At 61.1% G+C, this 54,929-nt stretch carries 58 protein-coding genes (2 of these 58 only partly in view); 31 read left to right on the top strand and 27 right to left on the bottom strand.

The window, feature by feature from the left end:
• Both AAFN47_RS12175 and AAFN47_RS12180 read right to left on the bottom strand, forming a co-directional pair.
• Positions 1-915 carry the 5' portion of an ABC transporter ATP-binding protein gene (locus tag AAFN47_RS12175; RefSeq protein WP_499809502.1) on the bottom strand. 675 nt of this gene lie to the left of the window's left edge, so 915 of the gene's 1,590 nt are visible here — the first part of the coding sequence; its start codon is at positions 913-915; its stop codon lies off the left edge, out of view.
• A 5-nt stretch (positions 916-920) separates the two neighbouring features.
• A complete protein-coding gene (locus tag AAFN47_RS12180) occupies positions 921-1,892 on the bottom strand; it encodes a BMP family protein (protein WP_499809503.1) in 972 nt (323 codons plus the stop codon).
• Between the two features lie 293 nt (positions 1,893-2,185).
• On the opposite strand from AAFN47_RS12180, the gene AAFN47_RS12185 reads away from it, so the two are divergent.
• From AAFN47_RS12185 to AAFN47_RS12205, 5 genes are all read left to right on the top strand, one after another.
• A complete protein-coding gene (locus AAFN47_RS12185) occupies positions 2,186-2,977 on the top strand; it encodes a cysteine hydrolase family protein (protein ID WP_499809504.1) in 792 nt (263 codons plus the stop codon).
• On the top strand, positions 2,974-4,173 hold the full coding sequence (locus AAFN47_RS12190; RefSeq protein WP_499809505.1) for an amidase family protein: 1,200 nt from the start codon (positions 2,974-2,976) through the stop codon (positions 4,171-4,173). The genes AAFN47_RS12185 and AAFN47_RS12190 overlap by 4 nt, the downstream gene beginning before the upstream one ends.
• Positions 4,166-4,816 (top strand): TetR/AcrR family transcriptional regulator, encoded by a 651-nt coding sequence (locus tag AAFN47_RS12195; RefSeq protein WP_499809506.1) that lies wholly within the window; start codon positions 4,166-4,168, stop codon positions 4,814-4,816. The genes AAFN47_RS12190 and AAFN47_RS12195 overlap by 8 nt, the downstream gene beginning before the upstream one ends.
• Positions 4,817-4,896: 80 nt before the next feature.
• The gene (gene ggt, locus AAFN47_RS12200; RefSeq protein ID WP_499809507.1) at positions 4,897-6,423 is read left to right on the top strand and encodes a gamma-glutamyltransferase; all 1,527 of its coding nucleotides are present in this window, start codon (positions 4,897-4,899) and stop codon (positions 6,421-6,423) included.
• 13 nt (positions 6,424-6,436) lie between these two features.
• Positions 6,437-7,270 (top strand): sulfite exporter TauE/SafE family protein, encoded by an 834-nt coding sequence (locus AAFN47_RS12205; RefSeq protein WP_499809508.1) that lies wholly within the window; start codon positions 6,437-6,439, stop codon positions 7,268-7,270.
• Here AAFN47_RS12205 and AAFN47_RS12210 read toward each other — a convergent pair whose 3' ends face one another.
• Both AAFN47_RS12210 and AAFN47_RS12215 read right to left on the bottom strand, forming a co-directional pair.
• Positions 7,271-8,077 (bottom strand): IclR family transcriptional regulator, encoded by an 807-nt coding sequence (locus AAFN47_RS12210; RefSeq protein WP_499809509.1) that lies wholly within the window; start codon positions 8,075-8,077, stop codon positions 7,271-7,273. It abuts the gene before it with no gap.
• The gene (locus AAFN47_RS12215) at positions 8,078-9,115 is read right to left on the bottom strand and encodes a Gfo/Idh/MocA family protein (RefSeq protein WP_499809510.1); all 1,038 of its coding nucleotides are present in this window, start codon (positions 9,113-9,115) and stop codon (positions 8,078-8,080) included.
• Between the two features lie 157 nt (positions 9,116-9,272).
• On the opposite strand from AAFN47_RS12215, the gene AAFN47_RS12220 reads away from it, so the two are divergent.
• From AAFN47_RS12220 to AAFN47_RS12240, 5 genes are all read left to right on the top strand, one after another.
• The gene (locus tag AAFN47_RS12220) at positions 9,273-10,304 is read left to right on the top strand and encodes a TRAP transporter substrate-binding protein (protein WP_499809511.1); all 1,032 of its coding nucleotides are present in this window, start codon (positions 9,273-9,275) and stop codon (positions 10,302-10,304) included.
• 160 nt (positions 10,305-10,464) lie between these two features.
• Entirely contained in the window at positions 10,465-10,980 is a 516-nt protein-coding gene (locus AAFN47_RS12225; RefSeq protein WP_499809512.1) for a TRAP transporter small permease, read from the top strand.
• A complete protein-coding gene (locus AAFN47_RS12230) occupies positions 10,977-12,284 on the top strand; it encodes a TRAP transporter large permease (RefSeq protein WP_499809513.1) in 1,308 nt (435 codons plus the stop codon). Before AAFN47_RS12225 ends, AAFN47_RS12230 begins: the two co-directional genes overlap by 4 nt.
• Positions 12,281-13,120, top strand: a complete 840-nt coding sequence (locus tag AAFN47_RS12235; RefSeq protein ID WP_499809514.1) for a sugar phosphate isomerase/epimerase family protein — start codon at positions 12,281-12,283, stop codon at positions 13,118-13,120. The genes AAFN47_RS12230 and AAFN47_RS12235 overlap by 4 nt, the downstream gene beginning before the upstream one ends.
• The gene (locus AAFN47_RS12240) at positions 13,117-13,962 is read left to right on the top strand and encodes a shikimate dehydrogenase family protein (protein WP_499809515.1); all 846 of its coding nucleotides are present in this window, start codon (positions 13,117-13,119) and stop codon (positions 13,960-13,962) included. The genes AAFN47_RS12235 and AAFN47_RS12240 overlap by 4 nt, the downstream gene beginning before the upstream one ends.
• Here the strand turns inward: AAFN47_RS12240 and AAFN47_RS12245 are convergent.
• Together AAFN47_RS12245 and AAFN47_RS12250 are read right to left on the bottom strand one after the other, a co-directional pair.
• Positions 13,938-14,741, bottom strand: a complete 804-nt coding sequence (locus tag AAFN47_RS12245) for a shikimate dehydrogenase family protein (protein ID WP_499809516.1) — start codon at positions 14,739-14,741, stop codon at positions 13,938-13,940. The two genes, AAFN47_RS12240 and AAFN47_RS12245, sit on opposite strands and share 25 nt — an antisense overlap.
• Complete coding sequence (locus AAFN47_RS12250; protein WP_499809517.1) at positions 14,735-16,702, bottom strand: FG-GAP repeat domain-containing protein; 1,968 nt, start codon at positions 16,700-16,702, stop codon at positions 14,735-14,737. Before AAFN47_RS12250 ends, AAFN47_RS12245 begins: the two co-directional genes overlap by 7 nt.
• Before the next feature lie 97 nt (positions 16,703-16,799).
• Here AAFN47_RS12250 and AAFN47_RS12255 point away from each other — a divergent pair, with 97 nt between their 5' ends.
• On the top strand, positions 16,800-17,735 hold the full coding sequence (locus AAFN47_RS12255) for a dihydrodipicolinate synthase family protein (protein ID WP_499809518.1): 936 nt from the start codon (positions 16,800-16,802) through the stop codon (positions 17,733-17,735).
• Here AAFN47_RS12255 and AAFN47_RS12260 read toward each other — a convergent pair whose 3' ends face one another.
• The gene (locus tag AAFN47_RS12260; protein WP_499809519.1) at positions 17,736-17,942 is read right to left on the bottom strand and encodes a hypothetical protein; all 207 of its coding nucleotides are present in this window, start codon (positions 17,940-17,942) and stop codon (positions 17,736-17,738) included.
• Between the two features lie 103 nt (positions 17,943-18,045).
• Between AAFN47_RS12260 and AAFN47_RS12265 the strand changes: the two genes are divergently transcribed.
• The 4 genes from AAFN47_RS12265 (at position 18,046) to AAFN47_RS12280 (ending at position 21,832) form a co-directional block, all read left to right on the top strand.
• The gene (locus AAFN47_RS12265) at positions 18,046-18,921 is read left to right on the top strand and encodes a LysR family transcriptional regulator (RefSeq protein ID WP_499809520.1); all 876 of its coding nucleotides are present in this window, start codon (positions 18,046-18,048) and stop codon (positions 18,919-18,921) included.
• 126 nt (positions 18,922-19,047) lie between these two features.
• A complete protein-coding gene (locus AAFN47_RS12270) occupies positions 19,048-19,347 on the top strand; it encodes an ATP-dependent Clp protease adaptor ClpS (RefSeq protein ID WP_499809521.1) in 300 nt (99 codons plus the stop codon).
• An 899-nt stretch (positions 19,348-20,246) separates the two neighbouring features.
• Complete coding sequence (locus AAFN47_RS12275) at positions 20,247-21,347, top strand: linear amide C-N hydrolase (RefSeq protein ID WP_499809522.1); 1,101 nt, start codon at positions 20,247-20,249, stop codon at positions 21,345-21,347.
• A gap of 188 nt (positions 21,348-21,535) precedes the next feature.
• On the top strand, positions 21,536-21,832 hold the full coding sequence (locus AAFN47_RS12280; protein ID WP_499809523.1) for a putative quinol monooxygenase: 297 nt from the start codon (positions 21,536-21,538) through the stop codon (positions 21,830-21,832).
• Between the two features lie 98 nt (positions 21,833-21,930).
• On the opposite strand, the gene AAFN47_RS12285 is transcribed toward AAFN47_RS12280, so the two are convergent.
• The 5 genes from AAFN47_RS12285 to AAFN47_RS12305 form a co-directional block, all read right to left on the bottom strand.
• Complete coding sequence (locus AAFN47_RS12285) at positions 21,931-22,446, bottom strand: GNAT family N-acetyltransferase (protein WP_499809524.1); 516 nt, start codon at positions 22,444-22,446, stop codon at positions 21,931-21,933.
• A 38-nt stretch (positions 22,447-22,484) separates the two neighbouring features.
• Positions 22,485-23,465: a hypothetical protein gene (locus AAFN47_RS12290; RefSeq protein ID WP_499809525.1), complete on the bottom strand. Its 981-nt coding sequence runs from the start codon at positions 23,463-23,465 to the stop codon at positions 22,485-22,487.
• Positions 23,466-23,883: 418 nt separating this feature from the next.
• Positions 23,884-24,369 carry a hypothetical protein gene (locus AAFN47_RS12295; RefSeq protein ID WP_499809526.1) on the bottom strand — a complete coding sequence of 162 codons (486 nt, stop codon included), beginning with the start codon at positions 24,367-24,369 and terminating at the stop codon, positions 23,884-23,886.
• A 13-nt stretch (positions 24,370-24,382) separates the two neighbouring features.
• Positions 24,383-25,441 carry a D-TA family PLP-dependent enzyme gene (locus AAFN47_RS12300; RefSeq protein ID WP_499809527.1) on the bottom strand — a complete coding sequence of 353 codons (1,059 nt, stop codon included), beginning with the start codon at positions 25,439-25,441 and terminating at the stop codon, positions 24,383-24,385.
• 32 nt (positions 25,442-25,473) lie between these two features.
• The gene (locus AAFN47_RS12305) at positions 25,474-26,229 is read right to left on the bottom strand and encodes an SDR family NAD(P)-dependent oxidoreductase (protein WP_499809578.1); all 756 of its coding nucleotides are present in this window, start codon (positions 26,227-26,229) and stop codon (positions 25,474-25,476) included.
• A gap of 221 nt (positions 26,230-26,450) precedes the next feature.
• Between AAFN47_RS12305 and AAFN47_RS12310 the strand changes: the two genes are divergently transcribed.
• Both AAFN47_RS12310 and AAFN47_RS12315 read left to right on the top strand, forming a co-directional pair.
• Positions 26,451-26,816, top strand: coding sequence for a RidA family protein (locus AAFN47_RS12310; RefSeq protein ID WP_499809528.1), 366 nt, complete (start codon positions 26,451-26,453; stop codon positions 26,814-26,816).
• Positions 26,817-26,861: 45 nt separating this feature from the next.
• The gene (locus AAFN47_RS12315; RefSeq protein WP_499809529.1) at positions 26,862-28,106 is read left to right on the top strand and encodes an amidohydrolase/deacetylase family metallohydrolase; all 1,245 of its coding nucleotides are present in this window, start codon (positions 26,862-26,864) and stop codon (positions 28,104-28,106) included.
• Positions 28,107-28,112: 6 nt separating this feature from the next.
• Here AAFN47_RS12315 and AAFN47_RS12320 read toward each other — a convergent pair whose 3' ends face one another.
• Genes AAFN47_RS12320 through AAFN47_RS12330 form a run of 3 tightly spaced genes read right to left on the bottom strand, consistent with a single transcriptional unit; the run spans position 28,113 to position 31,199 of the window.
• Positions 28,113-29,891, bottom strand: a complete 1,779-nt coding sequence (locus tag AAFN47_RS12320; protein ID WP_499809530.1) for an NAD(P)-binding domain-containing protein — start codon at positions 29,889-29,891, stop codon at positions 28,113-28,115.
• Between the two features lie 33 nt (positions 29,892-29,924).
• Positions 29,925-30,881: a MurR/RpiR family transcriptional regulator gene (locus tag AAFN47_RS12325; RefSeq protein ID WP_499809531.1), complete on the bottom strand. Its 957-nt coding sequence runs from the start codon at positions 30,879-30,881 to the stop codon at positions 29,925-29,927.
• A gap of 33 nt (positions 30,882-30,914) precedes the next feature.
• The gene (locus tag AAFN47_RS12330) at positions 30,915-31,199 is read right to left on the bottom strand and encodes a hypothetical protein (protein ID WP_499809532.1); all 285 of its coding nucleotides are present in this window, start codon (positions 31,197-31,199) and stop codon (positions 30,915-30,917) included.
• On the opposite strand from AAFN47_RS12330, the gene AAFN47_RS12335 reads away from it, so the two are divergent.
• From AAFN47_RS12335 to AAFN47_RS12350, 4 genes are all read left to right on the top strand, one after another.
• Entirely contained in the window at positions 31,198-32,016 is an 819-nt protein-coding gene (locus tag AAFN47_RS12335; RefSeq protein ID WP_499809533.1) for an ABC transporter ATP-binding protein, read from the top strand. The genes AAFN47_RS12330 and AAFN47_RS12335 overlap by 2 nt on opposite strands.
• A gap of 11 nt (positions 32,017-32,027) precedes the next feature.
• Positions 32,028-32,873: an ABC transporter permease gene (locus AAFN47_RS12340; RefSeq protein ID WP_499809534.1), complete on the top strand. Its 846-nt coding sequence runs from the start codon at positions 32,028-32,030 to the stop codon at positions 32,871-32,873.
• A 72-nt stretch (positions 32,874-32,945) separates the two neighbouring features.
• On the top strand, positions 32,946-34,121 hold the full coding sequence (locus AAFN47_RS12345) for an ABC transporter substrate-binding protein (RefSeq protein WP_499809535.1): 1,176 nt from the start codon (positions 32,946-32,948) through the stop codon (positions 34,119-34,121).
• A gap of 90 nt (positions 34,122-34,211) precedes the next feature.
• A complete protein-coding gene (locus AAFN47_RS12350) occupies positions 34,212-35,297 on the top strand; it encodes a Gfo/Idh/MocA family protein (protein ID WP_499809536.1) in 1,086 nt (361 codons plus the stop codon).
• A gap of 48 nt (positions 35,298-35,345) precedes the next feature.
• Here AAFN47_RS12350 and cnbZ read toward each other — a convergent pair whose 3' ends face one another.
• The 9 genes from cnbZ to AAFN47_RS12395 all read right to left on the bottom strand — a co-directional run bounded on the left by cnbZ (position 35,346) and on the right by AAFN47_RS12395 (position 43,981).
• A complete protein-coding gene (gene cnbZ, locus AAFN47_RS12355) occupies positions 35,346-36,104 on the bottom strand; it encodes a 2-amino-5-chloromuconate deaminase CnbZ (RefSeq protein ID WP_499809537.1) in 759 nt (252 codons plus the stop codon).
• Between the two features lie 28 nt (positions 36,105-36,132).
• Positions 36,133-36,924 (bottom strand): aspartate dehydrogenase domain-containing protein, encoded by a 792-nt coding sequence (locus AAFN47_RS12360; RefSeq protein ID WP_499809538.1) that lies wholly within the window; start codon positions 36,922-36,924, stop codon positions 36,133-36,135.
• On the bottom strand, positions 36,917-38,398 hold the full coding sequence (locus tag AAFN47_RS12365) for an aldehyde dehydrogenase family protein (protein ID WP_499809539.1): 1,482 nt from the start codon (positions 38,396-38,398) through the stop codon (positions 36,917-36,919). The genes AAFN47_RS12360 and AAFN47_RS12365 overlap by 8 nt, the downstream gene beginning before the upstream one ends.
• Before the next feature lie 32 nt (positions 38,399-38,430).
• Positions 38,431-39,153: an ABC transporter ATP-binding protein gene (locus AAFN47_RS12370; protein WP_499809540.1), complete on the bottom strand. Its 723-nt coding sequence runs from the start codon at positions 39,151-39,153 to the stop codon at positions 38,431-38,433.
• Positions 39,146-39,904: an ABC transporter ATP-binding protein gene (locus AAFN47_RS12375; RefSeq protein ID WP_499809541.1), complete on the bottom strand. Its 759-nt coding sequence runs from the start codon at positions 39,902-39,904 to the stop codon at positions 39,146-39,148. The genes AAFN47_RS12370 and AAFN47_RS12375 overlap by 8 nt, the downstream gene beginning before the upstream one ends.
• Positions 39,901-40,842 carry a branched-chain amino acid ABC transporter permease gene (locus AAFN47_RS12380; protein ID WP_499809542.1) on the bottom strand — a complete coding sequence of 314 codons (942 nt, stop codon included), beginning with the start codon at positions 40,840-40,842 and terminating at the stop codon, positions 39,901-39,903. Before AAFN47_RS12380 ends, AAFN47_RS12375 begins: the two co-directional genes overlap by 4 nt.
• Complete coding sequence (locus AAFN47_RS12385) at positions 40,839-41,705, bottom strand: branched-chain amino acid ABC transporter permease (RefSeq protein ID WP_499809543.1); 867 nt, start codon at positions 41,703-41,705, stop codon at positions 40,839-40,841. Before AAFN47_RS12385 ends, AAFN47_RS12380 begins: the two co-directional genes overlap by 4 nt.
• 68 nt (positions 41,706-41,773) lie before the next feature.
• Positions 41,774-42,985, bottom strand: coding sequence for an amino acid ABC transporter substrate-binding protein (locus AAFN47_RS12390; protein ID WP_499809544.1), 1,212 nt, complete (start codon positions 42,983-42,985; stop codon positions 41,774-41,776).
• Positions 42,986-43,042: 57 nt separating this feature from the next.
• Entirely contained in the window at positions 43,043-43,981 is a 939-nt protein-coding gene (locus AAFN47_RS12395) for a LysR family transcriptional regulator (protein ID WP_499809545.1), read from the bottom strand.
• A gap of 117 nt (positions 43,982-44,098) precedes the next feature.
• Between AAFN47_RS12395 and AAFN47_RS12400 the strand changes: the two genes are divergently transcribed.
• Complete coding sequence (locus AAFN47_RS12400) at positions 44,099-44,533, top strand: MarR family winged helix-turn-helix transcriptional regulator (RefSeq protein WP_499809546.1); 435 nt, start codon at positions 44,099-44,101, stop codon at positions 44,531-44,533.
• Between the two features lie 39 nt (positions 44,534-44,572).
• A complete protein-coding gene (gene fabF / locus AAFN47_RS12405; RefSeq protein ID WP_499809547.1) occupies positions 44,573-45,841 on the top strand; it encodes a beta-ketoacyl-ACP synthase II in 1,269 nt (422 codons plus the stop codon).
• 6 nt (positions 45,842-45,847) lie between these two features.
• Here the strand turns inward: fabF and AAFN47_RS12410 are convergent, their stop codons facing one another.
• The gene (locus tag AAFN47_RS12410; RefSeq protein WP_499809548.1) at positions 45,848-46,714 is read right to left on the bottom strand and encodes a helix-turn-helix domain-containing protein; all 867 of its coding nucleotides are present in this window, start codon (positions 46,712-46,714) and stop codon (positions 45,848-45,850) included.
• A gap of 100 nt (positions 46,715-46,814) precedes the next feature.
• Here AAFN47_RS12410 and AAFN47_RS12415 point away from each other — a divergent pair, with 100 nt between their 5' ends.
• The 8 genes from AAFN47_RS12415 to deoC all read left to right on the top strand — a co-directional run bounded on the left by AAFN47_RS12415 (position 46,815) and on the right by deoC (position 54,219).
• Entirely contained in the window at positions 46,815-47,579 is a 765-nt protein-coding gene (locus AAFN47_RS12415) for a phytanoyl-CoA dioxygenase family protein (protein WP_499809549.1), read from the top strand.
• Positions 47,580-47,620: 41 nt separating this feature from the next.
• Entirely contained in the window at positions 47,621-48,643 is a 1,023-nt protein-coding gene (locus tag AAFN47_RS12420; RefSeq protein WP_499809550.1) for an ABC transporter permease, read from the top strand.
• Positions 48,644-48,682: 39 nt separating this feature from the next.
• The gene (locus AAFN47_RS12425) at positions 48,683-49,657 is read left to right on the top strand and encodes a sugar ABC transporter substrate-binding protein (protein ID WP_499809551.1); all 975 of its coding nucleotides are present in this window, start codon (positions 48,683-48,685) and stop codon (positions 49,655-49,657) included.
• Between the two features lie 54 nt (positions 49,658-49,711).
• Positions 49,712-51,241, top strand: coding sequence for a sugar ABC transporter ATP-binding protein (locus AAFN47_RS12430; RefSeq protein ID WP_499809552.1), 1,530 nt, complete (start codon positions 49,712-49,714; stop codon positions 51,239-51,241).
• Positions 51,238-52,158: a ribokinase gene (rbsK, locus tag AAFN47_RS12435; RefSeq protein ID WP_499809553.1), complete on the top strand. Its 921-nt coding sequence runs from the start codon at positions 51,238-51,240 to the stop codon at positions 52,156-52,158. Before AAFN47_RS12430 ends, rbsK begins: the two co-directional genes overlap by 4 nt.
• A gap of 24 nt (positions 52,159-52,182) precedes the next feature.
• Entirely contained in the window at positions 52,183-52,644 is a 462-nt protein-coding gene (rbsD, locus tag AAFN47_RS12440; RefSeq protein WP_499809554.1) for a D-ribose pyranase, read from the top strand.
• 2 nt (positions 52,645-52,646) lie between these two features.
• The gene (locus tag AAFN47_RS12445) at positions 52,647-53,468 is read left to right on the top strand and encodes a 3-methyl-2-oxobutanoate hydroxymethyltransferase (RefSeq protein WP_499809555.1); all 822 of its coding nucleotides are present in this window, start codon (positions 52,647-52,649) and stop codon (positions 53,466-53,468) included.
• 76 nt (positions 53,469-53,544) lie between these two features.
• On the top strand, positions 53,545-54,219 hold the full coding sequence (deoC, locus tag AAFN47_RS12450) for a deoxyribose-phosphate aldolase (RefSeq protein ID WP_499809556.1): 675 nt from the start codon (positions 53,545-53,547) through the stop codon (positions 54,217-54,219).
• 64 nt (positions 54,220-54,283) lie between these two features.
• Here deoC and AAFN47_RS12455 read toward each other — a convergent pair whose 3' ends face one another.
• Together AAFN47_RS12455 and modC are read right to left on the bottom strand one after the other, a co-directional pair.
• Entirely contained in the window at positions 54,284-54,634 is a 351-nt protein-coding gene (locus AAFN47_RS12455) for a winged helix-turn-helix domain-containing protein (protein ID WP_499809579.1), read from the bottom strand.
• Positions 54,635-54,676: 42 nt separating this feature from the next.
• A protein-coding gene (gene modC / locus AAFN47_RS12460) for a molybdenum ABC transporter ATP-binding protein (RefSeq protein ID WP_499809557.1) crosses the window boundary here: on the bottom strand, positions 54,677-54,929 show its end. The gene runs 860 nt beyond the window's last position; 253 of the gene's 1,113 nt are visible here — the last part of the coding sequence; the start codon falls outside the window, past its right edge; its stop codon occupies positions 54,677-54,679.

The following is a 54,929-nucleotide window of genomic DNA, read 5'->3' on the forward strand; positions in this document are numbered from 1 at the left end:
CGTGACGCTGTCAAGACGTTTGACGCCGATCTCGTCAACAAAGGAAAGATTGTCGATCTGCATGGCCTCGGGCAGTGGACCGCGATGCGGCGCCAGCTTGCGCGGCGGAAGCGCGCTGACGCCGAAATTGCGATTGTCGCCGGCTTCGCCCTCGCGGCTGATCATGGCGCGAACCAGTACGTCCATGTCATTAGAGGGATCCGCCGAATGGGCGACGGCCCGTCCGCCGCGCAAGACGGTGACGCGGTCCGCGACGCGAGCGATCTCGGCGAGTTTGTGCGTAACCATGGCAACTGCACAGCCGCTTTCGGCGACGCGGCGACAGACGTCGAGCAGTGAATTGATCTCTTCCGGCAGCAACACCGCAGTCGGTTCGTCGAGGATAAGCAGGCGCGGACGCTGCATCAGGCACTTGACGATTTCGATACGCTGACGCTGGCCGACCGACAGGTCGCCAACGATCTCGAAAGGGGCCAGGCCCAGACCGAATTCCGTCGCCAGCGTCATTATCTTTTCAGCCTCGGCTTTTCGATTCAGGCGTCCGAATTTCTTGCCGATCAGCAGATTGTCGATAACCGGAAGTTCGTTGATCAGGCTGAAATGCTGATGCACCATAGCGACGCCGTGGCGCATGGCGTCGCGCGGGTTTGCTGGCGCATAGAGCGCGCCATCAAGCCGCATGTCTCCCGATGTGGGCTGATGTATGCCGAACACCAGGTTGCAAAGCGTCGATTTGCCTGCTCCGTTTTCGCCGAGCAGGCAATGCCCCTCATGCGCATTGAAGGCAATGTCTATGTCTGAGAGAGCTGAAAATTCACCGAACCGCTTGCCCACTCCGGAGAGCGCCAGTAGCGGTTGCGGTTCGGTCTTTTCTGCGGGGGTGGGCACGTCCTGCACGGCCGTGCCCTGGCTCATATGTCTCAACCTTCGAGCACCGAGATCTTTCCAGACTTGATATCTTCCATGATGGCGTTGAGTTTGTCCATCATGCCAGGCGCCGGATCACAGACGGCGATGCCGGAGGCTTCAGGGCCCATGGCGAGACCGAAGGGCTTGTAACCGGCTTCCCAGGTTCCCTTGACCGCTTCGTCGATGGCGTATTCAACCTGGAAGCCGACGCCGGTGATCGAATAGGCGAGATAAAGCGGATCGGAGCCGCAATAGTCGGTGTAGGAACCGATGATATGCGTGCCTTTTTCGGTCGCTGCCTGTTCCATGCCGCGCAGGCCGAGGTTCAGGATGTGATAGTGGATATCGGCGCCCTGGGCGATGGCCGCGAGCGTTGCTTCCTTGGACTTTGCGACGTCGTCGAAGTCACCGGTGTAGTTTTCGAAATATTTGATGTCGGGATTGATGTAGCGCGCGCCATTGCCGAACTCCTTGCCGGCGTTGACGATCGACGGAATTTCCATGCCGCCGACATAGGATACGGCGCCGTTTTCGGAGAGCATGGCGGCTGCCGCTCCGGCGACAAAGGCGATTTCCGCCTGCTTGACGTCATAACCGGCGACATTCGGAACTTCCACGCCGGCGTTGCCCCCGACGATGGAGAACTTCACATCCGGGAAGCGCGGGGCGATCTTGACCAGGGCGGCCTGGGTCTGTCCGCCAACGCCGATAACGAGATCGTTTCCGGATGCAAGCTGCGTGATGGCCTGCTCCATATCGGCGTAGTTGATGTTTTCGATCATCTGGACTTCGATCTTGTCGCCATATTCTTCCTGCGCGGCGACGAGACCATTGTATCCGGATTCCATCCAGCCCTTGTCCGATTTGGAGCCCGGGATGAGAATTCCGACCTTGAGCGGGTCGGCGGCGAACGCAGCGGCGCAGCTGCCGACCATCAGTGCCGCGGCTGCGAAGCTTGCTATGATTGAGCGTCGGGTGAACATTTGTGTCCCTTTCTCTTGGAGTCGTTCGAGGCGTTCTGCGAACCTCGATCCTCGCCGATGCAATCCATGTGCCATACCGGGAAACCGTTGCATTGTAAGGGAACTGTTTGGTCATGAGTCTTGCTTAAGTAAGTAAATGATTATTTATTGTTCAAGTATGGGACGCATCTGCCGTCCAAATGGGCAGCTTCGCGGGTGGCGCTATTGGAGAACGCCGGAAACCCAGCGATTGCAGCGCTGGCACGCTGCTTGCTTTGTTTCAGGCAATCATGGGAATGCGAAAGGCGAACGGTATGGGCAAGCATTCGGGGCAGACGGTCAAAAACAATCCGCTGGGCGTCGGACGCAATACGCGCTGGACTGCCACGGAGGCGAATGTCGACATGACGCTACCGGTGGTGGAGCCGGTCATCGCTACGATCGACGCCAATCCGCAGACGGTGACTGTGGACCTGGCGCGCACCGCGATCATCATCATAGACATGCAGAACGATTTCTGTGCGAAAGATGGTCTCGTTGAACAGGCCGGCGGGGACTACGAGTCCGATCGCGCGCCGATTGAGCCACTCCAGGCGTTGTTGCCCAAATTGCGCGACAATGACGTCCCGGTGATTTGGGTCAACTGGGGCAACCGGCCTGACCTGCTCAACATGCCGCCAAACCAGATCCATCTCTACAAAAACAGTGGGGAAGGCATTGGTCTTGGTGATCCCCTGCCGTCGAACGGCGCGCCCGTCCTGCAGAAAGATTCCTGGGCGGCCGCCGTCGTCGATGAACTGAAGCCGCTCGATAGCGATATCATGGTCGACAAATACAGAATCAGCGGGTTCTGGGATACGCCGCTCGATTCGATCCTGAAAAACCTCGGCGTACGAAGCATACTATTCGCCGGCGTGAATACGGACCAGTGCGTGCTGCATTCGCTGACGGATGCGAATTTCCTCGGCTATGGCTGCATCATGGTCGAGGATTGCTGTGCGACCTCCTCGCCGGACTTCTGCACCGAAGCGACGGTTTGGAACGTGAAGAAGTGTTTCGGTTTCGTCTGCTCTTCCGGCGACGTGATCGCGGCGCTGCCCAAGTGACGATCAGGCAGGCAGTTATGCATCCGAGCGCCTGCAGCGCTTTCGTACCGGGAGAGCGGTTCAATATCGCCGCGGCCAGTGCTGGCGTGCTTGCCGGCAAGACGTTTGGCGTCAAGGATCTGATCGACGTGGAAGGCCATCGCACCGGCGCCGGCAATCCGGTCTGGCGGGCCGCCGCGTCGCACGCAGTGAAGCACGCCGACGCCGTGCAACTGTTGCTTGCGGCGGGCGCGCGATGCATCGGCAAGACCGTGACCGACGAACTGGCCTTCAGTCTCGAGGGCGCCAACGCCCACTACGGAACACCTGCAAATCCTCGTAATCCGGACTGGTTGCCAGGTGGGTCTTCGAGCGGATCGGCCGTAGCGGTTGCGAGGGGACAGTGCGACTTTTCCCTTGGTACGGATACGGGCGGTTCGGTCCGAGTGCCGGCAGCTTTTTGCGGCGTTTTCGGGTTCAGGCCAAGCCATGGGGCGGTGTCAACCGGGGGCGTGCTGCCGTTTGCGCCCAGCTACGACACGGTGGGCTGGTTTGCGCGCGACGCGCGTCTCCTCCGCGAAATCGGAGAGGCGCTGCTGCCGGCGGCGACCGCGCCGCCCGTGCGTCGCGTCAGACTTGTGGAAGACGCGCTGGACCATGTCGAGAACGCCGTCGCCGATGATATGGTCGCCGCCGGCGGCGCGATTGCGACGGACGATCCCGTAAAGGCTTTCAACGAGTTTTCGCTTGCCGAGTTGAGCACAGCTTACCAGACCGTGCAGGGCTACGAGATCAACCGCAGCCTGGGGGCGAGGATTATGGATATCCGTCCGGATTTTGGGGCGTCCATCAAGGCGCGATTTGAGGGCGTCGGGCGGATTGGTGAAGGAGAGTACGGGGAGGCGCTCAAGGTTCGCCAGGCTTTTGCGCGGCAACTCGTCCGACTGTGCCCTGCCGACACAGCCCTGATTTTACCTGTCTCGCCGGTCGCCTGGCTGACACACGACGAAACGGAGGAGACATTGGGAGAATTCTATGGGCGTGCTCTGGGACTGAATGCGGTCGCCGGACATTCCGGGGCGCCGCAGGTTCAACTCGGCGCGGGATCAGGTGGACGAAGCATCGCCTGTTCACTCCTCGGCGCGCCGGGCGCAGATCGAGCGCTGCTCGATCTGGTAGAGCGACTTTCCGGACACTTCCGGTCAGACCATGTTTGACGAAAACAGGCAAGCGCCCCCGCGCAAGCGCACGCGCAACGCCGCCGACACCCGCGGCAAACTGCTGACGGCGGCGCGAATCGAGTTCGCGCAGCACGGTTTCGCGGGCGCTCGAACTGAGCGTATCGTCAAGCGGGCCGGCTCCAATCCGCGCATGATCTATCACTATTTCGGCGGCAAGTCTGGTCTCTATCTTGCTGTGCTCGAGGACGTGCTTGGTGATCTTCGCAAGGAAGAACTGAAAATCGACGTCGAACATCTGGAGCCGATGGAAGGGTTGCTGCAGCTCTTCGACTTCATGAACCGGCATTTTGCCGCCAATCGACATCTAGTCAGGCTTTTGTCGAACGAGAATATTCAGAAAGCGCGCTATCTGAAGAGCTCGAAGCGCGTTTCGGAAATGGCCTCGCCGGTTCTGGACCTGATTCGCGACCTGTTGTTGAAAGGCGAAGAAAGCGGAACGGTCCAGCCAGGGCTCGATCCGCTCTATGTGTACGTGATGATGGTTGCGCTAAACCAGTTCCACCTGTCGAATGTGTATACCTTGTCGGTCATTTTCGAACGTGATCTGGATACTCCCGAATGGCGCGCCGGTCAGCACGAGGCGGCCCGAAAGATGGTTCGCGCATTTCTCGCAGCCTGACGAAAACAAGAAGGAATAAGCCGTTGAAGCAAAGAGATTTTCAGAAGCCGGGCCGGTCCGTCTGTATTTCCGATACCGCCATGGCGGCCACATCTCATCCGCTGGCTACTCTGGCCGCGGTCGATATTCTCAGATCGGGCGGCAATTGCGTTGACGCGGCCATCGCGGCTGTCGCGTTGCAATCCGTCATGGAGCCGCAGATGACCGGCATTGGCGGCGACTGTTTTGCGCTGCTTGCTCTGGATGGCCGGGAACCGATTGCGGTTAACGGGTCCGGACCAGCGCCTGCGGCGCTTAACGCCCATGCCCTCAGAGAGGCGGGTCTGACGCAGATACCTCCCGACAGCGCCCACGCAGTGACCGTGCCGGGAGCTGTGGACACCTGGTGTTCGCTCATCTCCAAATATGGTCGGCTCGACATGGAGCGCGTCCTGGCTCCCGCCATCACCGCAGCACGCGACGGCTTCTGTGTGACGCCGCGGGTCGTCTTTGACTGGAATATGTACCGTGCCCGAATTTCGCACCATGCGCCTTGTCGCGCAGCGTTTCTTCCCAGTGAAAGAGCGCCTCTGGAAGGGGAGCGTTTTCTTCAGCCAGCGCTGGCGGCGACTCTGCAGCGAATTGCGACGGAAGGTCGGGACGCCTTCTATGAAGGCGGCGTCGCGGAAGAGATGGTGAGCGTTCTGCGACAAGCGGGCGGAGTGCATGCGCCCGAAGATTTCAAAAACTACTCGAGCTTTGAAACCGCTCCGATCTCGGCGGCTTACAAGGGCTACGAGTTGCTGGAGTGCCCTCCGAACGGCCAGGGGCTTGCGGCCCTCCTGATCGCTCGCATTCTCGACGGCTTCGCGTTTTCGGAAATGTCGGAAGCCGACCGGATCCATGTGCTCGCTGAGGCCTGCAAGATCGGCTACGCGATGCGCGACGCCGTCATATGTGATCCCGGAAGCCATCCAGTCGATGTCGAGGCGATCTTGTGCGACAGCACGATAGCCGGGCTGAGAAAGCAGATCGACATGTGTCGGGCGACGCCTGCCAAACCATGGGAAGGGCCTAGTCACAAGGATACGGTTTATCTTTCGGTCGTCGACGCCGACGGTAACACGATATCTCTCATCAACTCGATTTTCGATACCTTTGGCAGCGGAATTTACGCGCCAGAGTCAGGTGTGCTATTCCAGAACCGCGGTTCGGGTTTCAGCCTGGATGAGGGGCATCCCAACGAAGTCGAGGGGGGCAAGTTGCCGTTTCACACGATCATTCCCGCCATGCTCATGAAGCATGGCAAACCGGTTCTGTCGTTCGGCGTCATGGGCGGCCAGTACCAGGCCGCGGGCCAGGCGCATTTCCTGAGCCAGTTGATCGACATCGGGCTTGATCCGCAACTCGCGAACGAGGCTCCGCGGAGTTTCTGCTTTGGCGGAGCGCTGAAGCTTGAAACGACAATTTCGGAGGATGTCAGGGCCGATCTCGAATCCCGAGGACACAAGACAGTCTGGGCGGACGAGCCGATAGGCGGCTGCCAGGCGATCTGGATCGACCGCGAGCGCGGTCTGCTCCTCGGGGCATCCGATCACCGCAAGGACGGCATCGCGCTAGGCGTCTGAATACGAGCCGAACATGGACATTTTAAGCTTACTCACCGCCGAACACCTTGTATTTCTGATTTCGATGATCGGAGCCGGCGTCGTTGGCGGACTCATCGCGGGCCTGCTGGGCGTCGGCGGCGGCATCGTCATCGTTCCGGTGCTCTATTCCGTGCTGGTCGCCACCCAGCTTCCGGAAGCGATCGCTATCAAGCTTTCGGTGGCGACCTCGCTTGCGACCATTATCGTGACCTCGCTTTCCTCGGCCAGCAGTCATTCCAAACGCGGCGCGGTCGATTATGCGCTGCTGCGGTCCTGGGCCGCGCCGATTATTGTCGGCGTGGTAATCGGCACGACGATCGCGGGCTATGTCGGCGGCGAAGTGCTGACGCTCGTCTTTGCGGTGGTGGCGCTGGTCGTCGCTGTAAACATGCTGTTGCGCGCCAACAATGCGGCGCTGACGAGCGATTTTCCAAACGCCAGCGTCAAATTCGGATCCGGCGTCGGCATTGGTCTTATTTCATCGATGATGGGCATTGGCGGGGGAACGCTTGGCGTGCCGATACTCACGGCATTCGGTTTCGACATCAGGCGCGCAGTGGGAACGGCCGCGGCGATCGGCTTCGTGATCGCAGTTCCCGCCACGATCGGCTATATTATCGCCGGCTGGGGAGCATCCAACCTGCCGCCTTTTTCCATCGGCTACGTCAACCTCCTCGGCTTCATAGCCATTGTTCCGCTGACGACCCTGTTTGCGCCGGTTGGAGCGAAGATCGCCCATGCCATTCCACGCCGCGTGCTGAGCTACTGTTTCGCAGGATTTCTTGTCGTCACGTCGGCGCGCATGTTCTACAGCCTGCTGAGCTGATCACGCCAGCGAGGACATCGCTATCGGTTCGCGGTTGACCGAAGTCCACAGGCTCCATGTTTCCTGGACCTTTTGCGCTGTTTCCCTGATGTCGGGCACGAGGCTTTCCAGCTTGTTTCGATCCAGTCTCGCCGTCGGACCGGCAACGCTGACGGTGCCAAGCAAGTGGCCTGGCGCATTGTTTTGGTAGACGCCAATGGCAATGGCGCAGACGCCGACCTCCGCCTCCTCGACGATGATCGAATAGCCGAGTTTGCGAATGGACTTCAGATCGGCCAGCAGCGACTTGACCGAGGTGACAGCCTTCGGGCCGGCGTAGTTTCGCGATTGCTCGATGTTCCAGTTGGAGACGATGCGCAGCGCCTCCTCGTCATTCAGGCTTGCGAGCCACATTTTTCCGGAAGCTGTCGTATGCGGAATGATCCTGGTGTCGATGCCGCCGCGATATTGCAGACCGTGGCTGCTGACGACTGCGCGCAGGACCCAGATGATCTGACCGTCGACGACGGAGGACAGGCGGACATGTTCGCCTGTTAACGCTGCAAGCCGGTCCAGATGCGGTTGAAGCAGCTCCGTAAAACCTGTTCCGCCGATGTAGTTGGCGCCCATGGATGGCAGCAGCAGGGAGAGATAATAGATTTCCCGAGCGTCCTGATAAACGTAACCGCGGTTCTTTATGAAGCTCAGTATCCGGTGTGCGGTCGCCATCGGTATATCCGTCCGCGCGCTGATTTCCGAAAGGCTCAGCCCGCCTGGGTTCTCGAAAAACAGCTCCAGGATATCGAAGCATCTGTTGATCTGTGACATTTAACTTACCCCCGGCGCTGTCATTCCGTTTCGCGCCTCTTGATCGCGGACGCGGACTGCCGTTCCACCCTGTTCGTTCGATTTGTAGGCGCAATCTATCACATTCATGATCCGTTCCATCCTGTCGAGCCCCGCATGCGGTTTCCTGTCCGAGCGGACGGCCCGCAATGTGTCTCGCACGAAGGCGGCGTAGAAAATGTCGGTGTTCAGTTCGATGTCGATTTGGCGCGCCGGCGATCCATCCCGCGGCGTTCTCGTCACACCCTCCAGCCGGGAGCGGTAGTAGGCGTCGTCGGACGCGAGCGCAAAGGTGAAATCTCGGAGTTCGGAAGTTCCGCCGGGGTACGTGTAGCCGGTTTCGATGGTTGCAATCTGGTCGCTTGTCGTCTCCAGTGTTATTGACGAATAGATTTCCACATCGGCCTTGTCCGGCGCCTGCGTCATCCGGGCTGAGACCGAACTGATGTCCTGTCCGGTAAGGCGCAGCACGAGATCGACGAAATGAACCCCGAGATTGATGGCGCACCCGCCACCAGCGAGGCAGCGCGCGAGCATCCACGGACAATTGGCGTCGAGGTATCGTTCTATCGGTCCGGCGATAAAGCGAAAAGCCATGTGCCGCCATGGCGAGGACGGATTGTCTTGCGTCAGGGCCGCCGGCAGGTCACTGAAGCCAAAAATGAGAGGAATTGAAACGAAGGCGTTCTGCGCGTCGGCCAGTTGTCTGAGTTCCGACACCTCACTGCCGTTCATTCCGCAGGGCTTTTCCAGCGCAACGGGAATGTTGCGATCGATCAACGTTTTCGCAATTTCGTTCATGTCGCAATGGCGACCGAACGCAAAGGCGAAATCCGGTTGCTCATTCTCCAGCATCGATTCGTAGCGGTTGTAAAACCGGGCGCCAAATCGGTCTGCAATCGCCGGACCCGGGCCGCCTGCAGAATCTGATACGCCCACCACCTCAATTCCGTCATCACCGAGTGCGTCGAGATAGAGCGGGACATGCCAATGGCTTGCTTCGATTATGACGATTTTCATTTCAGATTCCGAGTGTCGCTTGTGGACGAAGTCGATCACGCGACTCCGATGTGCTTGATTATCATAAAGTTTCTAACAAAATAAAATAGGAATTGAAAATGGAATACAATTCCGATATTGAAAAAGGCCTCTTGTAAAGCCTTTGGGAGGTAATGATATGTTTCGTATTTTCAGACGTGAATTCACCATGCTGGCGGCGGCCGCTTTCGCCGGCGCCGTAGCGGCAGGCTCCACACTCGCGCCGAGTGAGGCTCTGGCCGATGATCCGGTCGTGCTCAAATACTCGGCGGTCTTTCCTGACGCTGGCGCGCAGGCAAACGGCGCCAAGCAACTCGGCGTGTTCCTTGAGGAGTACTCCGACGGGAATATCGATTTCCAGTTTTATCCGAGCTCTCAGCTCGGCAACAAGATCCAGAGCCTCGAGGGACTGCGCAACGGCTCCATCGAGATGACCGAAGCGGCTGCGTCGGACCTCGGCAATTTCAGTGACCTGTGGTCGATTTTTTCGGTACCGTTCCTGTTCAACAGCGGCGCTGACGCGATCCGAGTGATCACCGATCCGCGCGTTGCCGAACTGCTCAACAAGGACGCCGAAGCCAACGGTTTCAAGATCATCGGATGGTGGAATCTCGGCGAACGCAGCATTATCAACTCGAAGCGTCCGGTGAACACGCCGGAGGATCTCGACGGCATCAAGATCCGCGTCATGCAGAGCCCGATGCTGGCCAAAGCCATTACCGCCATGGGCGCGACCGGCGTCCCGATGGCGTGGAGCGAGGTCTACACGGCAGTTCAGCAGAAGACCATCGACGGTCTCGAAAACTCACCTCCGGTGATCGCGTCGAACAAGATGTACGAGGTCGCGAAATTCTACTCTCTCACCCAGCAGTTCATCATCCCCGATCCGCAGATGATCAGCCTCAAGGTCTTCGACAGCCTTTCGCCTGAACTCCAGGAAGCCATTCTCAAGGCTGGGGAAGCGTCTCAGGAAGACTTCAACGCAAAGTGGGAAGAGGCCATGGCCTCCGACATGCAGACGCTGAAGGACAACGGCGTTGAAGTCAACGAGGTCGACAAGGCGGCGTTCCGCGAAGCTGTGCAGCCGTTGATTAACGAATATCTCAGCAACGCCAGTCCAGAAACGCGGGAGCTTTACGAGACCATCGTCAAGGTTCGTGACGAGGGATAATCGCCACCATGCGGTGTGACGACTGTTGACGCACCGCGCACCATTCGAGTTACAGTCCTCCCAGGCAACGTGACTCGGCGTCCGGCTTCGTCGGTTTCCTATATCAGCGGCGGAGTCGGATCGTTTCAAACTCAATCTTCGTCAGGCCCCGACGCAGTCCATGACAAGCAAATCCGCGAATGGCCGCATTACACCGGCAAGATTGGCCGACGGCGCCATCCACATGTTCGAGAGCGCCGTCTGCATCACATCGCTGGCGGCAATCGTGGTTCTGGTGCTTGTTCAGGTGTTCTATCGCTACGTCCTGTCCAGCGGCATTCTGTGGCTGAACGAAGTCGTCATAAATCTCATGATATTGCTTGTCCTTGTTGGCGCGGCGCTCGCCACGCGCCACGCAGTCCATACCGATCTGCGGATGCTGCTCGACAACACGCCGCCGCGCGTCGCCGCGATCCTGCGGGTGATCGGCGTGGTTGCGACCATCGGCTTTCTGGTGACCATGATCTGGTCGTCGACGACCTACGCCTGGGAATCGCGACGGTTGACGGCGACGATGACGGGCATGCCGCTCTGGCTTGTCTACGGGATCATGCCCTTTGGCGGCGTCCTGATACTCTATGAATTCCTGGCCAAGCTCTTCGGCGGCTTGTCCGGGCGCAGCGTTGAACCGTCATGATCGCCGGCCTGATACTCATTCTCCTGCTGTTTGTCCTGATCATGATCGGGGTTCCGGTCTATATTTCGCTCGGCGTTGCGGGAACGGTCGGGCTGGCCGTGATCAGCATGGGCCAAACCTTCGGCAACCCCTTCATAGCCATTCCGCAGTCCATTTACTCCGGGATAGGATTCTTTCCACTCCTGGCGATACCGCTGTTCATATTCGCCGGCGAGATCATGAACCGATCCGGCATTACAGATCGGCTCGTCCGATTTTCCGTCATGCTGATCGGACGCATGCCGGCCAGCCTCGCCAACGCCAACATCGTCGCCAGCATGTTTTTCGGAGGCATCACCGGATCGGCGCAGGCCGACACCTCCGCGATCGGCGGCGTGCTAATTCCGGCCATGGAAAAGGAAGGCTACAGCAAGGAAATCAGCGTTGCCGTGACCGCAAGTTCATCGACGGTCGGGCCTATCATTCCACCCAGCATCATGATGGTGATATACGGGGTGTCGGTCGGCACATCCATCGGCGCGCTGTTCATTGCCGGCCTCGTGCCGGGAATACTGATCGGGCTGGCCCTTATCGCAACGGTGCTCATTCTCGACCGGAAGCACAAGTTTCCGCGCCGGACCGGTTCGCTTCCCTTCAGTGAAAAAGTCGCGATCACCCGAGACGCCTTCTGGCCACTCGGCATGCCGCTGATAATCGTTGGCGGTATTCTGGGCGGCGTGGTGACGCCAACGGAAGCTGGCGCGCTTGCCGTGCTATATGCATTGATTTTCGGCTATCTGATCGAGAGGTCGCTCAAGGTCGCCGACATGCCGGTGATGCTGAAACATACGGCCATGCTGACAGCCGCGGTGATGATGATCATCAGCTGCGCCAAGATTCTCAGCTACGTGCTGACCATATTCCAGTTGCCCATGATGCTCGGCTCCTTTTTTCAGGCCTTTTCGGAAAATCCGATCATCTTCCTGCTGCTGGTGAATATACTGCTGCTGGTGATCGGAACCTTCATGGACGGCGGCGCGAGCGTCATCATCATGGCGCCGATCCTGACCCCGATTGCCCTGTCCTATGGGATAGATCCCATCCATTTCGGCGTGATCATGGTCCTGAACCTGATCATCGGTTGCGGCACGCCGCCGCTGGGTCTTTGCCTGTTCATCGCCTGCGGCATAGCCAAGCTGCCGGTGGAAAAAGGCGCAAAGGCGATCCTGCCATTTATCGCTGCTGAAATTTTCATCCTGCTCCTCGTCACTTACATTCCCTGGTTGGCGATGGCGCTGCCCAGATATTTCGGTTTCGCGTCATGACGGACAGGCTCGTTTTCAATCACGCCACCGTGCGTGAAAAAATGGATATGACGGCGTTCGTAAAGGCTTGCGGCAAACGCGGGTTGTCCATGGTTTCGATATGGGAGAACGAAATTGATCGCATCGGCAAGGCTGCGGCGAAAGAGGTTCTGACGCAGACCGGTTCGCGCGTCTTCGGCTACAACCGGGCGGGACCGCTGCTGGCTTCATCCGCAACGGAGCGCAGACAACGACTCGACGCAGCCAAACGTTCGATCGATCTGGCTCTGGAATTGGACGCCGACCATGTTTTGCTGTTTCCGGGCGGCGCGCCGGAAGGCGAGAAGGGGCTGGACGGGGCGCGAAGCATGACCGAGGAGGCGGCGGGCCATTTGCTGGATCACCTTGGCGACGGCGCTACGAGGCTGGCGCTCGAACCCTTGCATCCGATGCTTGCGGGAGATCGGTCCTGTATCGTTTCCATGTCTCACGCCAACGATATCTGCGACCGACTTGGACGAAACCTCGGCATAGTCGTCGACGTCTATCATGTCTGGTGGGACGAGCGACTGGATGAGGAAATCGCCCGAGCCGGAAAACAGGGCCGGATTGCCGGATTCCACGCCAATGACTGGCTGGTGCCGACAAAGCACACGCTGACCGATCGCGGCATGATGGGAGATGGCGTTATCGACCTGGCCCATCTCTGGAGTGTGGTGAAGCACGCCGGATATGATGGGCCGATCGAGGTGGAAATCTTCTCCGATGACTGGTGGGCGAGGGACGCAGACACAGTCATCGATCTCTGCATCGAACGATGCGCGTCCATCTTCGACCTCGTGGTGGAACGGGCTTGAAGCCGGAAATCGACATCGGCGGGGCAACGCGCATCTACCCCGTGATCGGCGACCCGATTGCGCAGGTCCAGACGCCCCGGCTGATCAATCCGCTTTTTGCCGAGCACGGGCTCGATATCGTCTCCGTGCCGGTTCATGCGCCCGCCGAAGGTCTTCGCGACGTTTGGGACGCCTTGAGGATAATGCCCAATGTCGCCGGCATCGCAGTTACGGTTCCGCACAAGGTGAGCGCAGCGGGATTGTGTAGCAGTCTGACGGAAGCCGCGCAGGCCGTTGGCGCGGTCAATACCGTCCGACGCGCTGAAGACGGGTCGATGTATGGCGCTCTCTTCGACGGCGTCGGTTTCGTCGCGGGGCTAGGAGAAATGCGCAGACGCCTGAAAGACAGCACGGTGCTGCTGATTGGCGCTGGAGGGGCGGGCAGGGCGATCGCCCATGCGCTCGCAGCCGAGAATTTTGCCCGACTGCACATCGTCGACGAGAGAAGCGATGCGGCGGCGATGGCGGCGTCGATGGTCAATCAGGGCAAGGGATGCGCCATCGCCACGACGGCGTGGCCGGATTTCTCTTCCTGTGATGTTGTGATCAATGCGACGCCCCTTGGTCTCAAGCCGGAGGATCCGATGCCGTTGTCGGAAGGCTGCATCAGGTCCGGCATGCTGATTGCGGATATTGCTGCTCTCGACCGCGAAACGCCTTTGCTGGCCGCGGCCCGCAGGATTGGTTGCGCGACCAGCGACGGCGACGCCATGCTGAAGGCGCAACTCGGTCTGGTCGCCGGCTTCATAGCCGGACTGCCGGCCGGCGCTCCTCTGTCTCAGGACCCGGCGGCGATCAGGTGATCGGCGATCAGCTGCGCCTGGCCGCGAATCATGTGTATGCCTGAATGGACGGCCGCCCCGCGGTCCCGCGCAAGCGCGAGCAACCGTGTCTCTTCCGGTTTCGCAATGACTTCAGCGACCGCCATCGTGTCGTCGATCAGCGCCGGATCGAAAGGCAATGCATCGTCGGGGTTCAGTCCCAGCGACGTTGCATTGACGAGCAATTGTCCGGGCTTCGGCTCCGCCCGCTCCGCGATTGCGATCTGCGTCCCTGTGACGCGATTGACCTGATCGGCGATGTCCCTTGCCTTTTCCATCGTCCGGTTGGCGATCGCAAGACGCGTCACGCCCGCCTCGACCAATGCAAAGGCGATCGCTGTGGCAGCGCCGCCCGCGCCGACCATCAGCGTGTCACGGCCCGCGGGATCGAGCCCCTCGGTCCGCAATCCGTTGACGAAACCAAGCCCGTCGAACTGGTAGCCGCGAAAGCCACCATTGGCCTCTCGACGCACGACATTGACGGCGCCGACACGTTCGGCGAGAGGGTCGAGACTGTCGCAGAGCGCAAGGGCGGATTGTTTGTGCGGCAGGGTGACGCCGAAGCCGGCCAGATTTTTCATGGCCTTCAGCCCGGCCCAGGCGGTCGCAAGATGCGCCGCCGGAATATGGAGCGGAATGCAGATTATGGCCGCGCCTTTGGATGCGAATATCGGATTGATATTGTCTGGCGTGCGGGCCTGCTTGATCGGGTCGCCGATGACCCCCATCAGGCGAAAGTTCCCGTTGATTGCCGTCACCATGACAGTTCACCGCGGGGCAACCAGACGATGCTTCCGTCTTCAACGCCGACGATCAGGCCGGTTGCTCCGTCGCCTTCCCAGTCGACCGCCTCGGGCGACGCCACGTGCATCGCCATCTGGATGATCTCGCCCTTGTAGCGCATGGCTTTCGGGGCCGCAAAGACCGGATCTGCATTGGAGCCGACATTCTCGACGTAGAAGACACCGGCCTGGCCGGTGGTGTTTCGCGGCGCTCCGGTTTGTCCTGGCGGCAGACTCGCGCGGGCATGGACGCCGACAATCAGATCGTAGCGGCCGGAGCCCGTCCAGTCGCAGATGCAAAGCTTGGCGCGTCCTCGACCGCCGCCGACATCGACCGTAAAACGGATTTCGTCGCCCGTTTCGAAGACGAGGCGGCGCTTGTCTTCGAGCGCCGTGTCGGTTCCGCGTCGGAAATCCGAGAGCACGCCTTCCTCGTCGAGGCAGACATAGTGCAATTGACCGTCGCCGAGCCAGTCGACGACCGCCGGGCGCACGCGCCAGACAGTCTTCAGAGGCTTGCCCCCGAACGTCAGCAGCCGACAGGCTTCGAATGAAGGCGCGCCCGCAGCGCCCGTGTTTTTATAGAAACGGTGAAATCCGGTGACGTCGCTGACCAGCAGATCGGGATTGCCGTCGCCATCCCAGTCTGCAACCGTCGGGCAGGTGTAGCCGAATCGTTTTTCCGACGGGCCCTGGATCGATCCTGAAAGACCGGCGGCGATGCGGATCGGTTCCCCGCCCGCCTTGATCATCACTTCCTTTTTCAGGGTAGGCGGGCTTCCCCCGGCGTTCTCGTAAAACAGTATCTCTCCGGCGCTGTTGCCGACGATCAGATCGGGCCGGCCGTTGCCGGTGAAATCGAAAGCCGCCGGCGACGGCAGCACGCCTGCGTGAACGACCGGAGCGGCGGTTTCTACCCGACCACGGTTTTCGAAGCGCGGGACGCCGTCATCCCCATTGCCGATGTTGCGCAGGAAGGTGATGTAGCCATCCTCTGCGCCAACGAGCAGGTCAAGTTTGCCGTCGCCGTCCCAATCCACAGCGCAGGGCAGGTGAATGCAATGGTCGAGTTCCAGCGGGTCGCCGGCGGCATCGGAGATCAGCCTTGCCGGATCGAAGGACAAAGGTCCGGTCCGCGCGCCGTAGTGCAGGATATTCCAGAACTCGCCGCTGACCAGATCGTCGCGACCTGTGCCGGAAAAGTCGCCGAAGGCGGGCGCCAGTTGGCCGTAGACTTCGTAGGCCGCATCGCCGCCCATCACGGGGACGCCCTTTTCGAGCACCGGATTGTCAAGCGTCCCGGAATTGCGGAACACGTAGAGGTAGCCGCGCAGCGGCCCGCCCAGCCAGCGGCTGGCGGCGTCATAGGCGCGGTAGCCGTGGTCGTTCCATTCGAGTCCGTTCGGCCAGTAATCGTCCCAGCAATCCGTGCCGACGATCAGTTCCATTTGCCCGTCGCCGTCAATGTCGTGAAAGCGGGCGAGATGGAAATACTCGTTGCCCTTGACCCAGTCGGCGTCGAGATCGAGCGCTACCGGGTTACCGAATTTCGGGTCGCTGGGCTCTCCGATGTTCGGAAAAACGTATATCTGCTTGCGCATGCGCGACGCGGACACAAGGTGAAACCGTTCCCCATCGCGCACGGCGGTCACGTAGCCCCGCACGCCTTCCACGAGACGTCGCTCTCCGAGGATCGGCGCGCCGTCTTCGGCGGTTCCCCTTTGCGGGTGCAGGAAAACACGACCGTCATAGCAGGCGTCCCAGCTCGACAGCAGAAGGTCGCGATTGCCGCTGTTGCTCCAGTCGACTGTTTCGACGCATGTAATGATTTGTCCCGCAATGGTTGCAGGCCCAGTCTCCGGCTGGTATTGAATCGCCCGGTCTCCGTAGAAGGGACCGGACCAGACAGTCGCGTCGTCTTCCCATCTGGTAACTTTCATAAGTTGGTTTTTCCTGTGCAATTTGAAAAATGGAATGCTATTCCATATTTATAACTAGCAGACTCGACACCAGAAAAAAGTAAAAACGGATCAGTCCATGGCAATTTCCATCGAGGGGATCGTTCCCGTCATGCTTACGCCCTTCACAGGGCAAGACACGATCGACGACGAAGGTCTTGCGGCGCTCGTCGAGTGGTATCTGGACAACGGGGCCGACGCGCTGTTCGCGGTCTGCCAGTCCAGCGAAATGCAGAAGCTCTCCCTTGAAGAACGTGTCGCCCTGGCGCGCTCCGTTGTCGTGAAAGCCGCCGGCCGGGCGCCGGTGATCGCTTCCGGCCACATATCCGACAGGATCGAGGACCAGATCGCCGAAATGCAGGCGATGGCGGATACCGGCGTCGACGCGCTGGTTCTGGTGACGAACCGCCTGGACCCCGACGATGCGGGAACGGAGGCTTTCAAAAGCAACCTGGACCGGCTGCTTGGCGAACTGCCCGCCGACATGCCGCTCGGCCTCTATGAGTGCCCGGCGCCCTACCGCCGTCTGCTTTCCGACGAGGAACTGGCCTATTGCCGCGACACCGGTCGTTTCGTCGTCCTCAAGGATGTTTCCTGCGATATCGACACGGTGCGCCGGCGCGTCGATCTGACCAAGGGGTCTCCGCTCGCCGTCATCAACGCGAACGCAGCGATTGCCTTCGAGGCGATGCAGGCCGGCTCCAAGGGCTTCAGCGGCGTCTTCACCAATTTTCATCCCGACCTCTACGCCTTCATCTACGCCAATCGCGACAAGGGCGACGATCCGCTGATCTCCGATCTCGTAACGTTTCTGGCGCTGGCGGCGATGGCCGAAGGCATGGGCTACCCGCGCATCGCCAAGGAATATCATCGGGAACTCGGAACGTTCGAGAACGCCGCCTCGCGGGTCGTGGATTATGACGTGTTCGACCGGCACTGGGCTTCCCGGGATCTGCTGAACCATATCGAGAAATGCACGACGCGGTTTCGCACGGTGATCGCCAGGAACGGCTGATCAGGCTTTCTCTCCGAACAGATTCGCCATGGCGCGAAACCCTTTGGCGACGGCGGCAAGCGGCCGGGCGAAAGCACGGGCTCGCAACCGCCGCGCCTGTTGGTCGTAGTGACGATAGTCTATTGAGCCATCGGCGAGGCGCCTGGCGCTCTCCTGACAGACGATATGCTCGTTTACCCATGACGAGAGTTTGGGATCGATCAGCATGGTCCGCCTCCATCGGCAGTTGTTTCGATGGATGGGATCTATGTCTTGTCTTCCATGAATAAAAATGAATAATAATCATGGAATCGTTCTCCAGGAGAGAATTATGGATCTGTCCGATCTCAGGATCTTTTCGGCAGTCGTGCGCGAGGGCGGAATTACCCGCGCAGCGGAAAAGCTGTTTCGCGTTCAGTCGAACGTCACCAAGCGAATTCGACAGCTCGAGGAGGATCTCGGCGTAGCACTCTTCACACGCGAGGGAAAGCGGCTGGTTCTTACCCCGGCCGGAGGCACACTGCTCGACTATGCGGACCGGCTGATGTCGCTTGCCGAGGAGGCTGTCGACGCCGTGCAGGGCGAAAAGCCCGGCGGCCTCTTCCGGCTCGGCGCGATGGAGAGCACGGCGGCCGTCCGGCTGCCGGGAGTCCTGGCGACCTACAGCGAACGCCATCCCGACGTGGCGCTGGAATTGCGCACCGGCAACCCGGTGCAGCTGTCGGAAGCGGTGATGGCCGGCGAAATCGAGGCTGCTCTCATCGCCGAGCCGGTCGCCGCAGAACAGTTCGATTCCATCGTTGCCTTCGACGAGGAACCCGTGATCGTGACCTCGCGCGATCATCCGCCCGCGGAAAGCAAGAAAAAGATACCGAAAACGATGATCGTCTTCGAGAACGGATGTCCGCACCGGAAGCGTCTCGAGGCCTGGTATGCAACGCATGGCGAATTTCCGGAGCGAACGATCGAACTCCGCTCCTACCACGCCATGCTCGGCTGCGTGATTGCCGGCATGGGAGCGTCTCTCGTGCCCCGCAGCGTCATTTCGACGTTTCCTGAGAAGAAGCGGCTGAAGATCCTGCGGCTGCCGGCCGGCGAGAATCTCCTGCGCACGCATCTGATCTGGAAAAAAGGCGTGAAGTCTCCCCGGACCCGGGCGCTCGCCGAAATTCTGACGTCCGAGAGCCACGCTGCAACCGAAACGTAGCGGCTCGAGAGAGTGTTTTTTCCCGTCGGAACTGGACGAATGCGCGTTTTCGACCAAAATAGGGGCAAGCAATATTAGAAGGGCCGTTCGCCAGGGAGCGGCCCGCATCGTTTCGGCGTGGCGCAGATGTCCGATACTGAAACAAAGACGAAGACAAAACCGAAGATCGCGCGACCGCGGCGTTACATGGTCATTCTGCTGAATGACGACTACACGCCGCGGGAATTCGTGATCCGGGTTCTCAAGGCCGTCTTCAAGCTTTCCGAGGACCAGTCGCTTCGCGTTATGATCACCGCCCACACCAAGGGCAAATGCGTGGTCACCGTGCTCCCCAAGGACGCCGCCGAGACCAAGGCCAGGGAGGCCACGGATTTCGGCGCACAGGAGGGCTATCCGCTGCTCTTCGTCGCCGAACCGGAAGAATGATCCTGAAGGCGGATGCATTAATTTCATATAAACTTTTGATATTGTTGTATAATTAATAATTATCGGAAAAATCTGGCTTTGTTTCGGGAATCCGCGTTTTTCACCGATCGGGATATCTGGCTTCGTTTCGGGAATTCGGCTTTTCAGCCCTTTTCATGACACTGCGGCCAGTCTGGCTTTGTTTCGGGAATCCGCGTTTTTCACCGATCGGGATATCTGGCTTCGTTTCGGGAATTCAGCTTTTCAGTCTTTTTCATGACATTGCGGACAGTCTGGCTTTGTTTCGGCAATCCGTGTTTTTCACCGATCGGGATATTTGGCTTCGTTTCGGGAATTCGACTTTTCAGCTCCTTTCATGACAATGCGGCCAATCTGGCTTTGTTTCGGGAATCGGGCTTTTCGGAGCAATTGAATTCTGGCAGCCGAGATCGATTCACGTGGCGAGAGAGCGAATACGCGCTTGAATGGCGTCGCGCATCCTAGCATATTTTGCCGCGTAATTCATCACAAAAGTTCCTGTTTTGTTCCAAGCTTGGAATTGGGGACTTTGCGACGCCGTTCCGGCGTCAGTCGAGGCGCGGTCTGCATCTTCAGTGCAGGCATGTTCCGATGCTCGGGGAGTATTCAAATGCGCATGCCGGCCGTTTCGGGAAAAGAGATGAAATCGAGTCGATTATTCTTCCCCATTAGCCTTCCGGTAACAATCGGCATTTAGCAAATACAGTGTCAAGACTTCTGCAACTGTGGCGAGAACAGTATAGTATCGCCTCAACGAAGTATCCGATTAGAAAACGTATCCGTCACCAGTCCTGACGAGAATAGTGCGAAGGAATGGCGGCAGACCATTCCGCCTTCGAATTGGCGTCAAACCGCGCTCCGGCGCAAAGCGAGAAAACGACATGCGAACCGACACGAAGAAAACCCTGACCTGGGCCGCGCTGGCCCTGTTTTCCAGCGCAACAGTCTTGCCTTCCGTTGCCGAGGCCTGCACCCGCACGCTCTACACCGGCAGCGAGAACGAGGTCATGACCGGCCGGTCCATGGACTGGATGCAGGACATGCAGACCGACTTGTGGGCATTTCCCGCCGGCATGGAACGCGACGGCGCCGCCGGACCCGACTCGCCGAAATGGGTCTCCAAGTATGGCAGCGTCGTTGCCTCCGCCTACAATATCGCCAGCGCCGACGGCATGAACGAGAAGGGCCTCGTCGCCAACATGCTCTATCTCGCAGAGGCGCAATATGGCGGTCTCGACGACAAGCCGCCGATGTCGATCGGCCTTTGGGCGCAATACGTGCTCGACAACTTTGCGACCGTCGCCGAAGCTGTCGAGGCGCTTCAGGCGCAGCCCTTCCGCATCGTCGCGCCGAAGCTGCCGAACGGCTCGGCCGCAACGCTGCACCTCTCCATCTCCGATCCGAGCGGCGATTCCGCGATTTTCGAATATCTCGACGGCGAACTGGTGGTTCACCACGGCAAGCAGTACACGGTGATGACCAACTCGCCGAGCTATGATCAGCAACTGGCGCTCAACGCTTACTGGGAAAAGATCGGCGGGTTGAAATTCCTGCCCGGCACCAACACCGCCGCCGACCGTTTTGCGCGCGCCTCCTTCCTGCTCGGCGCGATACCGACCAAGAGCGATCCCAATTTCATCGCCGCGGTTCCGGATCAGGCCTACGCCAACCAGGCCGTCGCCTCGGTTTTGTCCGTGATGCGTTCCGTCAGCGTGCCGCTTGGCATTACGACGCCGGGGGCGCCGAACATCGCATCCACGCTTTGGCGCACGGTGTCAGACCAGAAGAACAGGGTGTATTTCTTCGATTCCTCGACGACCCCGAACACATTCTGGGTCAGGCTCGACGATCTCGACCTGTCGAAGGGAGCGCCCGCGAAGAAGCTGCCGATCGCTGGAGGCAAGTACTATTCGGGCAATGCCGCGGAACATTTCGAGGAAGCCACGCCGTTCGAGTGGCTGCAGGCCGATCCTTCGAAGTAATGCGAGCTTCCTGGTAGCCCGCAAAAAATCGATGTTCACCGGGGGGGCGCTGCGGCCCCCTCATTCGTGTTTTTGACCGAACGGCGTCGACTGTTCGGCTGCTTCCGACCTCTCCCTGCCAGGTGACCCCGGACACTAGAGCCAAAACGGGTTAAACTCGGCGACGGCTGCATAGGGAGGTGTGGGCAATGATCATGCGCGTTTTTCAGGTTGTGACACGACCGGGCAAGGAAGCCGCATTCGGCAGGTTCTTTCACGAAACGGCCATTCCCCTGATGAAAAGTATGGCGGGAATCGTTTCGGTGCTTCCGGGCGCGCCGCGACCCGACAGTCCTCGGGAATTTTGCTTCGTGATGGTCTGGAAGGATCTTGAATCCCTGAAGGCATTCGTCGGAGAGGATTACCAAAGCCCCCATATCGACCCGGCTGAAGCCGAACTTGTCGAAAGCCGGTCGATCCGGCACTACGAGTTCGTCGAAGCCTGAACGTGACTCTGTCGTCAATACTGGATTCTGTCCGTCCTGCGGGAGGAGTGTCGATGCTGTCAGGCAAGGTCGGTGGAGGTTTGCCGCGCCCGAATGCGTCAATCGGGCAGGGTCTCTTTCCAGGACGCGCGCGATAGCTCCAGATAGACGCTGTCGCACCATTCGTCGCCCAACAGGATGGTGCGGGCGGCGCGTCCAACTTCGCGAAACCCGAGCCGCGAGAGCAGTTTGAGGGAGGCGTCGTTCCTCGGATCGACATCCGCCTCCAGCCGGTCGACCGGCAGGCTGTCGAAGACGTGAGGTATGGCCGCGCAAAGCGCTTCGAGGGCCAGGCCCTTGCCCCAGTGGTCGGGATGCAGAATGAAGCCTATTTCTCCGAGGCGCCAGCAGCCGGCCTTCCCGATCGCATGGCCTTCGTGCTCGATGACGAAGTCGTCGCTTTCTTGCGGTGAGGCCGCGATCATTGCTTCGAGCAGCCGCTGCGTCTGCTCTATCTCCTGATAGGGCAGGCTGTCCCAGTATCGCATGGCCGCCGGATTGGAGAAGACGCGGTGCAGGTCGTCCAGATCGCTCATCCGCGCGCGCCGAAGAAGGAGCCGCTCCGTCGTGATCATTAGAGTATCCGTCCGGCTGGAAATTCCCGCTGTTCAGTTCACTTGCAGATCGGCAATTCCAGCGGCGGTTGTTTTGGAAGCGACTGACGCCATTCATTGATGATCGGCTGGAGGGTTCTTTTGGGCCAGAACTTCGGCGCCTTGATTTCTTTCAGACATGATGCGTTCCAGTACAGCCCGGCGCGCGACAGGGATTTCCGTTTCTTGACCGCGTTCGCCACGGCGTCGATGTCGCCGGATTCAGGGTAGATGTAGAGCGTCGTCGGATTTCCCTCCACCAGGGAAAGAATTTCCCTGGAAGCAGACTGCGACCATGTCGTGCACCCATTGCTGCGCCCGCCGGTGTAGTTCACCAGTTTGCCGTAAGGCACATAGCCTTCCTTGTCGGCATAGGGGCTTTTCGGATTCTTGTAACGGCACTGCCATTTCAGGAAAACGGCCGGATGCCCGCCGATCGCCCGCTCTCTGGCGTTCGCCGTGTCGCCTTCCCCGTCAAACAGCAGGAAGGTGCGATGGAACGGTTGTCGTTTGCCGGACTGGCTGTAGTAGCCCTTGAAGGAGGTCCTCGTTTCGGCAGTGACGTAGGAGCCGCCGGCGGTCAGTTTCGATCCCTCAGCATTGCTGAAATTCTTCGCGCACTGCCGTCCGTTCGAAAAATTTGCGCGTTGCAGTTTGCGACCGTTGCCATAGCCCGACGAAACCGCGCGGAATGTCTTTTGTCGCTCGCAAATAACGTAAAACCGCTGACCTGGCGCGCCGTTGCGCGATGTGCTCGGGCGCGTGGCGTCCTTTGCAAGGTAACAGGGATTTCTGACTTCGCCCTGGCGCAGCTTCTGCTGGTAGAGGGCGCGCGCCCTCTCAAGAACGACAGGCGCAATCTGGCCTTCGCCCGTGCCGACATGTTTTTGCAGCCAGGCCGGAATAGCCGAGCTCGACGCTGCAGCAAAAGACGGCGGCGAGCCAGACAGGGCCGTGAAGACAAAGACAACAGCGGCGAGACGGAGCGAATTCAACAGCATCGGACGAATCTCCTGACGGACCATTCTCCGAGTGAACTTAGCACAAATCGTTACCGAAAAGGTTGCAAGGCGGAGGACTTTTGACAAATCGAGGTCCCGCGAAGCCGTGCAGACCCTTGAGCTCCGGCAGAGCGGATCGGGTGGTTCGCGTCGGCAGGCGACGCTAGAGCAAAACCGGAATGAAAGCGGGATGGGTTTGCTCAGGAACCGGGCAATGAGATGGTCGTGTCAGAAATACCGACCGATCATTCGCTCTCCTTGCTTATGTCGGATGTGTTTCGATCTATGATCTCGGAATATCCGTAATCGGCAATGAATGACTGGATATCCCTGTTTAGTTTGAAAAGGTTATTCGCGGTTTGTACCAACTCCCTGAGTGTGTAGTCGGTTTCGGAGTGGTCAAAGCCCATGGATAGTCTTACTTCCCAAGCGGATGCGGCATGTAGCCGACGAAGCCGGCGATTTTCCAGCGACCGTCCACGCGGCGGCAGAAATAGAGGGTCTGCCAGTTGAGCAGCTCGGACGATCCGTCCGGCTTTGCGATCCGTCCGTTGAACTTCTTGTGCAGCACGGCCTTGTCGCCGTCGACATCGATGTCGCGCATGTTGGTGATGCGGAACATGGCGTCGCGCAGCGGCTCGGCGAACTCGGTTTTCGCCGTTTCCCCAGCCTGCCGCAGCCACTCGTCGCGGTAGATCTCCAGGCGCGGGAACTGGAGCCGCCAGGCGTCGGCGTCGTTGAGGAAGTGGGCGTGCATGCCGAAGAAGCTCTCGGCGATGAAATCGTCCTCCACCATGGACCAGTCGCGGGCGATGAAGGCGTCGATATCGCGCCGGACCAGCATTTCCCAAAGGAAGTGGCGGTCGGCGTCGCCCTCCGGAAAAGGGTTTCTGTCGTATTGCATGAGGCCTCTCCGTTCAGGTCACCTTGCCGCGGGCGGCGACGGGCAGCCGGGCGATCACCTCTCCGTCCTCGATCAGGTTCACCTCATCGAAGAGATTGGTCACAACGCAGACATGGTTGGGAATGACGCGCACCTTGTCGCCGATCTTCGGCTTTTCGGCGCATTGCGACACGTCGACCATGCCGTGTTCCTCGTTGAGGCCGGTGATGATCGCATCCGGATATTCCACGATATGGCCGTGGCCGGGGGCAGGGCACGTGTCGGCGGCGAGCGCCTTCGAGCCGGCGTCGATGATGGCGCGGTTCTCGGTCGGGCGGCTGACGACGGTTGCGAGCACCGTGAGCGCGCAGTCGTCGTGCGTACCGTGGCCGAAGGCCACCTGCATGCGATCGGAATAAATGTAGGTTCCCGGACGATGTTCGGTAGCGGCCTTGACCTCGCTGACCGAGTAGAAATCAGGCGTGCCGCCGTTTGATACGCGCGGGCAGGGGATGCCGGCTTCAGCCAAAGTTTCGATGGCCGCCGCAAGCCACTGATTGACGTCCGCCCTTTGGTCGCGCGGCGGGTAGGTCATAAGCCCGCCGAAAGCGAGGCTGTCGGCCGCCTCGATGCGGCGGGCAAGCTCCAGCACTTGCCCGGGCGACTGCGCGCCGCAGCGATCGGCGCCCGTATCGCATTCGATGATGACGGTCAGCGGCGATTTGGAACCGGCGAATGTTTCTGCGTACCCGTCAACGACTGCGTTGCTGTCGGCGGCGACGGAGAGCGTCACCCGCCGGTGCAGGTTTTTCAGCCTCTCGAGCTTTTGCCGGCCGATGATATTGTAGGAAATGAAAATATCCTTCAGTCCGGCGTCGGCCATGACCTCGGCCTCGCCCAGCTTCTGGCAGGTGAGGCCAACGGCGCCAAGCTCCACCTGCCGGTGTGCGAAGAGCGGAAGCTTGTGGGTCTTGATATGCGGCCTGAGCGCAAGGCCGTGCTTGTCGGCATAGGCTTGCGCTTTTCGAAGATTGGCGTCGGCGATCGACTGGTCGATGATGACGGCCGGCGTATCGACTTCACAGAAATTCAAGGCGTGTCCTCCAGGCGAAAGCCGCTTTGCGGTCAATCCGAAATCAGTTCGAGAAAAGGCAGGTTGCCGCCCGTCAGGCCTGCGTCGACGGGAACCGAGGCGCCTGTGACGCCGCTCGCCCAGGGCGAGGCGAGAAAGGCGATCGTTCGCGCGACCTCCGCCGGTTCGACCAGCCGGCCGAGTGGATACAGACGCCGGACCTTGTCCATGATTTCCGGCTTCTCCTCGATGCGGTGCGTCCAGGCGTTTGTCATGATCGAGCCGGGAACCACGACGTTTGCGCGGATGCCGTTGCGGCCTTCTTCCGTGGCGATCGCCCGCATCCAGGCCTGCAGCGCGGCCTTCGCGGCGGAATAGGCCGGATTGCCGAAATGGGCGAGCGCATTGACGGACGAGACGAACACGAAGGCCGAGCCGCCGGGCTGGTTGCGCATGGCCGGAATGAGGGCGCGCGACAGGAGCGCGGCGCCGCGAAAATTCAGGTCCATCTCGTGGGCGAGATTGTCGGGCGTGATGTCGGCCAGGGTTTCGGCGCGCGTCCAGCCGGCGTTGGATATGACGGCGGCGGGCGGGCCGTCTTCGCAAATCGCCTTTGCGGCCTTTTCAACCGCTGCATCGTCGGCGAGATCGAAATACAATGCGCGGGCGATCGCCGGCGAGGAGAGATTGGCGCCCTCGACGTCGCAGCCGATCACCCGGGCGTTGAGATCGCCCAGACACGCGACAAGCGCGGTTCCCACGCCGCCTCCGGCGCCCGTCACCACCACGTTGCGTCCCTCGAAATTCATTGCCACCGACTTCGCCAATGCCTCCCCGATAACGTACTGCAAAAGCAAGGATGCTGAAAACTATGTAATAAAGCAACACAAATTCGCGAATAATGTTGCTTTCCAACAGAGACTGTTACAAGATTACGCAGCCCTTCCTGCGTTGGGCGCCCGCAATGATATGGCGACTTGTGGACAGGCGCGGGAAGAGCGAGGAAACGACACCTTGATGGAGACAGACCATGTCTAAACAGTGCTTCGGCGCGTCCCATGTTCCACTTTCTCCGGCCGTGCGGGCCGGCGACTTTGTCTTCGTGTCCGGCCAGGTTCCGGTGGGCTCCGACGGCGCTGTCGTCAAGGGCGGCATAGCCGAGCAGACGGGCCAGGTGATGGAAAACGTGAAGGCGGCGCTTGCGCTCGCCGGCTGCGCCATGGAGGATGTCGTCAAGACGACCGTATGGCTTGAGGACGCGCGCGACTTCGGCGCCTTCAACAAGGTGTACGGGACCTATTTCCCGGAGAACCCGCCGGCGCGCACGACCGTGGAGTCGCGCCTGATGATCGACATCAAGATCGAAGTGGAGGCGATGGCCTACAAACCCCTGTAGGTCCTGGTCGACGGTAATGGACAGATATTGCGAGAGGAAACGCCGATGCCATTCGATCTTCTGATAAAAGGGGGCAGGATGATCGATCCCGCCTCCGGCGTTGACGGCGTCAGGGACATTGGCGTTTCGGGCGACCGGGTTACGGCGATCGAAGACGAGCTTTCCGCTGAAAACGCCGCCAAGGTGATCGACGCCGCGGGTTGCATCGTCACGCCCGGCCTCATCGACCTGCACACCCATGTCTACTGGGGCGGCACATCGCTCGGGATCAACGCAGACCGGCTGGCGGCGGCGAGCGGCACGACCACCTATGTCGACGCCGGCAGCGCCGGCGCCGGCAACATGCTCGGTTTCAGAAGCCATGTGATCGAACCCTCCCGGGTGCGCATTCTGGCCTATCTCAATATTTCATTCGCCGGAATCTTCGGCTTCGCCAACCGTCTGATGGTCGGCGAATGCGTCAACGTCAATCTCTGCGACCCCCGCGAGGCGGTGGCCTGCGTGCGCGAACATTCCGACATCATCGTCGGCATGAAGGTTCGCTCCGGCAGGATCGCCGGCGGACAGAGCGGCATCGCGCCGGTGGAGATCGCGATCGACGCGGCGGACGCCGTCGGTCTGCCGCTGATGGCGCATATCGACGAGCCGCCGCCCGGCCGCCTGCAGGTTCTGCACAGTCTGCGCAAGGGCGACGTGCTGACCCATTGCTTTCGCCCGTTTCCGAATTCGCCGGTCAACGGCGCTGGCGAAATCCGTGAGGACATGCTGCTGGCGCGCGAGCGCGGCATCATATTCGACATCGGCCACGGCATGGGTTCGTTCGATTTCAGCGTCGCGCGCACCATGCTGAAGGAAGGCGTGATGCCGGACGTGATTTCCAGCGACGTGCATCTTCTGTGCGTCGGCGGACCGGCCTTCGACATGCCGGTCTGCATGTCGAAGCTGATGACGCTGGGCATGCCGATGATGGAAGTGATCCGGGCTTCAACCGAGAAGCCGGCGGACGTGGTGGGTCGGCCCGACCTTGGACGGCTCAATGTCGGCTCGGTCGCCGATATCAGCGTTCTGCGACTGAAAGCCGGCCAGTTTCCGTATCGGGATTCGACAGGAGCCGAAATCATCGCCAATGAGCGAATCGTCAGCGATGGCATCGTCGCGGGCGGCGTCTGGCAGCCGAACGAGGCGGGGGATCCCGATCTCGAAACGCCGCCGACGAGCCCGCGCTGCGCGCATACCGAAATGGCGCTGAACCATTTCGGCCGGCCCTATACGCGCGCCTGCGACTGCTGAAACTCTTTATGACGGACGCTGATAGACCGGCGTCTCGACGCCTTCCAAGCGCGCCTTGAGCTGCAGCGCGAGGAATTTCGAATAGAACCGCGATAACGCCAGATTGCCGCCGTGGAACCAGAGCGCTTCGTGCGCCGTCGGTTTCCACATATTGCGCAGTTCTCCCTGCCATGGACCGGGGTCGTTGCGCACGCCGGATCCGACGCCCCAGCAGGGGCCCACGCTGTCGGCGGTCTCCCGGTCGACGATTTCAGCCACCGTCTCGTGCATGGATTCGTATCCGGTGCACAGGATGATCACGTCGAAGGGACGTTCGTCGCCGTCCGCGAAACGGATGCCTTCGGGCGTCAGCGTTTCGATGTCGACGCCGCTCTTCACCTTCACCTTGCCGTCGATGATGAGGTCGCTGGCGCCGACGTCGATATAATAGCCGGACCCCGTGCGGTAGGCCTTCATCATGAGGCCAGTTTCGTCCGGACCAAAATCGATGGCGAAACCGGAGGCGGAAAGCCGATCGTAGAAGTCGGCGTCGCGTTTGCGGATCCGGTCGTAGAGCGCCTTTTGGATCGGCGGCTGGGTCGCGAAGGGGATGGAGGCTGACAGGTAGTCGGCCTTTTCGGTGGTGAGGCCCCTCGCGACGGCGGCTTCGGAATAGATCTCGAAGCCCATTTCCATCAGCGTGTCGGATTTGACCACGGTCGTCGGCGCGCGCTGGATCATGGTGACGTCGGCGCCGCTTTCCCAAAGATCGACGCTGACGTCGTGTCCGGAGCTCGCGGCGCCGATGACGGCGACCGTTTTGCCCTGGAAATCGTCGCCCGCGGTGTATTGGCTGGAATGGATGATTTCACCTTTGAACTGGTCCTTGCCCGGCAGGTCGATCCAGCGCGGCGGACCGTAGGCCCCGGTGGCGAAGACAAGCTGCCTGGGCTTAAGGACTACCTTCTCGCCGTCGCGGTCGAGTTCGACCGTCCACTCTTTCCTGTCCGCGTCCCAGGACGCGCCGGTGCAGGTTGTCGAGGCCCAGTAATTGAGCTCCATGACCTTGGCGTACATTTCCAGCCAGTCGCCCATCTGGTCCTTCGGCGTGAAGACCGGCCAGTGCTCCGGGAAGGGGAGGTAGGGCATATGGTCGTACCAGACCGGATCATGCAGCACGAGCGTGCGATAGCGGTTGCGCCAGGAGTCGCCCGCCTTCGTGTTCTTTTCGACGATGATGGTCGAAACGCCGAGCCGTTTCAGGCGCGCGCCGAGCGCCATGCCGCCCTGGCCGCCGCCGATGATCAGGCAGTAGGGTTGCACCGTTGAACCGAGGTCGCGCTCTTCGCGGGCGCGGGCTTCCGACCAGGTTTCGCGATCCGGGTCGGCCTTGTGAACGACGCCGAGCGGTCGTGTCACGCCCTTTCGTTCCTCGAAACCCGCCAGATCCGTCATCGACGTGAACAGCGTGTGGCAGCGCCCGTTCACCAGCCGCACGACGCCCAGGCCATGAGCGACGGCCGTTTCGAAGGTAAACCAGCCTTCGACCTTGTCGCCGCCGACGCTGACCTCTTCGGTCAGCGTCCATCCGGACGGTTTCGCAGACCCAAGTGTTGCGCGCAGCATGTCGGCGATCGCTGCCTTTCCCTCCATCGTCTTGATGTTCCAGGTGAAGGTCAGCAGGTCGCGCCAGTAGCACTCGTCCTGAAACAGGTCCACGGCGTCGTCGATGTCGCCCTCGTCCAGAGCAGCTGCGAATGATTTCAGCCAGTTGGTGATTTGAGCGGCCGGCGCCTTATCGAGCATGGCGAATTCTCCTGATACCCAGACGGTTTGTATTCAGTCCCCGAGGGGCTCCAGTTCGTTGCCGCCGCGATGGGTCAGCACATTGTATTTGATCCGGCGCAGCGTCTCCTGTGCGTCGTCGCCCAACTTATAGCCGGCGGCCACAGCCATCAGGTCGATCGCCGCAAGGAAGGCGAAGCGCGAGGCCGTGGGCTTAAGCGTGTCGGGAAATTCCGGCACGCCGATCGTAAGCTCCACGTCGCATATGGCGGCGAGTTCGCTGTTCGGCGCAGTGATGCAGATCGTTGCGGCGCGGTAGTGCTTGGCGAGTTCGACCGCCTCGATGACCTCGCGCGTACGGCCCGTCGCGGATATTGCGATGACCACGTCGTTCGGCTTCAGCGTCGACGCCGTCATGCGCATCAGATAGGGATCGCTGTGGGCGGTCACCGAGAGACCATAGCGGAACAGGCGGTGCTGGGTTTCCTGGGCAAGCGACGAGGAACTGCCGCCGAGGCCGAAGACCGTGATCTGGCGCGCTTTTGTAATAAGGTCGGCGGCCCGTTCGATGCGCGCCGGATTGAGCTGTCTTTCGGCTTCGGCCAGCGCGTGGCGCGCCTCGCCGAAAACCGCGGACCAGAACGGCATGCGGTTTTCGCTGCTGGCTGTCGGCGGCTTGGTGAGGTAGAGCGCTCCGACGACGAGGCTCTGCGCCAGCTTCAGCTTGAAATCGCGCACGCCCTCGCAGCCGATGGCGCGGCAAAAGCGGGTGACCGTCGGCTCGCTGACGCTGGCGCGATGGGCAAGCGCAGCATTGGATGCGTCAACCGCGAATTTCACGTCTTCCAGCACCGCGTCGGCGACGCGCCGCTCGGCCGGCCGCAGGTCGCCGTAGTTGTCCTTGATCTGCGATATGATGTCGGGAATGCGTCTGGCCTGCCCGAACTCGCCCGTATGGCGCGCCCGGGCGTCGTCCTTCTCGTCATGATCCTGACCGAGCGCTTCCGTCATGGGTTTCTCCCTTCGCTTGCGGCGCCTGTGACTCTACACGTGAAAGTCTATCATTCCGGCTGGATATCCCTGCAATGGAGAAACTCCGATTTCAGGGGAAAACAGCGGAAAAATTGGCGTTTGTCCGAAGCTGTGTAGGAAACTAACATAAATGAATTTCCCAGAGAACCCTAGAAATGGTGGCTTTTCATAGGCAGAGTTGAAGTTTTCAACCATTTGGTCGGCTTCAGCTTGACAGGTAAGTAGGATAGTTACAAACTGCTTTGGGTGGATTTGGACAAACGGCAGATTGCCTTGAGAGGGTTCAGGGAATTTCATGAACGCATCCGGTGCAGTCACACCAAAACTTCGCGTCGAAGCGGCGACCAAGGTCTATCAGACCGCGTCCGGCGACTTGCTGGCGCTGGAGGATTGCACCATGGCGGTCCAGCCGAACGAGATCGTTTCGATCGTCGGACCGTCCGGCTGTGGCAAGACCACGCTTTTATGGTCGATGTCCGGCCTGCACGGCCTGACCGCGGGTCAGGTGTTGCTCGACAACCAGCCGATCACCGGGCCGCATCCGGATATCGGCATCGTGTTTCAGGAAGCGAACCTGCTTCCCTGGCGAAATCTTGAAGCCAACATTCGTTTTCCCTTCGAAATCAAGCATCAGCAGATCGACCGGGTCTGGGTCGATCATCTGCTGAACCGCGTTGGCCTCGAGGGATTCGGCAGGAAATTTCCGCGCGAACTGTCCGGCGGCATGCAGCAGCGCGCCGCGATCGTGCGCGCCCTGTCGCTCAAACCCTCCGTCCTGTTGATGGACGAGCCCTTCGGCGCGCTCGATTCCTTTACGCGCGAGGAGATGAACCGGCTGGTCGAGGAAATCTGGATGGACACCCATACGACCATCGTGTTCATAACGCATAGCATCGAGGAGGCGATCCTGCTTTCCGACCGCGTCGTGGTGCTGAGCCCGAGGCCGGGCCGGGTGGCGCGGGTGTTCGACGTGCCCTTCGAGCGGCCGCGATCGCTCGAGGTCATGGCGAGCAAGGAGGTCTTCGACCTTACCAACGCGATCAAGGAGGAGATCGTCGGTCGCCGCGCCGGCATCGCCTCCGCCGAAATGCGCGAACCGGCAGTTGCCAGCTGAGGATCTGAGACGTGAGCGAAACGGATGCAATCCCGGAATTCCGCAAGCAGTCCAAGGAGGGCGGCGAGGTCAGCCTGACCAATCTGTCGGGTTTCTCCAGCGGGATCGGCGTCAAGTCCACCAGGGAAGTCCTGGCGATCATCGCTGTCGCCGTATTCGTTATCGGCGGCACGGAGCTGGCGCTGCGCGTCTTCGAGGTTCCGCCGTTCATTATGCCGACGCCGAGTTCGATTTTTGCAGCGCTGATCGGGGACTTCACGCTGATCCTGCCGCATCTCGGCTATACGCTGGTGGAGCTCCTGTCGGGCTTCGCGATCGGCGCGACGATCGGCCTGATCCTGGCCGCCGTGATCACCCAGTTTCCTTTCGCTGAAAAAATCATCGCGCCCTATATTCTGTTGCTCGTCACCACGCCGATGCTGGCGCTGGTGCCGCTTCTGATCCTGCGCTTCGGGTTCGGCTACACGCCGCGCATCATCGCGGTGGCGCTGGCCGCCGGCCCCATGGTCATGATCAACGCCGCGACCGGCTTTCGCCGGGTCGACAGCGCCAAGATCGCGCTGGCGCGCTCCTATGGCGCAAGCACGCTGCAGATATTCTGGAAAATCCGCGCGCCGATGGCGCTTCCGATGATCCTGGTCGGTCTGATGATCGGCGCGATCTTTGGCCTGCTGACGGCTGTCGGCGCGGAAATGGTGGGCGGCGGTTTCGGCCTCGGCAACCGGCTGACCACCTATTCGTCGATGATCCAGATGCCGCAATTCTTTGCCGTCGTTCTGATCCTCTCGTTCCTCGGGATTCTGATTTACGTGATATTTTTCCTGATCGGGAAGAAGTGGGCGAGCTGGGAAGCCTGATCGCACGGCCAAGATACGCCCGGTGATACGGGCGACTATGGGAAGAGAACTTAACTGCAGAGGGTATAGAACATGACCAAAACCACGCTTTCTCAAACGCCCCTTACAGGGGCGGCAAACCGTCGCCGGTTCCTACAGGTTTCCGGCGCGGGTCTCGTAACGATGGGCGCCATGGGTCTGCCCGGCATGCGATCGGCGCAGGCCGACCCCTACGGCACCTTCACCTGGATCTCGCCGCGCGGCACGCTTGAAGTGCTCGACGACTATCCGTACTGGATCGGCAAGAAGATGGGCTATTTCGACGGGCTGGACACGAAGATGGAGCCTGGCCCTTCCGACGGCACGGCGACCGTGAAGTTCGTCGCGGTCGGTCAGGCCGACATGGGCTTCCCGTCTCCGGGCGTCTTCTCCTTCGCCATCGAAAACGGCATGAACCTGAAGTCGGTGTTCCACATGGGCGCGCTCGACACATTCAGCCTCGCCTTCCGCAAGGGCGAAGGCCTGAAGGATCTCAAGGACATCGAGGGCAAGACCATTCTCCTCGGTTCCGCCGCCTGGCAGGCGATCGTCGACCCGATGCTTGCAGCGCAAGGCGTCGACGTCAGCAAGGTCAATTACGTCGAGGCCGGCTGGCCGACGTGGGGCACTGCTCTCGCCAGCGGCCAGGGCGACGCTGCGCTTGGCTGGGAAGGCCTGCGCGCCGAATGGATTGCGACCGGCCTCGACTTCGAATACTGGCTCGGCGTGCAGAATTCCAAACTGCCGGCGAACACCTTCGTGGTGCGCGCCTCCGACCTGGAAGATCCGGATCGCGTCGACTTCCTCAAGAAGTATCTTCGCGGATGGGCGATGGGCCTGGAGTTCGCTTACCAGAACCCGCGCGCAGCCGTCGAAGCCGTGTTCGAGGAATTCCCGACCTTCGCCAAGAATACGGGCGCGGAGCTCGGCGTCGCTTCCATCCTGCAGCAGGGCAATGTCTTCCGCGGCACCATGGAAGCCCGGGAAGGCTGGGGCTGGCACGACATGTCGAGCTGGCAGACCTTCTTCGACCTGATCGCCGAAATGGGCCAGATCTCCAAGCCGGTGGACGCTGAAGCCGTTCTGACCAACGAACTGATCGGTCCGGCCAACGACTTCGACCACGCCAAGGTGAAAGCCGACGCCGACGCCTATGAACTCTCGGAAGAGATGAAGGCGATCGACATCGACTCCATCCGCGCGACCATGTTCGACGCGGCAGTGAAATAAGACTGCGCAAACGGATGAAAGTGCGGGCGGCGGGCTCTGTCGGGGCCGCCGCCCGCATACCAACTACAATCGAATTCAGGGGAGGGCGCTGTGCCTGACAAAGTGAAAGTTCTCGTCGTCGGTCTGGGTAACATGGGCGCCTCGCACGCCAGCGCTTATCACCGGATGGACGGTTTCGAAATCGTCGGTCTCATGAGCCGGACGATCAAGAGCAAGTCGATACCGGATGAGCTCAAGGGCTATCCGCTCTTCGAGGACTACGACGAGGCATTGGCTGCGACGAAGCCGGACGCTGTGTCGATCAACACCTGGCCGAACACCCATGCCGAATATGCAATCAAGGCGATGGACGCCGGCGCCCATGTCTTCATGGAAAAGCCGCTCGCCACCAATATTGAGGACGCGGAGAAGGTTGTGGCCAAGGCGCGCGAGACGAACCGCAAGCTGGTGCTCGGCTACATTCTGCGGGTGCATCCGTCGTGGGTGACCTTTATCGAGAAGGGACAGCAGCTCGGCAAGCCTCTGGTCATGCGCCTCAACCTCAACCAGCAGAGCAGCGGCCCGGCCTGGTCATGGCACAAGAACCTCATCGACTCCCTGATTCCAATCGTCGATTGCGGCGTGCATTATGTCGACGTGATGTGCCAGTTGACCGGAGCCAAGCCGGTGCGCGTGCACGGCATCGGTGCGAAGCTGTGGGACGACGCGGCCAAGCAGAACTACGGCCACCTGCATGTCACGTTCGATGACGGCTCGGTGGGCTGGTACGAAGCCGGCTGGGGCCCGATGATGAGCGAGATCGCCTATTTCGTGAAGGATGTGGTGGGCCCGAAAGGCGCCGTTTCGATCGTCGCCGGCCAGAACCACAACGACAAGGAAACGGACGAACTGTCCGACTCCGCCGATATCGACCAGCACACCAAGACCGACGCCATCAAGATCCACTACGCGGACGTCGACGGCGACAAGAATTTCTCGAAGAAGGACGAGATCCTCAACATGGAGGACGAGCCCGGCCACCAGGACCTTTGCGACCGGGAACAGGAGTTCTTCCTGAAGGCGATTAACGAGGATCTGGACCTGACCGAATCCATGGACGCGGCCGTCAACAGCCTGCGTATCGTTCTTGCGGCGGAAGAAAGCATCGAAAAGGGCAAGGCGATCGAACTCGCCTGATCGCCCTGCAATTAATGGCGGCCGGGTTTGCTCCGGCCGCAAGGTCGATCAGAGACCTGACGGGATCACCCGCTCGTGCCGGATGCGCCGGCAATCCATTTCATAATCGAGCTCCACCACCGGCGGCCGGTTGTAGTGCCAGGTCAGGCCGTTTCTGACTGCGCCGCGATTGACCAGTTCCTCGAAAAATGGGTGGATGTCGTAGACGGTATACAGCTGGGCCGCCGTCGTGTCCTTCCATCCTGCATCGAAGTGGCTCATGCGGCGTTCCATTTCGCCCATCACCCAATGGGCCTTTTCGCGCAGTCCGTCTGCGTCAACCTCTCCACGGCGGACGATGTGGTCCTGGTAGTTGCCTTTGCCTTCGGGAGCTTCGCCGCTGCCGGCGATTGTGAATGTCGGCGACGGCGTGTCGTCAGGCACCGTGTAGCAGAAGGCGTGGAAGCCGGGTTCCGACGGCGGGTCGATTTCCGGACAGACATTCGAACGCGCCACGGGGTTGTCCTCGCCCGTCATGATCCCCCATTCGATCAGCGTTTTCGAATAGTCGCGATTGAAAGTGCCGAAGCTTTTCTCTGTGAAGGGCTCCGGCGAGCGCATCTCGCAGGCGCAGAACGCCGTGAGCGGCCGGTTGCCCGACTTCAGGAACTCGGCGATCAGGGCGAACCCCTCCTTCATCGGCGCCACCTTGTCGAAACGGACGCGGTCGATCCGGAAGCCGGGAAGAGCGCTAACACCAGCGGAATATTGAAATACGCCCGGAACATAGGCGTAGCCTCCGGCCTGCATCTCGACGGGTTTGTTCATGTTGGTGATCCTTTCATGTCTGTGGAATTCAACTGCCGATGCTCAGCGGATCGGCGAGGCGGCGCAGGGCCGCGATGATGCTGTAGCCGGTAATGGCGCTGCTTTTCGGATTGTCCGGGTCCGGCAGGTTGACCGACGTCATGACGGCCTCGCCGACGCCCGAGACGATTTGCAATTCGTGACGGTTCGCGCTCGCGGCAGGATCCGCCCGGATTTCGATGATCGTGCGATCCGGGCCGAACCCGGCGAGGCTGACGGTGGCTGCGACATTGATGTTCTTTGGAAACCGCTTGACGGCTTCACGGGCCGCGCCCACGAATATGGTCGTTGGCTCCACAATGCCGTCTCCGGCTTCCCCGAACGCCTTCGGCGGCTTGGTGGAGATGAGTTTCACCGATTGCAGGCCGGCCTCGCGCGCAGCTGACAAGGCGTCGACGCCGGCGATCGCTCCGGACGGGGCGATGATCCGCCCCGAACCCGTTCGCGCGCGTTCGACAATATCGGGATTTTCAAGCAGGCCGCCGACGCTGGCCGCGATCAGGATGCGGTCGCGTTCCAGCGCCGAAAGCGCAATCGCGCGAAAGCAGTCGGGCGGCAGGCATTCGACGACGATATCGCCGTGGTCGGCGAGTTCGTCAAGCGTCACAACCGCCGGCGATGACTTGAATTGCGCAATGCGATTGCGTGCGCTTTCGGGACTGCTGGCGGTGACCGCCGCCAGACGCAGGCCGTCAATACCTGCATCCAGCGCCCGGGCGACCTTGATCCCGACGCTGCCAAGGCCGGCAACCGCCACCGCCAATTGCCGGCGTTCAGCCATAATTGACCACGAGAAACTTGATATCGGTCATGCTGTCCATGGCGTAGCGGGTTCCCTCGCGGCCGAAACCGGAATCCTTCCAGCCTCCGAACGGCATGTTGTCGATGCGGTAGATCGGCACGTCGTTGATCATCAGCCCCCCGACATCCCAGTCTTCAAGCGCCCGGAAGGCGGCCTTGAGGTCGTTGGTGAAATAGCCGCCCTGCAGGCCGTAACGGGAATCGGCGGCGCGCCGAACGCCTTCTTCGGCGCTCGATACCCGCGTGAGGGTGATAACCGGGCCGAAGATCTCCTCGGCCTCGACCTTCATGTCGGGTGTGGTGTCAGTGAGCACGGTAGGTTCAATGACTGCATTGTGGCGTTTGCCGCCTGCAAGCACGCGCGCCCCGCCGGAAACCGCCTCGTCGATCCAGCTTTCGATGCGCTTGGCAGACCCCTCGTCGATGACAGGGCCGACATCGACGCCTTCTTCGAGCGGATTGCCGACGCGGCACGCCTTGATGCGATCGAGCAGCTCCTTTTCGAAACGGTCGTAGACGGCGTCGTGCACGAAAACACGCTGCACGCCGATGCAATACTGACCGCCGTAAACGACCCCGCCGCGAACGCAGCGGGCGGCCGCAAATTCGATGTCCGCGTCATCGGCGACAACGACGGCGCCATTGCCGCCGAGCTCAAGCGCGACCTTCTTGTTTCCCGCCATGTCCTTGACGTGCCAGCCGACCTTCGCGCTGCCGGTGAAGGTGACCATGCGAACGCGCTCGTCGCACACCATCCGCTCGGCCTGTTCGACATTGCAATGAACCACTGAGAGCGCGCCCTCCGGCAAGCCGGCCTCGGCGAATATCTCCGCCAGAACCATGCTCGTCAGCGGCGTCTGCGGCGCCGGCTTCAGGATGACAGTATTGCCGACCGCAAGCGCCGGCGCCACCTTGTGCAGGACGAGGTTGAGAGGAAAATTGAACGGCGTGATCGCAAGCACCGGACCGATCGGGAACCGTCGGGCCACGCCGAAGCGGCGACCGAGATTGCTGAGCGTTTCAATGTCCGCCTCCGCCATGTCGAGTCGCGACCCGTCCGGGCGCGTCGTCTGGTAGGCGAAGACACTCTCATCGACGTCCAGCGGTACTTCCTGGCCGGAAAAATTGCGCGCCTCGCGCGCGGCGTTGCGCAGATTGAAGAGGGAGCGGGAAACCTCGCCGCGGGCGTCATAGAGCGGCTTTCCGGCCTCGGCCGCGATCAGAAGCGTGATCTCCTCCCGCCGCTTTTCGAGAATGTCGGCCGCGCGTTCCAGAATATCGGCGCGCACGAAACGCGGCAGCCTCTTCGTTTTCGCGAATGTTTCGACGGCGGCGCTGATCGCCGCATCCACGTCGTCGGCGTCGCTGATCGGCATTTGTCCGACTTCGTGCCCGTCATAGGGGCACAGGATCGTCTCAAATCGCCCGCTGTGGGTGACAGCATGCTCATTCATCACAGATAACTCCATCGTCATTCGGGCTGTCGTCAGGTGACGCCGATATAGGCTTCGCGCACTGCTGGCGCGTTCGCGATTTCGGAAGACGGACCGGACAGCGTTATCCGGCCGCGATCAAGAATATAGGCGCGATGCGCCAGATCGAGCGCGGTCATCACGTCCTGTTCGATGAGCAGGATGGCGACGCCGCCGCGATTGATCTCGACGAGCGCTTCTCCGAGCATGTCGACTGCCTGCGGCGCAAGACCGAGCGAAAGCTCGTCGATCATCAGGAGTTTCGGATCGCTCATGATGCCGCGGCCGATGGCGCACATCTGCTGTTCACCGCCTGAGAGCGTGCCGGCGTCCTGACGCGCGCGTTCGGCCAGACGGGGGAACATGGTCATGACGCGCTCGAGATCGCGCTTTACCTGAGGATCGTTCTGCGGCCGCAAATAGGCGCCCATCATCAGGTTGTCGCGAACCGACATCGTTCTGAACAGGCGACGGCCTTCGGGTACATGGGCGACGCCGGCGCGCAGCACTTCTTCGGGCGACTTGCCGGCAAGGTCGCCAGCGTCTGTCATGATGGAGCCGGATGTCGAGCGAACGAGCCCCGAAATCGTCTTCAGAAGCGTCGTCTTGCCGGCGCCGTTGGAGCCGATCAGACAGACCATCTCACCGGCTTCGACTGCAAGGTCGACGCCCCACAGGACCTGGATTTCGCCGTATCCTCCCTGGAGGCCGGATATCTCGAGAATATTCTCAGCCATTGCCGCCCGCCTTTCCGGCAAGATTCTGCGAATAGCGCTTGCCGAGATACGCCTTGATCACCTGCTCGTCCTTGCTGATCTCCTCGGGCGTGCCCTCGGCGATCTTGGCGCCGTGATGCAGGACCACGATGCGGGTGCAAAGCGTCATGACCACTTTCATCAGGTGTTCGATGATGATCACTGTCACGCCGCTTGCGGCGATCTTGCGGATCAGCTCGAGCGCGCCGTCGATTTCGGCCGGGTTGAGCCCCGCGTTGACCTCGTCGAGCAGCAGCACCTTGGGTTTCATGGCGAGGCTCTTGGCGAGCTCAAGGCGCTTGCGTCCGGCAAGCGTCAGTTCCGATGCGATGATATCCGCCGAATCCGCGATACCGACGAATTCCAGCGCCTCGCGCGCCTCTTTGCGCGCCGTCTCCATGTCGGATGCGCCGGCTGCGAAAACTGCCGGGGCCATGACGTTTTCGAGCGCCGTCATTTCCGGGAAGGGCTGCACCACCTGATAGGTGCGGGCGACACCCAGCCGGCCGATCTGGTAGGGCTTGCGCCCGCCAATGCTGGTCCCGTCGAAGATCACCTGACCGGCGGACGGACGCAGCGCTCCCGTCACGACATTGACGAGCGTCGTCTTGCCGGCGCCGTTCGGGCCGATCAGGCCGACGATCTCTCCCTTTTCGACGGAAAGGTCGACCGCGTCGAGCGCGATCAGTCCGTCGAATGTCCGCGAAACGCCCTGCAGGGTTAGGATGCTCATGACGCGGCGCCCTCCTCGGTTGACCTGGCGGCCCTGCGGCGGCGGATGACGCCGAGAATGCCGTTCGGCAGGAAGAAGATGAGGGCGACGATCAGGACGCCGAGCACAGCGGCGTGGAACGACAGGAAGTTGCGCCAGACGAGTTCTTCCATGACGATGAAGACGAATGCGCCGATCACCGGTCCGAAGATCGTTCCGGCCCCGCCAAGCAGAACCATTACGATCGGCTTGACGGAAAGCAGAATCGAAAAGACGTCCGGCGGCTCGATATAAAAGACCCATGAGGCATAGATTGCGCCGGCGCCGCCGACAAAAAGCGACGACAGGGTGAAGGCGATCACCTTGTAGCGGGTCGTGTTGATGCCGACCATCGACGAGGCGTCTTCATTCTGCCGGATGCACTGAAGCGCGAAGCCAATCCGGCTGGCGCCGACCAGCCAGTTCATGATGAAGGCGAGCACCGCAGCGGCGAGCATGGCGTAGAAGAACAGCTGCGCCTGGGCGGCGACCGAGATGCGCAGGACAGGCAGGTTAATGCCCATGCCGCCGCCGGTTAGGCTTGTCCAGGATGTGGCGATTTCGACCAGCACTTCCGCCACGACGAGACTGGCGATAGCAAAATAATGACCTTTGAGGTGCAGGATCGCCATTCCGAGCAACACGGCGAACAATCCTGCGGACAGGCAGGCGGCGATCCAGGCGGCGAACATCGGAACGCCTGCGCCCTGCAGGATTGCGCCGGTATAGGCGCCCAGTCCGAAAAAGGCCGCTGTCGAAAAGGACGGGTAGCCGGCATAGCCGCCGATGACGTTCCAGGACAGGGCGAGCACGCAGTACATGGCGAACATCGTGCCGAGGCGAAGCAGGTAGTTGTCGCCCAGCAAAGGCAGCATCGCGATTGCCGCCACGACGATTATGGAAATCAGGATGCGTATCATTCGTAGCCACTCCGGCCCATGATCCCCGTCGGTTTGAAGATCAGCAGAAGAATGAGAAGCGCGAAGGCGATGGTCAGCCCGTGCTGCGGGCCGATAAACAGCGCTCCGAAGCTCTGGATGACGCCGAGGGCCAGGCCGCCGACCATGGCGCCGGCAATGCTGCCCAGCCCGCCGAGAACGCAGACGACAAAGGCGATGCCGAGGAAATCGGTCGATGCGAGCGGCGATATCGGAAAGATGAGGCTGAGAAGGCTTCCGGCTGCGCCGGCCATCAGCGCGCCGATGCCGAAGGTGAGCGCGTAGACGCGGTTGACGTTCACGCCCATCAGCGCCGCTGCCTCCCGGTCCATGCGCACGGCCACGATCGCGCGGCCCATGCGGGAGCGTATCAGGACCACGTAAAGCAGGCCGGTTAGCGCCGCAGCCAGCAGCATGGCGTAGAGACGGCTGAGCGGAATAACCAGGCCGCCGACAATGGCGCTGCCGAATGGCGATTCCAGCCGGACCGTGCGGTAGTCGGCCGAGAAGGCGAGAAGCATGCCGTTATTGAGCAACAGGTCGAGACCGAAGGTCAGCACCAGCGTCGTCAGAACCGGAGCGCCGACCACGCGATTGATTAGTCCGATCTGTAGCAGGTAACCGAGCGCGAACAGAACGCCGCCGGCCAGCACGATCGAGGCGAACGGATGGACGCCCAGATGCACGTAGGCGAAATAGGCGACGTAGGATCCAAGCACGACGAAGGAGCCGTGCATGATGTTGATGACGTTCAGAACGCCCCAGACCAGCGAGAAGCCTACCGCGATGCACGCGTAGAGTCCGCCGAGCATGAGCCCGTTCAGGAGGATCTGGATATAAAGCATTGCGAGTGCGCCGGATAAGAGGAGTAGCCCGCGAGCCGCACGGCCCGCGGGATTTCGACGGATTCAGCTTACTTGATATCGCCGTAGTGCATGTCGGACTGCTTGATCGCATCCGGATAGATAACCTTGGGCTCTCCGTCCTGGATCTGGAAGACCGGCGGCTCGAGCGAGGTGATCTGGCCGTTTTCGCCAAACTTGACCGGGCCATAGAAGGTCATCACGTCGAGGCCGGCCAGCGCGTCGCGCACGGCCTGCGGGTCGATGCTGCCGGCCTTTTCGATGGCGATCTGCAGGATATCGCCTGCGGCGCTCGCCGAAGCTTCGGCATAGTCGGGCGTTGATCCGTAGGTTTCTTCGAAAGCCGCGATATAGTTGGCGGTGGAGCCGAATACGCCTTCGCCGTCATAGGATACGGCGGGATGCCACCAGGCCGCGCTCGATACGTTGTCGGCGGAGCTGCCGCTGGCTTCGATGAACTCGCGATAGGCGGGGCCGGCGATCATCGTCAGCACTTTCGGCGAGACGCCGAGTTCGGACATTTGACGCCGGATCAGGATGAGATCGTTGATGTAGCCGGTCGCAAACACCCAGTCCGGCTGCGACTGGCGCATCAGGGTGAGCGCTGACGCGTGATCGACGGTGCCGATCGCATATTCGTCGAAGGAGACGATCTCGAAGCCGTTGTCATTCGCCGAGCCTTCCATTTCCTTGGCGATCGCCAGCGGGAAAAGGTCGTTACGGGCGTAGATCGCGACTGTCTTCACGTCTTCATCGGAGTCGGCAACGATCTTCGCCAGCGGGTCGGTCAGGGTGCCGTTCGGCGTGAAAGTGCCGAACAGGAACTTGTAGCCCTGGTCATAGACCTGTTCGGAGGACGCCGTGGCGGCGATGGTCGGTATCTGGTAGCGCTCGGAAACGCTGCTGGCGGCTTTGGCGGCGCCGGAGCCGAAGGGCGAGAACAGGAAGTTGACTTCGTCCTCGGTGATCAGGCGCTCGGCCGACTGGACGGCGCGCGGGGTGTTGGATTCGTAATCGACGTAAACAATCTCGACAGTGTAGGTCTTGCCGTCGACTTCGATGCCGCCGGCTTCGTTGACCTTGCTGGCCCACAGATCGTAGCCGCGCTTCTGTTTTTCACCTTCCGGCGAGAGCGGGCCTGTCAGCGGCAGCGGGGCGCCGACCTTGATGACATCCTCGGCCTGTGCGGCGCCGAACGTCGCGGTTGCCAGCATAACGCCTGCTATTGCGCTGCCGAGCAGTGAAGTCGCAAATCCACGCATTGAATTCTCCTTTGTTTTTAAGTTCCCGATGCGTGATGTTATTGGCCGGAGGCGTTCCTAGGAAGCGTTAACATCAGCACGCGGCGTTGCGAAAATTGCAACATCACCGTGGTCACTTGCGAGCGACACAATGGTTTGAACGAGGCCCTGGGCGGCGAGCGTGGGTTCGATTTCGGCGTGTTTGCAGATGTGGGCCTTGGCCTTTGTCAGGGCGGTGTCGGCAAGCGGCACAGCGACGAGCTGTTTTGTGGCAAGCTCGCGCTCGCATGCGAAAGCCGGCATGAAGGCTACGCCCATCTCGTGCAGGGCGAATTGTCTGAGCATATCGATAGAGTTGGTTTCGAGCCGGATATTGACGTCGAACTGGCTGGACTTCAGGACATGATCGACGAGATGGCGGATGCCGAAGGACGGATCGGGCAGGCCGATCGGCTCTGCGACAAGATCCGAGAACGCCAGGATCTTGCGAGCAGCCATCGGGTGGTGTGGCGCCATGATTGCGTGCAGCGGCTGCTGGATGGTGGCGAGCGCCACCACATTGTGACGTGGAAAGGGATGAAACGATATGCCGATGTCGCACCGGTCTTCCGCGACTGCCTGCATGACGTCGTCGGTTCCCGCGATGCAGACTTCGTAGGTAATGCCCGGATATTGTCGGCAGAAGGCGTCGAGCGCGCGCGGCAGCAAGCCGCCGATCATGCCTTCGACAGTGTAGATGCAGACATGGCCGCTGTGCAGCCCCTTGAGCGCATCGATCGACGTCTTGACCCGCTGCATTTCGCGCGCGCGGCCCTGCACGAAACGAGCGACGACCTCGCCGGCCGGCGTCAGCTTGACGCCCTGCGGGTGCCGGACGATGAGTTCCGTGCCGAACATGTGCTCCAGTTTCTGGATCTGCCGGCTGATTGACGACGCCGAAACATGCAGCCGTTCGGCCGCCTGGCGGATGGATCCGAGCCGAACGACCTCGTTGAAATAGGATAGCGCAGTGTCCATGACCGGCTCCAGATTGATTGCGGGCTTAACAAACGGGAATTGCAGCGGAAACACAATGTCGGAACCGGCTGCGGGAATGGTATTGTCTATCGTGTATATACACGATATGATTTACGTATGACCACCGTGGACCCGATCGAGAACTCCTTCAACGATTGCCTGCTGATGAACACCATCAGAACGGCGCGGATATTGACGCGGAGATATGACAATCGCATCCGGTCGTTCGGCGTAACGGTCGTGCAGTTTTCGGTTCTGATGACGATACGCCGGCATCGCGACGAAGCTATCAACGCGCTTGCCGGCCGCATCGCAATGGAGCGTTCGACCCTGACCCGTAACGTCGATGTTCTCGTCAGGAAAGGCCTTGTCAAAAAGCAGAACAGCGGCAGGGGAAACGCCAAGGTCTGTCGTTTGACGACGGACGGGGAACGGCTGCTTGACGAGCTCATTCCCTACTGGTCCGCGGCAAGGCAGGAACTGCGAACGCGACTGGGCGACACGAATGGCGACGACCTGCTGAGGTTCCTTCGGGCGATGGGAAACGGCTGACATCAAATTACGAGGACGAAAAGAAGTGGAGACGAACGAATGAGCGACGACCCGATCGTGGTGACAGGTCTCGGCGCGGTTTCGCCGCTGGGCGTGGGCGTGGACGTGAACTGGCGGCGCCTGACGGCGGGAAAAAGCGGCGTCGTCTCCAACACGCGCTTCGATGTAGCGGACTACGCCTGCAAAATCGCCGGGCTGGTCCCCGCGAAATCGGACGATCCGGAAGGTTTCGATCCGCTGGACTTCGTGGATCAAAAGGATCTCAAGAAGACGGACACGTTTATCCACTACGCGCTGGCGGCGACGCAGGAGGCTGTGGATCAGTCCGGATGGGCGCCTGACGCGGAAACTGAAAAGTCGCGCACGGCTGTCATCATCGCGACCGGCGTCGGCGGACTGCCGGCGATTACAAACGCCGTCAACGTCGTCCAGGAGCGCGGGCCGCGCAGGCTCTCGCCCTTCGTCGTCCCATCCTTCCTGCCCAATCTCGCTTCAGGGCATGTTTCAATCCGCTACGGCTTCAAGGGTCCGATCGGCTGTCCGGTCACCGCATGCGCCGCGTCCGCCCAGGCGATCGGAGACGGCATGCGGCTGATCCTGAACGGCGAGGCCGATGTCGCCGTCTGCGGCGGTTCGGACGCCTGCGTCGATCCGGTGGGGATCGGCGGTTTTGGCGCCGCGCGCGCTCTGTCCACCGGCTTCAACGACGAACCGCATCGCGCGTCGCGCCCCTTCGACAAGCAGCATGACGGCTTCGTTCTTTCCGAAGGCGCGGCGACGATTGTCATCGAGCGGCTGAGCCATGCGCAGGCGCGGGGCGCTAAGCCGATCGCCGTGCTTGCCGGCTATGGCACGAGTTCCGACGCCTATCACGTGACGGCCGGGTGTCCCGATGGGGAAGGAGCGGCGCGGGCGATGCGTCTCGCCCTGCAGATGGCGGGGATTGCGCCGGCGGCGATCGACTACGTCAACGCGCACAGCACGTCGACGCCGGTGGGCGACGCGGCCGAGATCGCCGCCATTCGCGCGGTCTTTCCCGATCGCGGCAAGGATCTTGCGGTCACGTCCACCAAGTCGGCGACCGGACATCTTCTGGGCGCGGCGGGCGCACTGGAAGCCGTCTATTCCATACTGGCCTTGCGCGACGGCGTGGTTCCTCCGGGCCTGAACATCGAAGACCCGGAACCGGACGCTGACGTCTTCGATCTTGCGCCGAACGCAGCGAAATCGAAGCAACTCGACTACGTGCTGTCGAATGGATTCGGCTTCGGCGGTGTGAACGCCAGCCTGGTCTTCCGTCGTGCGTAGTGAAGATCAGAGTCCCTGTTCGAGCCTGCGCCATTCGGAGGGCGGGCGGCCGATCACGCGCTTGAAATCCCGGCTCAGGTGATAGGCGTCGAAAAAGCCGCAGTCGAATGCGATCTCCGAGAGCGTCCTGCTGCTTTCCAGGAGCAGGCGCTGCGCCATGGCGAGCCGGGCGCGGCGCAGATAGGCGCGCGGCGTCGTGGCGAAATGCTTCTGGAACAGGCGGCGGAGCTGCGACGAACTCATGCCTGCGTAGCGTTGCATGTCGTCTGACGACCATGGCGCTTCCGGATTGGCCATGATGGCGGTGTGGAGCCGGCTGAGCGCCGGCGGCAGACTGGGTCGGACTGCCGAATCGCGCTGGCGCGCAAGCAGGCGCAACAGATCCGCGACATCGGCGTTCAGCCGGAGATCCGCGTCGGCAGAGCGCGCGGCCATGGTGTCGAAGAGACGATGGAACCAGGCGATCATCTCGCCGCTTTCCGCGATCGTCATGCGCGGTCGGCCGGCGCCGAACAGTCGTCGCCGCAGCGCCGGATTATCCGGCCCGTACATGCGCAACCACATCACAGACCACGGATGTCTCTCGTCCGCGCGATGCGAATGCGGCGCTTCGCCCGGTATCCAGACCAGTTGACCCTGGCCGACATCGAATGTCTTTCCGTCGATCTCGACCGTACCCTTGCCGGATAGGCAGTAAATGACGTCGTCGCCCGGGCACTCGAGCCGTGAGACGCCGCCGCCGGGCGCAGAATCCAGCCAGCCGGACCGCAGGACGGTGAAGAACGCCCCATGCATGGCGACGTCCGGCAGATAATGATGGCTGGCGCGCACTCTCGCGGTCAGGCGTACGGAATTCATGCGCGTTTTATACATCTAATTTGTCGCAGCGTCCATTTTGTTCATATGTGTCGAATGTCAGATTGCGTAGAAGAGGTCGCGGCGTCGCGACCGGAGGACACTTTGGGAGGAAGGCATGCTGGTTCCAAGCAGATCGGAAATGCGCGCGTATGAAGTCGATGGCTATTATGTGCGCAAAGGATTTCTGTCCGAGGCGGAAGTCGGCGATTTCCGCGACAATGCGCGGCGGCAGCTGGAAGCCGAAAGCGCCGCTGGCGGCGTCATGGAAAAAGGCGACAAAGCCGGCAACAAGACGCTTCTCAAGCTCTGGAATACCGCTGGAGACGACAAATACGGCCTGCTTGCCCGTGACGAGCGCCTGGCGCGGCTGGCGGAAGCACTGATCGGCAACGATGTCTACCTCTACAGCCACAAGATGACGATGAAGCAGCCGCGCGAGGGCGGCGCCTGGGAATGGCATCAGGATTTCGGCTACTGGTACAACAATGGCTGCCTGTCGCCGGAAATGCTCTCGGTTTTCATTGCCCTGGACCCCTCCAACAAGGCGAATGGGTGTCTGCAGGTGCTGAAGGGCTCACACATTCTGGGCCGTCTGGATCATATTCGCGAGGACGGCCAGACGAATGTGGACAAGCCTTACCTGAACGCTGCGGTTGAGCGTTTTGAACATGTCTATGTGGAAATGGAAGCTGGCGACGCGCTGGTGTTTCATTCAAACCTGCTGCACCGCTCCGACGCCAATACGAGCGACACCTATCGCTGGGGCTATATCTGCTCCTATAACGCGGTGCATAACGCTCCCTTCAAGCGCGAGCGCGATTACGGAAATTACGAGGAACTGAGAACCGTTCCGGCGGGCAGCTTCCTTAAAGCGTCATGAGCGACGGCGCGGATACGCATCGCGCAGGAGAGGCAATGGGCATGCGGAGCAGACGCGGCGTCGACAACGATGGCGCGTCGCTGCGCAGCCGGATCGCCCGGCTGGCAGGCGCTAAGGAGACCGGCGTGTTCCTTGCGCTGGTTGTCATGTGCATTTTTCTGTCTGTCACGACCGACGGGTTTCTCACGACCGTCAATCTCCTGAATGTCGGCCGGCAAATCTCCCTGCTTGGCATCATGGCGATCGGCATGACATTCGTACTGATTTCCGGCGAGATCGATCTGTCGGTTGGCTCCACCTATGCATTGGCGGGTCTTAGCACCGGTATGCTGATCGTGTTGGGCTGGGGCCTGTTTCCGGCGCTGGTGCTGGGCTTGATGTGCGGGGCGGGCATCGGCGTCATCAACGGTCTTCTGTCGACCTATGGGCGGCTTCCGTCGCTGATCGCGACGCTGGGCATGCTGTCGATCGTGCGCGGAACTGCGCTGCTGATGACCGGCGGCAAGCCGGTGACGGTCAATGAGCGCAACGGCGCCGATCCCGACACACTCGCCGCCTTCGAGGCGATGGGGCAGGGCTATCTCTTCGGCGCCATTCCAATGCAGCTCGTGTTCTTTGCAGCGGTCGCAGCCCTTGGCTGGCTGCTCCTGTCGCGCACGGCCTTCGGCTTTCGCGTGTTCGCCGTCGGCGGCAGCGCCAAGGCGGCGCGGGTTTCGGGAATACACGTCCAGACAGTGAAGATCTGGGCGTTCGTCATCATGGGCGTGCTCGCCGCTTTGGCCGGCATTCTGTCGATGGCGTTTCTGCCAAGCGGGCAGGCGGGGCGGACCGGCCTTGGCCTGGAGCTTGATGTGATTGCAGCGGTTGTCGTCGGCGGCGCATCGCTTGCGGGAGGAATAGGCACGGTGCTGGGCACCGTGCTCGGAGTTCTGATCATTGGCGTTCTTCGCAACGGCCTGGTGTTGCTCGGCGTATCGCCCTTCACCCAGGAAGTCATGATCGGGCTGGTGATCATCGTCGCCGTTGCCATTGACAAATGGAGCACCAGATCGAGATCGGCCTAGAGGGAGTCCTGGCCGTAACAACCCCAAAGGGAGGAAACTATGAGAAGCAGATTTCTGATAACGACGGCAATCGCCGCGCTGGCGTTTGGCGCAGCGCCCGCGAGCGCCGATCCGGCCAAGGTCACGGACTTTAATCTTGCGCCGCGGATCGCCGAAAACGTCAAGTCGGGCGAGCCACTCAACATCTTCGTGTCCTATCACGACGTGTCGAACGAGTTTTCGCCCTTCGTGAAGGCGGGCGTGGAACGCGCCGATTCCGAGGACGGCGTCAACGCGCGTTTTATCGGACCCGTGGGCGCTGACGCCGATGGCCAGATTTCCGAAATCGAGACGCTGATGGGCCAGATGGACGGCCTCGCCATTTCCTCGGTGAGCTCCGACGCCCTTGCGCCGCTCATAAACCGGGTGATGGAAGCAGGCATTCCGGTGGTCACCTACAACACCGACAACGCCGACAGCAATCGCCTGGTCTTCGCCGGTCAGGACCTCGTTCAGTCGGGCCGTGAAGCCGGAAAGCTGATGGGTGAAGTTCTGGACGGCAAGGGCAAGGTGATGATCACGACGCTCGACGCCGCGGCGCAATGGTCTCTCGACCGGGAAAACGGCGCCCGCGAAGCGCTCGAGAAATTCCCGGATATCGAGGTTGTCCGCACGCTCAACACCGGAACCGATCCGCAGGAGATCTACTCGGCGATCGAAAACGCCATGCTGTCGGATTCATCGATCACCGGCATTCTGTCACTGGAGTGCTGCTCGACGCCTGCCGCCGGCGAATGGGTCAAGCGCAACGGCAAGACGGGCGACGTCAAGATCGTCGGTTTCGACCTTCTCGACCAGACAGTGGAACTGGTGTCCGACGGCGTGATCCAGGCGACCATCGACCAGGCGCCGGAGCGTCAGGGTTATGAGGCTGTCAACCTGCTGGTCAAGTTCCTGAAGGGCGAGACCATCGACGACCTCGACACCGGCGTTGGCGTCTATACGCCTGAAACCATCTCGAAAGTGATGCAGTAGTACGGGCGTCGGCCGGCCTTTGCGCCGGCCGACCTTCCGCTGACAAGGTGTCGAATGAGCCAGCAACCGATCGTCGAACTGCGTAGTATTACAAAGACCTATCCGGGCGTCGTGGCGATGGACAGTGTCTCCGTCGACTTCCGCTCCGGCGAGGTGCATGCGGTTATCGGCGAAAACGGCGCGGGCAAGAGCACCATGATGCATGTGCTCGCGGGCGAGGTGCAGCCCAACAGCGGAAGCATCCTGATCGACGGCAGGGAGACGAGTTTTCCGACGCCGCTGGCGAGCCAGGCGCAGGGCATTCGCATCGTCTTCCAGGAACTGTCGCTCTGCCAGAACCTGACTGTCGGCGAGAATGTGCTGCTCGGGCCCTTCGGCGCGCAGCGGGCGCTGTCCCTTCTCAACCGGAACCGCGCAGCGCGAGCCGCCGCAGGCACGCTGGCCGAGCTTGGCCTCGCCGATTTGCACACCGACACGCCGCTTGCCAGCCTGACGGTCGCGCAGCAGCAGCTTGTCGAAATCGCCAGGGCGATTTCACAAAAGGTGCGGGTTCTGGTCCTCGACGAGCCGAACTCCGCCCTGTCTCCGCGTGAATCACAGCGTCTTTTCGACATTGTGCGGCGATTGCGAGATCAGGGCGTGACAGTGATCTATGTTTCTCACCATCTGGAGGAAGTTCTGTGCCTCGCCGATCGCATCAGCGTCATGCGCGACGGCCACATGATCACCAGTTTCGACAATACACCAGAGGTGACGGTTGATCGTCTGGTCACGCACATGGTGGGGCGCAAGGTCGACAAGGCGGAGCAGTATTCGATATCGGCGCAGGCGGGAGGTGCGAGAGACGAGATCGCTCTCGAAGTGAAGAACATGACCGTTCCGGGCGCAATCCGCGACCTCGACTTCAAACTGTCGCGTGGCGAAATCCTCGGCGTCGCCGGATTGCCCGACAGCGGCAAGGACATGCTCGCGGACGCGATCTTTGGTCTGGTTACGCGTGACGGCGCAGTCGAGATCGGCGGCATCCTGCTGCAGCCGGGCAAACCCTCCCATTCGCTTGCCGCGGGCATTTCCTATATCCCGGCGGACCGCAGAGGCGCGGGCGCCCTTTTGTCGATGACGGTGGCCGAGAACACCGTATCTTCGGCGCTGGGCGCCTTCGCCCGGCTCGGTTTCCTGCGTCGCCGGCCGATCCGCGACACGGCGGCCGAGTATGCGCGCAAGCTCGACACACGGATCGCGAGCCTCGGACAGAAAGTCGAAACGCTGTCAGGCGGCAACCAGCAAAAAGTAATCCTCGGACGCGGGCTCGTCACCGGTCCGCGGCTTTTGATTCTGCACGAGCCGACGCGCGGCATCGACGTCGGCGCAAAGGCGGAAATCTATTCGATCCTGAAGTCTCTGGCCGCGGACGGAATGGCGATCCTGATGATATCTTCCGAACTGCCCGAGGTCATGCTGCATTCAAGCCGTGTGCTGGTGCTCGCCAACGGACGGCTGTCCGGGCAGCTGACGGGGGCCGACATCACCGAGGAGGCGATCATGTCGCTTGCAACAAAACATGAAAGGGAAGCGGCCGCATGACACGCATCACAGTCGTCGGCAGTTTTGCCGTGGGCCTGACCATTCGGACGCCGGAAATGCCGGTTTTCGGGCAGACGATACTCGGGTCGGATTTCGATTTCGGACCGGGTGGAAAGGGATCGAACCAGGCGGTTGCCGTGGCGCGTCTGGGATGCGATTCCTCTCTGGTGACCTGCATAGGACGGGACGAACTCGCCGCCGTCGCCGACAAGCTTTACGCCGCAGAAGGCGTTGACACCGCCTATCTGGAGCGGACGGACCAGCGCCCGACAGGCGCCGGTATTATTGTGCTCAACGCTGAAGGGGCCAATTTCATCATCCTGGACATGGGCGCGAACGAGCTGATGGACGCCGCCTTCGTCGATCGCGCGCAGGAACGCATTCTGAAGAGCGACATCGTCATGGCGGTGTTGGAGATACCGGTCGCCGCAGCGCACCGCGCGATGGAAATCGGCAAGGCGTCCGGCGCGCGCACGATCCTCAATCCCGCCCCGGCGCAGATACTGCCGGAAAGCATCTTCCCGCATGTCGACTATCTGACGCCCAATGAAAGCGAGTTGCGCATCCTCCTGGGGCTTGCGCCGGACGATTCAAGCGGAACACATGACCTCGCGCTCGAGCTGAGAAAACGCGGTGTTGGAACTGTGGTCGTCACGCTGGGCGAAAAGGGAGCCCTGGTGATTTCTGAGGAGCACGATGTCCTGATCCCGTCTCCGAAGGTCGAGGTCGTGGACACAACGGGCGCCGGCGACGCCTTCAACGGCGGCTTTGCGGTGGCGCTCGGCGAGGGACGCAGCCTCGAAAAGGCGGTCGCCTACGGCGCAAAATGCGGCGCGCACGCCTGCACGCGGCTCGGCGTCATCCCGTCTCTGGCGACCCGAAGGGACATTGCGAAACTGTTTGGCGACGCGAACTGAAAAACCACGAAAAGGACCTGACAGATGAAACACGGCAAGCTGCTGAATGCGGAACTCAACCACGCGATCGCCACCATGGGCCATGGCGACCTGATGATCGTTTGCGATGCGGGGTTTCCGATCCCCTCTGACGCATGGCGCATCGATCTTTCGATAACCCGCGACGAGCCCGATCTCGCAACAGTGCTGTCGGCCATCGGCGATGAATTTATCGCCGAGAAGGTGTCCTATGCGGACACGCTGCCCCAGCATAATCCTGTGCTGCTCGAAACCGTGCGCAAGCTTTTCTCCGACGCCGAGGAAGAGGCGATCACGCATGAGACGATCCTGGGCGAGATGGCGGCGAAAGCGAAGGTTATCGTGCGCACCGGCGCCTATGATCCCTGGGGCAATATCCTGCTTTATTCAGGCGTCGACGTGCCGCTATGGTTCGACAAGCCAGGCGTTGTCGCGCCCGACTATTACGCCGAAAAGCTGAAGGACTGACGATGCCGCACATCTTCGACTGGTCGGCGACACGGCGCGAACGGTCGACGACCGTTGGCGGACTGCGCGCCGCGCGCGGCCGGCATGGCAGTTTTGCGCAGGTGACCGCAGACACCGCAGTCGAAGCCGCCGCAGCGGAAGCGGCGGGCGTCGAGATGGTTGTCTGCCGGGCGCAGAATGTGAAGGAGGTCCGGCAAGGATCGACAAAGGTCTTCGTGACGGCGGCGCTGGGTTTTGCGCAGGCCGTGACGAAAGACGAAATCCTGCGGACGGCGCTGACGGCGCTTGTCGATGGCGCCGACGCCGTGATCACGGCGCGTCGCCTGGATGTCGTCTCGCTGCTGGCCGCCGAGGATATTCCCGTGATGGGTCATCTCGGCTATGTCCCACGCAAATCGACCTGGGTGGGCGACATTCGAGCCTTCGGAAAGACGGCTGACGAGGCGGTGGCGTTATTCCACCGGTTTCGCCGGCTGGAAGAGGCCGGCGCCTTCGCCGTCGAAGCCGAACTGGTCCCGGCCGCGCTCATGGCGGAAATCTCGGCGCGCACCGGGCTCGTGACTGTGTCGCTGGGCTCGGGGCCGGCGGCCGACGTCATGTTCCTGTTTACCTCCGATATTTGCGGAGAGAGCGAACGCCTGCCGCGGCATGCGCGCCGCTACGCGGATATCGCCTCACTTCAAAAACGTATCGAAGACGAACGCATCGCGGGTCTGTCGGCCTTCCGCCGGGATATCCGCGAACGATCCTTTCCTTCCAACGGCGAGACAGCGCGCATCGACGATGCTGTCCTGGATGAATTCCGGGCCCGCATCGACGACTGACCGCACCCTCTCGTCTTCAATTCGACTGAACATTCTGCGCCGCCCGCGCTGCGAGCGGCTTTACCGGAGACTATTGATGAAAGACCTTGCCGGGATCGCCAGCGTTATCCAGCACACCAATGTTTCGCCTGCTTCGTCGCGAAGCGATATCGAGGAACTGTGCGACGAGGCGATGGAATTTTCATTCAACGGCGTCATGGTCCAGCCGTGCTGGATTGAAATGTGCCGACAGCGGCTCGCTGGCAGCGGCGTGCGCGTCTGCTCGGCGATGGCCTATCCGATGGGCGGAAGCCTGACCACGAGCAAGGTTTCGGAGATGCGCGATCTTGTGGCGGCGGGCGTTGACGAGATCGACTTCATGGCGAATATCGGGTTTCTCACCAGTGGAGAACCAGCCGCCTATCACGATGAGATCGCAGCGCTCGTTGCGGCGGCGGGGGCGAAGCCGCTCAAAATCATGCTGGAACTGGGCGCCATGCCCGAGACGCTTTGGGCGACCGCGATCCACGAGGCGGAGAAGGCGGGCGTGGCCTATGTCAAGAATTCGTCCGGCTGGGGCAATGGCGGCAAGGCCACGGTGGAAAACGTATCTTTCATGCGCAAATCGGTGACGCGCGCCGGGGTCAAGGCCTCCGGCGGCATTCGTTCGCTCGCTGATGCGACGGCGATCCTGAACGCCGGAGCCGAGCTTCTGGGAACCAGCGCCGGTCCTGCGATCATGCGCGGGAACAGCGGGAATCAGGACTACTGACGACGAAGTGGTCAGGATCTGCGGCATATAGCACAGAGGGCAATATCAGTTCGCGCCAATCCCGCTATTGCCTGGTTTGATACTCGCGCTCCGCCTGAAGCGAGGCGAGGTGCTGCTCGGCGGCTGCGGCCGCCGCGCGTTCGATCGCCCTGAAGCGACTGACGACGGAAAGTCCGAGCGCGGTCAATGCCGCACCGCCCCCGTGTTTGCCGCCGGCTCGGGCCGAAACCACCGGTTTGCCGAGGATGCGGTTCAACTCCTCGACCAGATCCCAGGCGCGTTTGTAGGACATGTTCATGGCCCGCGCGCCGGCCGAAATCGAGCCGTAGGCTGCGATGTTTTCGAGGAGTTGAATTTTCCCCGGGCCGATGCGGCCGCCTTCTTCGAAATCGATGCGAACGCTCAGCGTGGGCATGTCAGACGCCCCTTCGTTATTTTTCATGGGTTATAACGCTTCTCATTGGGGCAGTCGCCGCGGCGCCAGCGCGGCGCTCTTGATCTGGGCAAAGACCGGACGTCCATCTTCCAGTTCCAGAAGGTCCCAGGAGCGCCGTGTGATGCGCGCGAGCAACTGCTCGCCATTGCTGTCGTGTCCGAGCGTCAGAACCATCACCATCTCCCGGTCGTCGAGGGTGCGCGAACTGCTGATTGTCGCCGGCAGGACGTTGAGGATGGAGGTGGAAGTTGGTTTCTCCAATGCGAGGCTTACG

This window comes from Hoeflea sp. CAU 1731 (assembly GCF_039888615.1).
Lineage (GTDB): Bacteria > Pseudomonadota > Alphaproteobacteria > Rhizobiales > Rhizobiaceae > Flavimaribacter.

Excerpts from the sequence above, each read along its gene's own strand:
- AAFN47_RS12180 (WP_499809503.1), bottom strand. The coding sequence starts at position 1,892 with ATGTTCACCCGACGCTCAATCATAGCAAGCTTCGCAGCCGCGGCACTG.
- AAFN47_RS12185 (WP_499809504.1), top strand. The coding sequence starts at position 2,186 with ATGGGCAAGCATTCGGGGCAGACGGTCAAAAACAATCCGCTGGGCGTC.
- AAFN47_RS12195 (WP_499809506.1), top strand. The coding sequence starts at position 4,166 with ATGTTTGACGAAAACAGGCAAGCGCCCCCGCGCAAGCGCACGCGCAAC.
- ggt (WP_499809507.1), top strand. The coding sequence starts at position 4,897 with ATGGCGGCCACATCTCATCCGCTGGCTACTCTGGCCGCGGTCGATATT.
- AAFN47_RS12205 (WP_499809508.1), top strand. The coding sequence starts at position 6,437 with ATGGACATTTTAAGCTTACTCACCGCCGAACACCTTGTATTTCTGATT.
- AAFN47_RS12210 (WP_499809509.1), bottom strand. The coding sequence starts at position 8,077 with ATGTCACAGATCAACAGATGCTTCGATATCCTGGAGCTGTTTTTCGAG.
- AAFN47_RS12215 (WP_499809510.1), bottom strand. The coding sequence starts at position 9,115 with ATGAAAATCGTCATAATCGAAGCAAGCCATTGGCATGTCCCGCTCTAT.
- AAFN47_RS12220 (WP_499809511.1), top strand. The coding sequence starts at position 9,273 with ATGTTTCGTATTTTCAGACGTGAATTCACCATGCTGGCGGCGGCCGCT.
- AAFN47_RS12225 (WP_499809512.1), top strand. The coding sequence starts at position 10,465 with ATGACAAGCAAATCCGCGAATGGCCGCATTACACCGGCAAGATTGGCC.
- AAFN47_RS12230 (WP_499809513.1), top strand. The coding sequence starts at position 10,977 with ATGATCGCCGGCCTGATACTCATTCTCCTGCTGTTTGTCCTGATCATG.
- AAFN47_RS12235 (WP_499809514.1), top strand. The coding sequence starts at position 12,281 with ATGACGGACAGGCTCGTTTTCAATCACGCCACCGTGCGTGAAAAAATG.
- AAFN47_RS12245 (WP_499809516.1), bottom strand. The coding sequence starts at position 14,741 with ATGGTGACGGCAATCAACGGGAACTTTCGCCTGATGGGGGTCATCGGC.
- AAFN47_RS12250 (WP_499809517.1), bottom strand. The coding sequence starts at position 16,702 with ATGAAAGTTACCAGATGGGAAGACGACGCGACTGTCTGGTCCGGTCCC.
- AAFN47_RS12255 (WP_499809518.1), top strand. The coding sequence starts at position 16,800 with ATGGCAATTTCCATCGAGGGGATCGTTCCCGTCATGCTTACGCCCTTC.
- AAFN47_RS12260 (WP_499809519.1), bottom strand. The coding sequence starts at position 17,942 with ATGCTGATCGATCCCAAACTCTCGTCATGGGTAAACGAGCATATCGTC.
- AAFN47_RS12265 (WP_499809520.1), top strand. The coding sequence starts at position 18,046 with ATGGATCTGTCCGATCTCAGGATCTTTTCGGCAGTCGTGCGCGAGGGC.
- AAFN47_RS12270 (WP_499809521.1), top strand. The coding sequence starts at position 19,048 with ATGTCCGATACTGAAACAAAGACGAAGACAAAACCGAAGATCGCGCGA.
- AAFN47_RS12275 (WP_499809522.1), top strand. The coding sequence starts at position 20,247 with ATGCGAACCGACACGAAGAAAACCCTGACCTGGGCCGCGCTGGCCCTG.
- AAFN47_RS12280 (WP_499809523.1), top strand. The coding sequence starts at position 21,536 with ATGATCATGCGCGTTTTTCAGGTTGTGACACGACCGGGCAAGGAAGCC.
- AAFN47_RS12285 (WP_499809524.1), bottom strand. The coding sequence starts at position 22,446 with ATGATCACGACGGAGCGGCTCCTTCTTCGGCGCGCGCGGATGAGCGAT.
- AAFN47_RS12290 (WP_499809525.1), bottom strand. The coding sequence starts at position 23,465 with ATGCTGTTGAATTCGCTCCGTCTCGCCGCTGTTGTCTTTGTCTTCACG.
- AAFN47_RS12295 (WP_499809526.1), bottom strand. The coding sequence starts at position 24,369 with ATGCAATACGACAGAAACCCTTTTCCGGAGGGCGACGCCGACCGCCAC.
- AAFN47_RS12305 (WP_499809578.1), bottom strand. The coding sequence starts at position 26,229 with ATGAATTTCGAGGGACGCAACGTGGTGGTGACGGGCGCCGGAGGCGGC.
- AAFN47_RS12310 (WP_499809528.1), top strand. The coding sequence starts at position 26,451 with ATGTCTAAACAGTGCTTCGGCGCGTCCCATGTTCCACTTTCTCCGGCC.
- AAFN47_RS12315 (WP_499809529.1), top strand. The coding sequence starts at position 26,862 with ATGCCATTCGATCTTCTGATAAAAGGGGGCAGGATGATCGATCCCGCC.
- AAFN47_RS12320 (WP_499809530.1), bottom strand. The coding sequence starts at position 29,891 with ATGCTCGATAAGGCGCCGGCCGCTCAAATCACCAACTGGCTGAAATCA.
- AAFN47_RS12325 (WP_499809531.1), bottom strand. The coding sequence starts at position 30,881 with ATGACGGAAGCGCTCGGTCAGGATCATGACGAGAAGGACGACGCCCGG.
- AAFN47_RS12335 (WP_499809533.1), top strand. The coding sequence starts at position 31,198 with ATGAACGCATCCGGTGCAGTCACACCAAAACTTCGCGTCGAAGCGGCG.
- AAFN47_RS12330 (WP_499809532.1), bottom strand. The coding sequence starts at position 31,199 with ATGAAATTCCCTGAACCCTCTCAAGGCAATCTGCCGTTTGTCCAAATC.
- AAFN47_RS12345 (WP_499809535.1), top strand. The coding sequence starts at position 32,946 with ATGACCAAAACCACGCTTTCTCAAACGCCCCTTACAGGGGCGGCAAAC.
- cnbZ (WP_499809537.1), bottom strand. The coding sequence starts at position 36,104 with ATGAACAAACCCGTCGAGATGCAGGCCGGAGGCTACGCCTATGTTCCG.
- AAFN47_RS12360 (WP_499809538.1), bottom strand. The coding sequence starts at position 36,924 with ATGGCTGAACGCCGGCAATTGGCGGTGGCGGTTGCCGGCCTTGGCAGC.
- AAFN47_RS12365 (WP_499809539.1), bottom strand. The coding sequence starts at position 38,398 with ATGAATGAGCATGCTGTCACCCACAGCGGGCGATTTGAGACGATCCTG.
- AAFN47_RS12370 (WP_499809540.1), bottom strand. The coding sequence starts at position 39,153 with ATGGCTGAGAATATTCTCGAGATATCCGGCCTCCAGGGAGGATACGGC.
- AAFN47_RS12375 (WP_499809541.1), bottom strand. The coding sequence starts at position 39,904 with ATGAGCATCCTAACCCTGCAGGGCGTTTCGCGGACATTCGACGGACTG.
- AAFN47_RS12380 (WP_499809542.1), bottom strand. The coding sequence starts at position 40,842 with ATGATACGCATCCTGATTTCCATAATCGTCGTGGCGGCAATCGCGATG.
- AAFN47_RS12385 (WP_499809543.1), bottom strand. The coding sequence starts at position 41,705 with ATGCTTTATATCCAGATCCTCCTGAACGGGCTCATGCTCGGCGGACTC.
- AAFN47_RS12390 (WP_499809544.1), bottom strand. The coding sequence starts at position 42,985 with ATGCGTGGATTTGCGACTTCACTGCTCGGCAGCGCAATAGCAGGCGTT.
- AAFN47_RS12395 (WP_499809545.1), bottom strand. The coding sequence starts at position 43,981 with ATGGACACTGCGCTATCCTATTTCAACGAGGTCGTTCGGCTCGGATCC.
- AAFN47_RS12400 (WP_499809546.1), top strand. The coding sequence starts at position 44,099 with ATGACCACCGTGGACCCGATCGAGAACTCCTTCAACGATTGCCTGCTG.
- fabF (WP_499809547.1), top strand. The coding sequence starts at position 44,573 with ATGAGCGACGACCCGATCGTGGTGACAGGTCTCGGCGCGGTTTCGCCG.
- AAFN47_RS12410 (WP_499809548.1), bottom strand. The coding sequence starts at position 46,714 with ATGTATAAAACGCGCATGAATTCCGTACGCCTGACCGCGAGAGTGCGC.
- AAFN47_RS12415 (WP_499809549.1), top strand. The coding sequence starts at position 46,815 with ATGCTGGTTCCAAGCAGATCGGAAATGCGCGCGTATGAAGTCGATGGC.
- AAFN47_RS12420 (WP_499809550.1), top strand. The coding sequence starts at position 47,621 with ATGCGGAGCAGACGCGGCGTCGACAACGATGGCGCGTCGCTGCGCAGC.
- AAFN47_RS12425 (WP_499809551.1), top strand. The coding sequence starts at position 48,683 with ATGAGAAGCAGATTTCTGATAACGACGGCAATCGCCGCGCTGGCGTTT.
- AAFN47_RS12430 (WP_499809552.1), top strand. The coding sequence starts at position 49,712 with ATGAGCCAGCAACCGATCGTCGAACTGCGTAGTATTACAAAGACCTAT.
- rbsK (WP_499809553.1), top strand. The coding sequence starts at position 51,238 with ATGACACGCATCACAGTCGTCGGCAGTTTTGCCGTGGGCCTGACCATT.
- rbsD (WP_499809554.1), top strand. The coding sequence starts at position 52,183 with ATGAAACACGGCAAGCTGCTGAATGCGGAACTCAACCACGCGATCGCC.
- AAFN47_RS12445 (WP_499809555.1), top strand. The coding sequence starts at position 52,647 with ATGCCGCACATCTTCGACTGGTCGGCGACACGGCGCGAACGGTCGACG.
- deoC (WP_499809556.1), top strand. The coding sequence starts at position 53,545 with ATGAAAGACCTTGCCGGGATCGCCAGCGTTATCCAGCACACCAATGTT.
- AAFN47_RS12455 (WP_499809579.1), bottom strand. The coding sequence starts at position 54,634 with ATGCCCACGCTGAGCGTTCGCATCGATTTCGAAGAAGGCGGCCGCATC.